A 46,325-nucleotide genomic window follows, 5' to 3' on the forward strand; every position below is an offset into this window, starting at 1 on the left:
AAGGTGGTTCAGAGGGTGTATGGAAATATAGATGGTTACCTTTAGAGCGAATAGTGAAAAAGGTTAATAGCCTGTATGTATTTCCTGAAAGTGGTAATCGCCCCAAACGGTATCATCAATGATTACTCGCTTTATAGAGCACCATACGAAATAATGTCATCTGACCGAACGGTCTCATCTGTGGATAATAATTGTAGTAGGAAAATCTGTGTTCATCTGTGAGATCTGTGGGACCTCTACGGTGAGGTAGAAAAAATCAAATTCAGACTAATTTTACTCAATCAATATCTAGATAAGAATACCCTCAAAGCAATTCTTATCTGGCAGGGACTCTATGTCCTTCATTTCCGATACGAAACAATTATATTGTTAGAAATAACAAAAAAATATATATAACGAGAAGTAGCTTAGTAGTCTGGGCGCTACATAATCACCCACAACGCATCCTGCAGTTCTCTTTCGGAAACTGACCCACCGAAAGAGGCTCAGGATGCAATTATATAATCGCTAAAAGACACAGCTTGCCTTATAATAATGATGAGGTAGAGAATGCTGTTAAAGATGATCCAACTATTGAGACACGTCTAATAAAAGCTGTTGATGATGTAATGAATACTCATGGTATATGTTGCTTTTCTGAAAGATTTTAAGTTTTATAAAGCTGTCATGGATAGTAATGCTTTTAAACTGAATTTTGAAAAATTGGATTAGTATCTTTACTATTGGTGTAGATTCTGTCATTTGTTTAGTACCAAATTACGTATGAATCAATTGTTATTCATGATAAACAATAATATTATATGATAAAAGTAATGTTAGTCTTCGGAACTCGTCCAGAGGCAATAAAAATGTGCCCATTGGTAAAAGAGTTTCAGAAGCATAATGATGGGTTTGAGACCATCGTTTGTGTAACCGGTCAGCACAGGGAGATGCTCGACCAAGTATTGAATATATTTGAGGTAAAACCAGATTATGATCTCAACATCATGAAGCAGGGACAAGACCTGTATGATGTCACTGCCCGTGTGTTGACTGGAATGAGAGATGTATTCAAGGAGTGCAAGCCAGATGTAGTATTGGTTCATGGCGATACAACAACATCAACAGCGGCAGCCCTTGCAGCATTCTATCAGCAGATTCCTGTTGGTCATGTCGAGGCAGGACTTCGTACACATAACATCTACTCACCATGGCCAGAGGAGATGAATCGTCAGATTACAGGTCGTATTGCAACTTACAACTTCTCTCCAACACCTCTGTCGGAAAGTAACTTGAAGGAAGAAAAGGCACAAGGTAATATTTATGTAACTGGCAACACGGTGATTGATGCCCTTCACATGGTAGTAAATAAGTTGAAGAACGACGAGACTTTGGCGAAGGAGCAGAAAGAGATTTTAAAGCAGGCTGGTTATGATGTTAATCGTCTGGCTGATGGTAAGAAGCTGGTTCTGATAACAGGTCATCGCCGTGAGAACTTCGGTGAGGGTTTCATTCACATGGTAACTGCCATCAAGGATTTGAAAAGCAAATATCCAGATGTAGATTTCGTTTATCCTATGCACTTGAATCCTAATGTGAGAAAACCAATCCACGAGGTATTCGGTGAGGATTTGAGTAACTTGGGCAATATGTTCTTTATCGAACCATTGCAATATTTGGAGTTTGTATATCTGATGGAGAAAGCTACTATCGTACTGACAGATTCTGGTGGCATCCAGGAAGAGGCTCCAGGATTAGGTAAGCCAGTTCTCGTAATGCGTGATACAACAGAGCGTCCTGAAGCATTAGCAAGTGGAACTGTTCACCTTGTTGGTACCGACTACCAGAAGATTATGGATGAGGTTAGTACTTTGTTGGAAGATGAGCAAGCTTACGAAAAGATGTCAAAAGCCGTGAATCCATACGGAGACGGTAAGGCTTGCGAGAGAATTGTAGAAATATTGAAAAAATAAAAGAAGACTATATTAAAAATTATGTCTAGTACTGATTCTAGAGTTAAGAAGTCTTTGTTGAATGCAAGGGTAAATCTTATTTTCTATTTTTTGGTATTGATATTGTCTTTCTTTTCAAGAAAGATTTTCTTAGATACATTAGGAGCAGAATTTATTGGTTTTACAAGTACTTTGCAGAATTTGCTAGGATTTTTAAACTTGGCGGAGTTAGGTATTGCTACTGCTATTGGATATATTCTTTATAAACCATTATTTGAACATGATGAATTAAAGATAAATGAAATTGTTTCTGTATTAGGATATTTATATCGCTGTATTGGTGTGGTAATATTAGCAGCAGGAATGATTCTTTCCATATTTCTTCCTTTGATCTTTCCAAATACAGAGTTTAAATGGACTTTAATATATTTTGCTTATTATAGTTTCTTAGCTTCTTCATTAATAGGATATTTTATCAATTATCGCCAAAATTTGTTGGGTGCAGATCAAAAGAATTATGTTGTTGTTGGTTATTTCCAATCAGCTAATATTCTTAAAACACTTTTGCAGATATTTCTGGCATATTATTATAAAAACTATTATATATGGGTAGCTATAGAACTGACTTTCGGTATCTTATACTCATTCGTACTTAATTGGAAAATCAATCAAACTTATCCATGGCTTAAATCTGAGATAAGTGAAGGTAGAAAGTTGATGAAGAAATATCCTGAGGTCGTTAAATATACGAAGCAACTGTTTGTTCAAAAAATAAGTAGTATAGTACAATGGCAAACAGTTCCATTTTTGACTTATGCATTTGCTAGTTTGCAAATGGTGGCTTACTATGGTAACTATACTATTATTACAGATAAATTAGCACAGTTTGTCAATACTTTCTTGGAGAGTACTGGAGCTGGTGTAGGTAATTTAATTGCAGAAGGGAATAAAGATAATATTAAAAAAGTCTTTTGGGAACTTATTTCCATTCGTTATTTTATTGGCGGCGTTATATCTTTTGCTATTTATATGTTAATCAATCCATTTATAGCATTATGGTTAGGAGATAAGTATATCCTTGATGACATCATCTTAATCTTGATAGTAATCAATGTGTTTATAAGTTACACAAGAGGTGGTGTTATGCAATTTAATTATGGATATGGCTTATTTTGGGATGTTTGGGCTCCTATAGCAGAAATTGTAATAAATTTAGGTGTAGCTTGCAGTTGTGGTGCTCTTTGGGGACTTCCTGGTGTTTTGTTGGGTGGTATTGTTAGCCAAATTCTGATAGTGAATATTTGGAAGCCTTACTTATTATTCCATTGGGGATTTAAAGATAATGTATTGGAGTATGTAGGTGGTATAGGAAAGATTCTATTTTTAGTAATGATATCTATTTTATTGGTTACTTATATAGCAGACCATTATATAAATATTATCCCTAATCAGTCTTTCTTATCTTGGGCTCTATATGGGGGAATTGTGGTTTGTACATATATGTTGGTATTAGCATGTATGTTCTTCTGTTTCGTTCAACAATTCAGATTTTTTGTACATAGATTTATTCATAAAAGTAGCATTAAATGAAAATAAGTGGAAAATTTTTGAAAGTTTTAATACCTTATAAAATATATAAGCTAATAGCAAATGGCTTTATAGTTGTTCCGAAATATTATAAGGAAATCTTAACTGAGACGGAACGTTATTTTGACCTATCTTTGGAAGATCATATTTATAAGGATTTGATGTTGATGCGTAAGTTTGGACATATTATAGATAAAGGCTTACATCGAACGGATGCATCTCCTGGGCATAGTAAAAATTATTACGATGCCTTGAAGCAGCTGATAAAGAAAATAAAAAAAACGGAATATGCTAATGATCCTACGGTATTATGGGCAGAAGAAAAGCTTGCTAAATATGAACAACTTCAGAGTCATCCTAATGAATTCAAACCTTTCAGAAGCGATTTTTTCCAGAATAATATAACTTTTGAACAGTTTGAAGGACTTGTAAAGGCAAGACGTTCAAATCGTTGCTTTACTTCTCAACCAATAACAGAAGACACCATTGCAAAATTGAAGGATATTGCAAATTGGGCTGCTAATAGTTGCAATAAACAGCCTATTCGATTTTTTGTTGCTAATGAACAAGATTTAGCAAAGAAATGCCTGTCATGTTGTATCGGGGGCACCGGATTTGGTGAAAATATTCCTTCTTTTTGGTGTTTTACAGCTAATGTGAGAGGTTATGTTTGGCCAACAGAAATGTATTTACCTTCTGTTGATACTAGTTTGGGTGCTCAGAATGTTTTCCTTGCTGCACAAACTATGGGAATAACAGGAACAATTCTGTCCTGGGGACAACATACTAAAGAAGATGATATAAAGCTTAGAAAACTTTTGGATATTCCTGAAGATTATGCTATTATTTTTTGTGCAGTCATGGGCTATGCCGAATATGGTTATTTAGCTCCGATACGTAAAAATAACGAATAACATTTAACTGATTATAATGAATATATTTCTTATCCATCAATATGCAGGAAATAAAGGTGATAGAGCGGTAGCTTATGCAATGTGCAATCTCATCAAGTCGATAGACTCGAGTATTAATATAACCATCTCTACATCATCGCCAGAGTTGTGGAATAACGAACCTTTTTATTCGAAAAATGGTATCAAGTTTGTTTCTAACAGTTGGTGCTTTAGTGAAGCTTCTCCACATTGTTATTGGCAGACTTTAGAAAAAGTTAAGCCCTATACTTTTACTGTACTTCGTACGCTTTATTTAAACATGGGTAAAAATAGCATTTGTAAATGTTTTATTAATCCTGGTTATAGAAAGGTTGTACAGGATGCAGATTTAGTACTGAGTGTTGGTGGACATCATTTTACGACTTTGCTTTCCCGAGATTTAGTTTCTTCTATTAATTATGATGCAATGGCAGTTCTTTCTTTGGGTAAACCATTAGTATGCTTTTCGCAGTCTTTTGGTCCTTTTGAATTCCATAATCCAAAGAATGAAATACTCACAAAGAAGATTCTATCAGCTTGCAAAATAATGCTTCCTCGTGAGTTGAAATCGGCAGATGAACTTCGAAGAATGGGTGTAACCAATGATAAAGTAATAAATACTTTTGAAAGTGTGATCACTCTCAACTCTTTGATTGCTGATTATGTCCTTCCAACAAAACGTGATAAGAGGGTAGGAATTGCGATTTATGCAACACAGAAACGAGAGCCTGAAGTACATGCCAATTATATTAAGACATTTGTCGATACATGTAATTATTTGAATGCACAAGGTTACGAAGTCCGTTTCTTCCCAATGGAGTTAAAGGGTACTGGTCCTGATGATCGTATACTGATTAAGGAAATTACTGATAAGGTATCAAAACCGACAATGTGTAAGGTTTATGACGATGATTTAACTACAGAAAGTCATATAAAAGAAGTTGCGAAATGTCAATTCTTTATAGGGCATAAAACTCACTCAACCATATTTGCAATGGCTACTGGTACTCCGCTAGTTGGAGTTGCTTATCATGTAAAAACTCGTGAATTTATGCATCAGTTTGAATGTGAGGAATATTGTATTGATGATAGTAAACTTACGACAAATCTAATGTTATCTACTATTGATAATTTGCGTAAAAATATAGATGTAGTGGGACAAAAATTGTATGATAATGCAAAAAAAATGAGTGATGTCGTAAAAAAGGATATGCGAAAGATTTTAAATGAAATTTGATTATGAGATTATTATTAATAGCTCCCGGCTATCTTCCTTATACATTCTCTGAAAATTTGTGTAATGGTAAGTTAGCCTATGCCATGTATAAAAAAGGTTGGCATGTGGATGTGTTATCAAAGGTGGATGAAGGTCCTGCCTATTCGACTGAATGGACAGAACCTTGGTTGCCACTTAAAAAGAATAATATCACTATAACTTATCCAGTAGGAGGAAAACTCACTCGTATGTGGGACGTTCTTCGCTCTTCTGTTAAGTTAGGTATGTATCCTGAAGGAGGTGTCCGTTGGGCGTGTCGTGCATACGAACTGGCATTGAAGCTCTGTAAAGAGAATCATTATGATGCCGTGTTGACCCGTTCACCAAGTGATATTCCACATATTATCGGTCTTCGTCTTAAAGAAAAGTTGGGGATTAGATGGATTGCTAATTGGAATGATCCTGCTGCTCCTATATGGCCAGAGCCTTATACGCATCATTTTTCGGCAAAAGAACAGGCTAGAAAGGATCAATTTACTCAGATGTGTTTAAAGGGTGCTGATGTAAATACATTTCCTTCACAGTCTTTATTGGAACATTTTACTTCGCATTATCTTTTTTTGGCAGAACTGAAAACTGAGGTTATTCCACATATTGCATTGGTTGAGGATATTGTTCCTCGATTGAAAGTAAAACCAGTTAATGATAAGTTCAGAATGTGCCATTCTGGAAATCTGTCTAAAGAGCGTAATCCTGAACTTACCTTTAAGGCTTTACGTGAGTTAATAGATGAAGGTTTTAATAAGATGGAATTCTCTATTATGGGGCATTTTAATGACTATACGACAGAACTTATCAGAAAATATCAGCTGGAAGACTATGTAAAATGTATTGGTGGATTCCCTTATATGGAGGCTATTCAAAAAATGCAGGAATTCGATTGTTTGGTATTGCTAGAAGCTCGTCTGAAAAAAGGAATCTTCTTTGCCAGCAAGTTCACAGACTATGCTCAATTAGGAAAGCCGATACTTGCCATATCGCCAACCAATGGTTTTGCAGCTGACACATTGGCTCAATTTGGTGGTGGAATTAGTGTGAATAATCAGAGTTATAGGAGTATTAAAAATGGTATTTTAAAGCTTTATATGGCTTGGATGAATCATACTCTTTCACAAGACTATTCTACTCAAAAGTTATATGAGCAAGTTAGTGCAGAGCATGTGATCGATATTTATGAAAGAATATTAGAAGACTAAAAATGAAACTTACATATATTTCGATTTTACGTTCTTTGTCTATCTTGGTTGTAGTATTCTTCCATGTTTATCAGTATATGTATGTACCTGCTCATTTTCCTGAAACGGTACAGATGTATCATGATGCATATTTCTGGTTCAACCAATGTGTGGGGATTAATATAGCTATGCCTATGTTTACATTGATAGCTGGTTTTTTGTTCAGCTATTTTTATGATAAAGGTAAATACCAAGAATTTGTACCTCTTATCAAAAAGAAAGCAATGCGCTTGTTGCTTCCTTTCTTTGTATTTGGTATCTTAATGATGGCAACAACAGGTGTTTCTTTTAGGCCATGGGAGTTATATACTGGTGGTTTTGCCCACTTATGGTATTTATCTTTCCTGTTCTGGTGTTTTCCATTGGGATGGTTTATTAAGAAATATATGAAGTCTGTTAATGTGCAGGTCTTTATGTTGGTAGTCTTTCTTTTGGGAGCTAGTCAAGAAAAGTTTTTACCCATGATTATGGGAATTCATAATATTACTAAATGGTTTGGATGGTTCATGCTTGGTATGTTGTTGGCTTCTTACCAAACGAAAATAAAAAAAGTTATATCAAAATATCATCTTGTGACACTTTTATTGATTCCATTTTTACTTCAGACTTATTTTAGTCCTTTAGAATATGGAGATCAAACATGGTATTCAGTGTTTTGTGTAGCAAGTTTCTTAGTAGGAATATTGTATATTTTTGCTAATATGGGGAGGCATATTTTAAGATTATGTCAACCATTGGTTTGGTTAAGTAAATACTCTTTTGGTATTTATATTTTCCACAATTGGGTAGGTCCTTATATGATATCTTCTACAGCAAAGCGTATATTTCCTCTGGAGGATTTGGCTGCTAATCATGTTGTTTTGTTTCCTTTCATGCTTACACTTTCCGTGATATGTATTTCTTGGTGTCTTTCTTGGGCATTGATGCAAACAAAAGTGGGAAGGATACTGATTGGATAGAGAAGATAATATTTTTCAATATATATTATTGTACAAATAGGATATGTATAAAAAAATCATAAGGAAAGTTCGGGTTCAAACTATTCATTTAAAGACAAGCAGTCTTCATGATTTGACTCCAGCTAATCTTTCCGTGATAGTTGCCCCACATCCTGATGATGAGGTGTTTGGGTGTTGTGGTTTGATGCAGCGTTTGATAGCGCAGGGAAAGCGAATTGAATTGATTATCATGACGGGGGGTGGTAAAAGTCATGCTGGCTGTTGTGACATTGATGAAAGCGAGTTAATCCGTCAGCGCCGACAGTTGACTATTCGTGCAGCGAAAGAATATGGGTTGTCTCAAGAATATATCCATTTCTTGGATTATCCAGATGGTAGAGTTCTAGAGAGTGATTCTCAAACAGATAAACTTTCTAGTCTTATACACAAAATAGTGGATGGTCAGAATGATGTATCTGTGTTCTATCCTCATAAAAATGGAGAAGGTTGGTCGGATCATGTAACTACGAGCAATATTGTATCTCATTTATTTGATAAGATTTGCCCCAACGCCAAGCAGTATGAATACTGTGTATGGTTCTGGTTCTATAACTGTTGGAAGATTGATTGGAAACAGGCTTGTCTTGTTAAAATGAATAAGAAAGAGCATGCCGTAAAATTGAAAGCAATTGATGCTTATATTGATCCAAAGGCTCCTTGTGGCAAACCATGGAGTGGAGTATTGCCTCCAGTATTCCTTTGGGCAAACAAATGGGATAAGGAATTATACTTTAGAGTGAAATAGATATGTGGAGTTTTGAAATATATAATGATTGGAAAGAGATTTGGAGTGAAACTTTTTTGATGAAATGGAAACATATATATGAATCGTCACTATTAAGTCATGTGTTTTTTCATCCAGCTGTTGCTAAAACTTGGATTGATACTTATATGCCTCTTAGAAAGATTACTCCTATTTTTGTATGGGGACGATATAAAGATATAGAAGTTTTCTTACCTTTGGTGCTTTGGAAAAAGAATTGGAAACAAGCTTTTATGAAGAGCATCGTATCTGTAGGGTACTCAGACTATGATTACCATGATCCTCTTTTTTCAAAAATGATTAGTGATGATGAAAAGGAGGCTTTTTGGGTTGATTTGTTTGAGTGTTTGAAGACATATCATGCAGATGAAGTATGTTTAGAGGGTATTAGAAGTGATATTATATCTTCTGACTCAAATTGGATACAAGGAGAAATTTGTCCTTGCTTGAATCTGTCTGATATGTCTGATGATTCGGATTTGTTATCTTTCTTAAATACTAAGCTTCGTGGAGATATAAGGAGACAGATACGTAGATTAAATGAAATTGCAGAACTTAAGTTTAAAGAATATAATAGTATAGGCGAAGTTCCTGTAGAATTGTTCGAGGAGTTTTTAAAAGTACATACTTTACGATGGCCACACGCATATAAGGCTCCCTTGTTTCACAAAAACTTAATTGGATTGTGTGGCATAAATGGACCTGTACATTTTTCAACACTATCTGTTGGGGATGTTGTAGTTGCTTGGCATCTTGGTTTTGAAGATGACAGTACCTACTATTATTATATGCCAGCAGGAAATCCTGAGTATCAGAAATATTCACCTGTAAAAATTCATCTTTATTATTTGATTTGCAGAGCTATCAAGAAAGGCTTGGTTAAGTATGATCACCTTAGAGGTGATGAAACCTATAAATCTGGCTGGGCAGATGGAAGTATTTATGTAAATAGTCTTCGTCAATTCAACTCTTCATTAAGTACGAATATGAAGCGTTCTCTACTAAAATTCCGAAGTGTTATTTCTTAATTTAAAGTGTTGTAGACTTGCATTTATAGCTATTATAACATCATGATTGTTTGTAATTCATGAAAATATTATTAACAATTCCGTGCCTCTTGACTGGAGGTACGGAAATACAAACCCTGAATCTCGTGCGTGCATTGATACAGGGTGGGCATCAAGTGACAACTGCCTGTTATTTCGAGCATACTGAAAATATGGTGAAGCTGTATGAAGAAGCTGGTAGTAAAGTGGTACTCTTTTCAAAAGCAGGAGTACGATTGGGAGGAGTGAAGGGAATCTTGTTCCTCTTGAAGAATTTATGGAAGATAAAATTATCTTTTAAACCTGATGTAGTGCATGTACAGTATATGGCACCTGGGGCCATTCCTATCATCTTGTTAAAGTTGATGGTGCAGAAGAATATCGTTGCAACTGCTCATACCAATGCTGATGTATATGGAGTAAAAGCAATGAAACTGTTAAAGTTTTTGCAGAGTCATGTATTGAGAGCTTTTACCTGTATTACACTTAGAGCAGAGAAAAACTTCTTTGGGAGTTGTTCTTTATTTGATTCTTCTATCTGTCGTATTCCTGCTCATGCTCATTATACCATATATAATGCCTTGCCTGGTTATATTCAGATTACTGATAAAAAAAGAGAAAATAAGAATATTATAACCATTGGTGTGGTGAGTCGTTTGGAGCATATCAAGGGTATGGATCTTGTAGTTCCTGCTTTTGCCAAAGTATATGACAAGCATAAGAATGTTCGTTTGTTGGTGGTAGGGGATGGTTCCTTGCGGCATCAAATGGAGGAAGATGCTAGTAGATCGCATCTTTGCAAAATCATTGAATTTGCAGGAATGCAACAACAGAGAGATTTACAATCGTATTATGACAAAATAGATGTGTTGTTAATGCCTTCAAGAAGCGAAGGCTTCGGCTTGACGGCAATAGAAGGTATGGCTCGTGGTTGTGTTTTGGTAGCTAGCAATACCGGTGGTTTGCCAGAGGTGGTAAGAGAAGGGTATGTTGGATTACTTCATCAACCTGAATCGGTGGATGATTTAGCTAATAAGATTTGTAGTCTTATAGAAAATCCAAAACTTTTAGAGCAAATGCGCTCTCATTTATCGGATTATGTACATCAGTTTACCTTTGAAAGATATGCTGATTTGTTTAATGATTTATATTCTAAATTGAAATAAAAAATGGTGCTGGATGCTGTAAAAAAAAGAGATGTAAGTGTTGATATATTAAAGTTCTTTGCTGTTATATTGATAACAAATTCTCACATGGCACACTTATATGTTAAGTTTAGTGCTTTGGCTACAGGTGGAGCAATAGGAGATGTATTTTTCTTCTTTTGTTCTGGTTTTACTCTTTTCTTGAGTAAACAGCGAAGATTTGATAATTATTATAAACGTCGAATTAATCGTATTTATCCTACCGTCTTCATGTGGGCGTTGTTGGCCTCTGTTTTATTTAACAACAAGGATAATATGCAGGAAATTATAATTTGGGGAGGCGGATGGTTTGTTACCTGTATTATGATTTATTATGTTGTCCTCTATTTCATTAGGCGATTTGTCTTTGATTATTTAAAAGCAGTTTTTGTGCTTTTATTGGTATTGTCTTTTGTTGCATATTATTTTTGGGACAATTCCTCTCATTGTTTAATATATGGTAATACATATCTTAAATGGGGATTGTATTTCCTTTATATGTTATTAGGAGCAATGGTTGGATGTGGAAAAGTAAAGGTAATTAGCTTTTCTTTTAAAAAAGATTTAATCTGCTGTATTATTTCATTAATTGCTTTCTATGGAATATTGTGGGCAGGAACGAAAAGCGAATTATTCTTTAGTTTACAGATCGTTACGTTGTTGCCATTATTTGGTATTACATTCTATTTTTACAAGCTGTGTAATTCTGCATCTGTTAAAAAGTTGATTGAGAATAAATATACAGCTCCTGTAGTGAAGATTGTATCTGGACTATGTCTTGAGATATATGTTGTTCAATATTGGGTGATGACAGATAAACTGAATTCGTTATTCCCTATGAATATTCCAATCGTATTTGTCTTAATCACTTGTTTTGCATATTTGTTAAGATGCATGTCTAGATGGTTTTCACAAACGTTTAAGGATGCTGATTATGATTGGAAAGCAATTTTCAAGGTTTATTAATAGGTTTTATATTGTATCATAATGGCTTTAATTATAAATTTAGTTGTCGGCTTAATTGCATTTTATTTTGCCTATAGATTTGCATTGAATAAGCAAATGGTAGTTACTTTGCCTTGGGATAAAAGATATGAATACGTTTGCAATCAAAATCTTAGCTTCTTAATCTATAGCATATTAACAGCAATGCTGTTCCTAGGTCCGCTATCTTTGTTTAAGTATGTTGTATGGATAGTATTGCTATTGTCTATAATTTATAGAGGCGGATTTCGATTCCGTTTTAATATAGTTTTAGGTGCATATTCTTTATTTGTACTTTGGAATCTATATACAATGACATATACATCTTCTCCTAGTCAAGGTTGGATGATGTTGTTGAAGTTTTGTATTCCTTATCTTTATTTTTGGTTAGGATACAATGCTATTCAGAGGGAGGATGATTTCTATATATTTCTAGAAAAAACGTGTTGGATATGCTGTGTGTATGCGTTTTTTTTAGGAGGTATTATATCAAATACATTACCAAATATAAAAGCTTTATTTACTTATAGAGCTGGTGGCCTTTTTATTTCGTATGCTTCACTAGCAGACTTTTTTGCTATTTTGTTTTCTGTTTTCTTTATTATGTATTTTGTTACTAAGAAAAGAAAATATTTATGGATGGCCGGTTGGGTGTTTCTCTCAACGGTTGTAGATAGTGTAAGAACAGGAATTGGTGCTTCTGTATTAGGTTTAGCTTTTTTTTATATGATATATAAAAAAGGTAAGTCTATACCATATATTGGTTTAATAGCGTTACTTTTCATCATGTCTATTTTTGCTGTTCCTGAAGTAAGAGAGAAAATGTTTGGGGAGGATGCAGATAGAGTAACGCTTAGTAATGCTGGTTCTGCAAAGGTTACAATGAATGGACGTGATACGGCTTGGAAACTTACAATGGAGCATTTCTACGCTGGTAGAGAAATGAAAGGCTCAGGTTGTGGTTCTTCGTTAGCATGGTATAAGGAATATTCCAAAGGAGGAAAAGGTGCTGGACTTATACATTCTGATTGGGTTCAAATGTTGTGTGAGTCTGGTAATATTGGACTAGGATTTTATATTGTTTTTGCGCTAGTTATGCTTTTGATTGTTTTGTCTGAAACATGGAAATATAAAGATTATCTATCAATAACTTTTGCTGGCGCTTTGACTGTTGCTTCTTTTGTGGCATGCTTTTTTGCAATGGGATTTGATAATGTTATCACTTATGCTCAGCAAGGATATGTGATACCGTTTATTTTTCTTGGATTTTTCTATAAATTTAAAGATATGAACAATGATTTCTGTAATAATACCTTTATATAATAAAGAAAAGCAGATTGCTAAAACGCTTCAAACTGTCTTGAATCAGACTTACCAGAATTTTGAGATAGTAATCGTCAATGATGGTTCTACTGATAGAAGCGTTGATGAAGTTAAGAAATTCTTAAATTCTAGAATTAGGTTGATTAATCAGAAAAATGGAGGAGTTAGTGCTGCTCGTAATCGTGGTATTAAAGAAGCTAAGGGTGAATATTTAGCCTTTTTAGATGCTGATGATATATGGCAAAATAACTATCTTCAAACACAAATTGATTTAATCTGTAAATATCCATTTTGTGGAGTCTGGGCAACAGACTATTTGTATAGGCGTCCTTCAGGAAAGGAAGTTAATACTATAATTAATAATTTAAGATTTGAAGGAGAAGATGGTCTTGTAGACAATTATTTTAGTGTTGCTTCTACATCGAGTCCTCCTTTATGGACATCTGCGATTGTCTTGAGAAAAAGTATAATACAGCAGATAGGTGGATTTCCTGTAGGATTGCCTTTAGGAGAGGATTTATTAACTTGGGCAAAGATGGCTCTATGTTCTCAAATAGCTTATAGTAAGAAAGCGCTCGCAGTTTATTGCATAAGAGATACGCATAGCTTTGATCAACGTCCTATGAAAAGGATATCTAAGGAAGATCCTGTAGGGGTAGAGCTGCAGAAAATATATTCTCAAAATAAGACAGTAGAAGGATTAAGGTGTTATTTGTCTAGTTGGCATAAGATGAGAGCCTTTGATGCAATGAGAAATTGTCAAAGGCTTCTTGCTTGGAAAGAGTCTTTTAAGGCATTAAAATATAACTTGAAGAATTTCAAGATATACGCTATTATATTTTTGTCTGTTTTGCCAGAATCTTTAATGCATCTGTGTCTTAAATTAAAAAAATAATAGAATGATTGATATCGGAAAAAAATGTTGTGGGTGTAATTCTTGTGCTCAAAGTTGTCCTAAACAGTGTATATCAATGTCTGAGGATAATGAAGGCTTTCTTTATCCTTCTGTAGATACAAACCTATGTGTTGAGTGCCATTTGTGTGAAAAGGTATGTCCTGTATTGAATATTTCATCAGGTCAATATCCTATATCATGCTATGCTGCTAAAAGTCCTGATGAGCAAATCAGAAAAGAGAGTTCTAGTGGAGGAATCTTTTCTTTGTTGGCTCAAAAAATTATAGAAAATGATGGGGTCGTTTTTGGAGCTGCTTTTAATAAAAAGTGGGAGGTTGTTCATTGTTACACAGAAACATTGGAAGGCTTAAACTCTCTTAGAGGGTCTAAATATGTACAGAGTAAGATAGGAAATGCATATGAGCAAGTGAAAACTTTTCTGAAAAATGGACGTTTAGTCCTTTTTTCTGGAACCCCTTGTCAAATTGCTGGCTTGAAAACGTTTTTAAGGAAAGATTATGAGAATCTTATTACCCTAGATTTCGTTTGTCATGGAGTTCCTTCGCCTGGTGTTTTAAGATGGTATCTTCAAGAGCAAATTTATTATTACGCTGCTCGTAAGAGCAGCAAAAATTCTGTTTTTCACTCCTCTATTCTTTCTATTCCCCAAAGGGAAATTTATTTTCCTGATGGGGTAGAATTAGATAATGTATTTTTTAGAGACAAACGGAAAGGTTGGAAAAAATACTGTTTTTCTCTCCTCTTTGCCGAAGCCTCGGCTGATGGCAAAAAAAATACTGTTTCTTTCTCCTATGTGCTTAATGAATGCAAATATTTAGACGGCTTCTTTAATGATTTATATTTACGGCCTTGTTGCTATGGGTGTAATTTTAAGGGCTTGCGCTCTGGTGCAGATATAACAATCGGGGATTTTTGGAACATTCATACGTATAATAGGAAATGGGACGATGACAAAGGTGTTTCTTGTGTGATAGTTCAAAGTAAAAAAGGTAAAGAGCTCTTTAGTAAGACAGATAGTGATACGATAGAGGTTCCTTATGATGTTATAACTTTACGAAATCCATCCATAAATCATTCTGCAAAAATAGATAAGACAAAAAGAGAAATATTCTTTGCAGGTCAGAATAAAGAATTTTCTTCTTTAATTGATAGTTTATGTAAACCAAGTTTTAAACAACGGGTCTATAAAGAAATATATAACTTATTAGAAGTTGTTGGTTTAATGAGAATTATTCACTTAATAAAATATTATAAGCGATGAAAGTAGGCATATTAACTTATCATTGGGCAAATAATTATGGTGCTGTTTTACAGGCTTATGCATTATTGAGCAAGTTAAAAGAAATGGGACATGATGCTTACATAATAGACAAAATTCGTACATTTTCTGGTTGGCGACGCTTGTATCATAGTTATTCTTATAAGCATTACTTTTCTTGGTATAGATTCTTGAAATTTAATAAGGAGTTTTTGGCTCCTAAAACACCACTCTGTACATCTACAAAACAATTGATAGCAACTTTCCCATCTTTACATTTTGATGCTGTTATTGTTGGTAGTGATCAGGTATGGAGAGAATCCTTTATGGGGCACAACTATTTCCTTGATTTTGTTTCAGGAAGTTGTAAACGAATATCCTATGCAGCTTCTTTTGGACTTTCAGAATGGTCCTTAAATGAGGCATTTACTTCAAAGGCAAAACAGCTAATGCAACAGTTTGACAAGATTTCAGTTCGAGAAAAAACAGGAATTGAAATATGTAAAAAGGTATTTGATGTTGATGCTGAACTCGTTCTAGATCCAACGTTATTATGGGATGCTAGGTTCTATGAAGAGAAATTGTTGAATAAAGGTTGTCGTGTAAAAGAACCTAAGGTTGTAGCATATATACTTGGTGAAAACAAAGATCAAAATGTTGCTGCTAAAAATATAGCACAAGAAGAAAATATTGGCTTTGTTGATTTGTGGAGTCATAAATCTTTAGTTCAGGGTCATTATACTGTTGAAGAATGGTTAGGCTATATACGTGATGCAAAGTATGTTATTACTAATTCTTTTCACGCAACTGTCTTTTCTATATTATTTCATAAACAGTTTGTTGTTCTCAATAATAAAAGTGGTGGTAGTGACAGAATCTCAACGCTTTTGAATTATCTTGGTCTTCAGTATTTATTTGTTTCTACTACTAATAAGGATATGTATAAAGCTTTAGGTGCACAAATAGACTATCAACATGTAGATAGATTATTGGCGAATTTGCGAGATGGTTCTTTGAGCTTTTTAAAAAATATATAGCGTTGTTATGAAAAAGAAACTTATAATCTTCCATCCGATTATAGCCCCATATCGTATAGACTTGTTTAATTCGTTAGCTAAGCATTACAATTCACAAATCTGCTTATTTTGGCGTAATTTGAAGGATCAGACTTTTGATTATAGAAAAATAGAAGAGCAATTTGATTTTAAGCCTAGTTATATAGTGAAAGAAGAAATGGGATTCTTGAAATGGATGAAGGAAATCTGGAAGAAATTAAATTCTTCCCATCCTGATATTGTTTTAGGATCTGAATTCGGAATCTCGACTATTATAATCATCTTACATAAGTTTGTAAAAAAAAGTCATTATAAAATCGTCATAATCAATGATGATAGCTATGATATGCTTGTAAATAACAATCAATTTACTAAGAGGCATGCTAGGGCTGTAAAGGCAATGATGCCTTTAGTTGATGATGTGATCAATGTTGAGCCTAGAGTTGCAGCTTATAATCAGCAAAAATATCAGAAGGGAATATATTTCCCGATTATCTGTAATGATGTGATTGCCAAGAAAAGATTAGAGCGTGTACTTCCGATTAGTCAAAATTATGTGAGTAAATATCAGCTTGAAGGCAAAAAGGTTTTGTTATTTGTTGGTCGATTGGTTGCTTTAAAGAATGTGGAGTTTGCTTTACGTGCATTCATAAAAGCTAACTTAGATAATACCGTATTTGTGATCGTTGGTGATGGACCAGAAAAAGAAAAACTAGAGAAAATTGCAGCAGGTAATCCTGCTGTTATTTTTACGGGGCGTTTAGAAGGCGATGAGTTATATGCTTGGTATAATGTAGGTCAAGTCTTTACGTTGCCAAGTTACAAAGAACCTTTTGGCGCTGTTACCAATGAAGCTTTAGTTGCTGGATGCAAAGTATTGATCAGCAAGGATGCAGGAAGTAACTGCCTTGTAAAGGATGGGAAAAATGGATATATCATTGATCCACATCATGAAACAAAATTTATCGAAAAGTTAAAGCTTGCTTTTTATAGTATGAAGCCTTTGAAAATGCAGTTGGTAGTTAAGGAAAATATGATGGTTAGCAGTTTTGAAGAGCATATTAAATCTTTATATGCTCGTATGGAGAATTTATAGTTTTTGAAGGATATCTTCAAGATATGCGATTAGCATAATATTTTACCTATGAATAAACAAAGAATTCTTTTTGTCCTACACCTGCCGCCACCCGTACATGGTGCGGCTATGATGGGAAAGTATATTCATGATAGCCGTGTTATCAATGAGGCATTCGAGTGTAAGTATATCAATCTTACTTCTGCCAAAACCTTGCAGGATATTGGTAAGGGAGGAGTGATGAAGTATATCAAGTATTTGATGCTCTTGTGCAAGGTAGTGCTAATGGTGATTACCTTTAGACCACAGCTTGTATATGTTACCCCTACGGCTTGTGGCGTTGCCTTCTATAAGGACTTTCTCGTGGTGCAGCTTCTGAAACTGATGGGAAGAAAGGTGGTGGTACATTATCATAATAAGGGTGTCGTAACCCGACAGGACAAGAAGCTGGATGACTGGATGTATCGCAGATTCTTCAAAGGAATCAAGGTTATCCTGTTGGCTGATGCCTTATATGAGGATGTGAAGAAATACGTGAAACGTGAAGACGTCTTGATTTGTGAAAATGGTATTCCGGATACTTCTGATAGGTCTGAGAAAATCATCAGAAATAATCCTACACCAAGAATCTTATTCTTATCAAATCTCTTAATCACAAAGGGAGTTATCGTACTTCTTGATGCCTTGAAGTTGCTCAAAGATAAGAATATTGGTTTTGTGTGCAATTTTGTGGGAGCAGAGACCAATGAGATTGATGCTCAGCATTTCCTTGGGGAGGTTCAGAAAAGAGGATTGCAACAAGAGGTGAAATATCTGGGAAAGAGATATGGGAAGGAAAAGGAATATCTCTATCGGTGTTCCGATATTTTCGTTTTTCCTACCTATTATTATAATGAATGTTTCCCGCTGGTTTTGCTGGAAGCCATGCAAATGCATCTTCCTTGTATCTCGACAACGGAAGGTGGTATCAGCAGTATCATCCGTCATGGCGAAAACGGCTATCTGGTGGAAAGGAATAATCCGACAGCGCTTGCCAACAGCATTGAAAAACTATTGAAAGATGCTGATTTAAGAAAGAATATGGGAGAGAATGGATGGATGAGATTTAAACGTGATTTTACTTTGGAGGCTTTTGAAAAACGAATGGAATTCTGCTTGAAAAAGGCTCTGAAGTAAAAAACTACTTAGTGATATATAGAGAAAGAAAGTAATATTTTATGGAGAAATACTTTAATATCAACTACGAATTCTCGCCTCGGGAAGTAGGGCGAAGAATCGATGAACAATTATCAAAAAACGAGTCTGACTATATCTGCGTGGCGGATGGAGTAATCCTGAACAACGCTAATAGAAAGCCAGACTACTTAAAGATTGTAAATGGCGGTATGTTTGCTATCTGCGACAGCGGATATGTGCCGCTCTACATCAAATGGCTGTATGGTAAAAGGTATCCGCAATACTGCGGTAGCCAGATTTTCAAGGACTTGGTCAGTTCGCAGAAATACCGGATGTTCTTTATGGGTACCAACCAGAGAACACTCGACGGGTTAAGAGAGAACCTGAAGGCGATGAACCCGAAGGTAGAGAACATGAGCTTCTATGAACTGCCCTTCAAGGCTGTGGATGAGTTTGACTATCCTGCCATCGCAAAGATGGTGAACGAGGATGGGGCGGATATCATCTGGGTGGCGCTGGGCGCTCCGAAGCAGGAAATCTTTATGAGCAAACTGAAACCTTATCTGAAAAGAGGGGTGATGATTGCCGTGGGGGCTGCCTTTAAGTTCTACAGCGGACAGGATGAGAAGCGTGCGCCGAAATGGATGCTCGATGCTCATCTGGAATTTGTTTACCGCATCTTCTGCGACCCGAAAAAACAGTTGAAGAGATGTGGCTGGATTGTGGTTACCCTGCCTAAGCTGCTTTATCAGGAATGGAAGCGTAAACGTTTCATGCAACTATAGATAATGCAGCTATAGATAATACATTATAGAAAATGCAATAAAAAGTAACAATTTAGACTATTTACTTTTATGATTCAACCAATTTATATTTTCCTGCTGGTAGCACTTGTTGTGTCTGTCACCATCGCCATGCTGGTGTTGCCTAACATCCTCCTTATCTCGCATAAGAAGAAACTCTTTGATATGCCGGATAAGAGAAAGGTGCATCATGCGCCGGTTCCCCGTCTGGGCGGACTCTCGTTCTTCCCTGTGATGCTTATTACCATGGGCGGCCTGGTGCTGATATATCATCTGATGGGACTGAGCAGCGGGTCGATGCACGGGGAGGTGCCTTATGAGTTCCTGGCGCTGCTGGTGGGTAGCATGATGCTGTTCCTGGTGGGACTTGCCGACGACCTGATTGGAGTGGGGTACAAGAAGAAGTTCCTGGTGCAGATCGTGGCGGCATCACTGCTCGTGGCTTCGGGCGTGTGGATTAAGTCGCTCGACGGACTCTTCGGAATCTATCAGTTGTCGCCATGGGTGGGCATGCCTTTCACCGTGCTCATCGTGGTGTACGTAACCAATGCCATCAACCTGATTGACGGCATCGACGGTCTGGCTTCCGGACTCTGCGGCATCTCGCTGGTGGCTTTGGCGGGGCAGCACATCTGGCTGCATCTGTTTTCCTTTGCCCTGCTCTGCATTACGGCGCTGGGTGTGATTATCCCTTTCTGGTTCTACAACGTGTTTGGAAATGCCATGAGGGGCAGGAAGCTCTTCATGGGCGATTCGGGTTCGCTGTCGCTGGGCTACATCATCAGTTTTCTGATGATTCACCTGAGCACGGTGGATGTGAGCTCGCATGTGGTGTCTGACTACAACATGGTGTTTGCCTTTACCACGATGCTGGTGCCGCTGCTCGACGTGGTGAGAGTGGTGGGTCACAGACTGAGAAACAGGCAGAATCCGTTCTTGCCTGACAAGAGCCACATCCACCATAAACTGCTGAGATGCGGACTGAGGGTGAGACAGGTGATGGTGGCTATCTGCCTGCTCTCGCTGATGTTCATCCTGCTCAATTTCCTGATGATCGGCCACGTAAACATCACGTATATCCTGGGCATCGACATCGCTGTATGGATAGTGTTCCACCTGGTGCTGGATGTCATCCTACACACCAGGAGGGCGGAAATGGATATTTAATCCTCTATATTTAAAACTATGCTATTCCCGGCTCTGAGATTCAAAAATGAATCTCTGGGTCGGGATTTTTGCGTTTGTAGAGTGGTGGATGAGTTCGTGGCTGCATGGGGGAAGTGTGATGGCTTTTCGTGTTAAAAACTATGAAATCTTAGGTGTTTTCATATAATAGTTGTACCTTTGCGAAAACTAATTATAAATAATTGAATAAATGAGTAAGTATCGTTTTTCTATATATGACTATCATGCTATCAAGGAGGCTGATATTCTGATAGATGGTATCACCGTGCTGGCAGGACCAAATGGCTGTGGTAAGAGTACTATATCTAGATGGTTGTATTATATGATAGATATTGCTACGGACTTTGACTCCTATCTGGTTAAAGGATATAAAACAGAAATAAATTCATTGTTACAAAATATCAGTCGTGCCATCAGGGAAATGTGGGGACTAAATAGAGGTGTTAACAATGGTCTGAATGTTTTGCAATCTATTGACGATTTAAAACTCGATGATAATTTCTCATTAGGCTCAATAGACGAATACACGGTTAAGCTACATTTGTTTATAGGTGAATTTGCCTCACAACTAGATAAATTCTTGAATGCAGAGAATGTTCAAGAACAACGAAAAGACAGAGTTCTCAATTTCTTGAATCAGAATTTGGATGGTGAGGAAAAGGCTAGAAATGCTCAAGCTTTTGCAGAGTTGATAAGCCTACAGGTAGATAAAATGCAGCAAGAGGTATTGTATAAAAGTGAGGATCGCTCCTTGACAGATGTCTTGTCTTTTCTTCATACATATCTATATGAAGATGAAATGGTTCCCTTTAATATCGCCTTGCAAGAGGAAGGGGTCAACATTATCTCTGATGGGAGATTAGGGTCTCTCTTTAATCTGGACAAAGCGATTTACATAGACACTCCAATGGCTTTCGGCTTGGATGACTTCTTAAAAAATGTATTTTGGCAAAGATTAAGAAAATTGATGCTAGAGGAAAATGGTTGTCATGATAAGCAAAACATACGTTTGCTGTATCGCATATCAGAAATCCTAAATGGAAAAATTAATGTTTCTGACAGTTTGTTGGGCAATAAAGAAATGTATTATGAGCGCAAGGATGGCAAGCTGTTGCTTCCTTTGGATAAAATCGCTACTGGTATGAAGTCGTTTGCCTATCTTTTCCAGTTGATAAAGAATGGTCATTTGGATGACAAGACGGTTCTTATGATAGATGAGCCGGAAGTTCATTTGCACCCTCAGTGGATTGTTGTCTTTGCTAGATTATTGATTCTTATCCGTAAGTCATTGGGAGTGAAAATAGTCTTGGCGAGTCATAATCCTGACTTTGTCGCTGCCATCAAGGCAATAGCCAAAAAGGAACAAATCTTGGATGAAACAAACTTCTATTTAGCTCAGAGTGTGGATGATGATGGGTTTCAATATGCTTTTAAGCCTCTCGGCAGTGACATCGAGCCTATCTTCAATTCGTTCAATATAGCATTGGAAAGGATTCAGCAATATGGCGATACAGATCTTTGATAATGGGTGTGTAGAGTCGCACCCCATTTATGAAAAAGCTGGGGCGCTACTAAGTGACGTTTGTAAAAGGGATTATAAAGATAATTTTTTTGACGAGCGAATAGAATGTTTGGACATGGATACCTATGAGACAATGATTTGTGGCGGGCAAAAGCAAGCTACAATGGATGCGGTAATAGGCATCGCTGATTACGAAAATAACCGTAAGACTACCGGTAAGTTGCTAATGGTTGAGTTGAGGTTGGGGTATAAATCGACTGATGGACTAGAGACTGCTAGCTTGAATCGTAAAGTATCGCATACTCTTGAACTGTTGAATCCTGCTGTTTGTCTAGTTTCTGACAAGGCAATATTTGTTTTTAATGAATTGCTGTATCAACAAGCGATTCGTTGGATGTTCTCTAAAAGGTATTCCAATGTCTCAAAAAAGGAGTGGGTGGTAATGAGTCCCAAGATGTTTTGCAAGGCCTATCTCGCTCCAGAAGATTTGCCTTATCAGTCAATCAACGATTTTGTAAAAGGCAAGGCTGACTTTGCAAAGATGTTGGAGAATAAATCTTGGCAACAGATTTATAAAAGTCTTCAATGGTGGGCAAAAGCTTATTATAAGTATTCTTACATCGCAGAAGAGGCAACTCTGATAGCTAGTCTCATCTCAGAAGTATGGGAGAAACTGAAGTCTCATAAGCAGGAAATGACAGATGATGATCTCTTAAGTTTTAGTATTTACGCAGAGGATTATCCAGATTTTAATTTAGATGAACTTTAATCCTCTCTCTCTATATATAAATACAAGATATTCCCGGCTCGGAGATTCAAAAAGGAATCTTTGGGTCGGGAATGTTTTTTTGTTAAAATCGTAGAAATGCTTGGTTGTTTGGGAGAATTGATGTATATTTGCAATTCATTAGACAGCGTTTGATTATGGCAAGAAAATTATATCCTATAGGAATTCAGACATTTGAACGTATCCGCAAGGAGGATAAGTTCTATGTGGACAAGACGGAATACATCTATCGTATGACTCATACGGATGGAACGTATTTCTTCTTGAGTCGTCCACGCCGTTTCGGCAAGTCGCTGCTGGTTTCTACCTTCCAAAGTTATTTCGAAGGAAAGAAGGAACTGTTCAAGGGGCTTGCCATTGAGGAGCTGGAGAAAGAGTGGAATGAATATCCCGTGCTGCACTTCAGCCTGGCTGGAGGCAAACATATGGAGAAGGAACAGCTGGATCGATACCTCTTATATATATTGAAGGAAAATGAGGATAGGTTTGGAGTGGATTGTGATTCTCCAGACCCAAACGTTCGTTTGCTCAACTTGATAAAAACTGTTACAACAAAGTCTGGCAAGCAGGCGGTGGTGCTCATCGATGAATATGATGCACCGCTTCTGGATGTGGCTCATGAGAAGGAAAAACTCGATGTTTTGCGCAATACGATGCGCAATTTCTACAGTCCCTTGAAAGATTGCGAGCCATTGCTCCGATTTGTCTTCCTGACGGGCATCACGAAGTTTTCGCAGTTGAGCATCTTCAGCGAGCTGAATAACATCACGAATGTCAGTATGGACGAGCCATACGCCGGCATCTGCGGTATCACCAAGGAGGAAATGCTTACACAGATGAGCGATGATATCGATGCTCTTGCCGAGCATCTGGAACTGAGCAGGGAGGAGACCATCCAGGAGCTGAAAGACCATTATGATGGTTATCACTTCACTTGGCCATCGCCTGATGTCTTCAATCCTTACAGCTTGCTGAATTGCTTCGCCAAGCAGGAAATGGATGATTACTGGTTCGGCTCGGGCACTCCTACTTATCTCATCAATATGATGAGAAAATATGAATTCTTGCCTGCTGACCTTGGCGAAACCATAGAGGTGGGCAAGAAGGACTTTGATGCCCCTACAGAAACGATGACCACTATCGTACCTTTGCTCTATCAGAGCGGGTATGTCACCATCAAGGGATATGACAAACCGACAAAGTTGTATCAGTTGGCATTGCCTAACCAGGAGATTAGGGTGGGGCTGTATGGTAGTCTCTTGCCTCATTATCTGATGGACAAGTCTGCGAAGGCTAACACGACCATCGCCAAGATGTCGGTATTGGTAAAGAAGGGGGATATGGATGCTGCCTTCTGCCTGCTGAACGACTTCCTGGAGACGGTGCCTTACTGTGACAATACTAACTACGAGGGGCATTGGCAGCAGACGCTCTACATCATGTTTGCCCTGCTCACCAACTATAGCATCCATGTGGAACCGCATACGGCAAAGGGCAGAATCGATATCACGATGGAAACGGCAGATACCATCTACGTGATGGAACTGAAGTTCAACAAGAGTGCCGAGGAGGCTCTCGCCCAGATTGAGGCAAAGCACTATGTCGACGCCTTCAAAATGAGCGGCAAGAAGGTGGTGAAGATAGGCTTGAACTTCTCGGTGAAGGACGAGGTGAACTGTCTGGAATGGAAGATAGGATGACAAGATCTTATAGTCCTGTATATTTCCTGATAGCCTTGATGAAGGTATCGCCATATTTATTGAGCTTGAATTCTCCGATACCACTGATCAGGCTCATGGCATTCTTGGTGGTAGGTTTCATTCTTGCGAGTTCATGAAGGCTCTTGTCGCTGAGTACGATATATGGAGGATAACCCTGTTCGTCGGCAAGGTTCTTGCGTATCTTTCTGAGGTGTTCAAAGAGCCCTTTGTCTTCCACGCCTTTCGAGTCTTCCTGGAAGATGACACGTTCGGCATGCACCTCAGGAATGAGATTTCCAGGCTGGGCGATGACGCCCTTTCTGTTGCGTACCGTTTTCTGTGGGCGGGTGGCTTTATCATCTTCTTCGATATAAGCCAGCGAAACATGATGTTCTCCCTTCAGTACCTTCCAACCTAAATCGGTAACCTTCATGTAGTTGTGGTTGTTGTAGGCAATCTCGAAGAATCCCATCTGCAGCATCTGCAGCAGATAAGCATTCCAGTCCTTAGATGTTGTATCCCTGCCCACACCGAAGGTTTTCATCTCGTTGTATTTGTTTTTCACAACTGCAGAAGAATGCATGCCTCTCAGAATCTCGATGCAGGTACCTACTGCAATATGCTCACCCGAACGGACCACGGCACTCAGGGCTTTCTGGGCTCTGATGGTGCCGTCGAAGGTGCGTGGAGGATTCTTGCAAACATCACAGTTGCCGCAGTTGCAGGATGATGTCTCGCCAAAATAATTCAGCAGAATGCGTCGTCGGCATACTCTCGATTCGGCATATTCCTCCATGCGGCGCAGCTTTTCCATGTTCACATCACGCTGTCCGCTTTCTTCACAGAAAGAACGGAGGGTGATGATGTCGGCTATCGAATAGAACAACACGGTATCTGATGGTGCTCCATCTCTTCCGGCTCTACCTATTTCCTGATAGAAACTCTCTATGCTTTTAGGCATATTATAGTGGATTACCCAGCGCACATTGCTCTTGTCGATGCCCATTCCAAAAGCGATGGTAGCACATACCACCTGAATCTGGTCCATCTTGAACCGCTCCTGTACTGATGCTCTGGTCTGGGCAGTCATTCCGGCATGATAGGCTGCGGCATTGATACCCAGATCGATAAGTTCCTGAGCTACCATTTCGGTGTTCTTGCGGGAGAGACAGTAGATGATGCCTGCTTCTTCCGGATGATTACTGATGAAGCGGGTGATGTATTGGAGCTTTGCCTTTTTGGTGCTCTCCTGTCTTACGGTGAGGGAGAGGTTGGGGCGGTCGAAACTGCTTACGAACGTCTGCCCATTGAGATGAAGCTGGCGTATGATATCTTCGCGCGTTATCTTGTCGGCTGTGGCTGTGAGCGCCATCACCGGGACATTGCGGAAATTCTCGTGCAGCATACCGAGTTGCGAATACTCTGGACGGAAATCGTGTCCCCACTGGCTGATGCAGTGGGCCTCGTCAACGGCAAAGAGCGAAATCTTGATGTTGCTGAATAAATAAGGTATCTCGCTGATGAGTTTTTCGGGCGAAACATAAAGAAGTTTCAGTTCTCCCTTCTCGCATCGGCGGCGGATGATGAGTTCATCGGTCGTGTCGTTTCCGCTGTTCAGTGCCTCAGCCGGGATACCGTTTGCCTTGAGCGCCTCCACCTGGTCGTGCATCAGACTGATGAGCGGTGAAATGACCACAGCAGTACCTTCCATCGCTAATGCGGGAACCTGGTAGCACAGACTCTTTCCACCACCAGTCGGCATGAGAACCAGACAGTCGTGTCCCTGCATTACCTCTCTGATAATCGCCTCCTGGTTGGGGCGGAAGGAATCGTATCCAAAATAGCTTTTTAATATCTCGTTTATCTGCATGATTGCCGTTTTATGTTTTCTGCCTTTACCGGCATGTTTTTGTTTTGTTTTTCATGCAAAGGTAATGAATAATCTGCATAAATAAAAGTTTTCTCCAAGAAAAAGTGCATATTTCAAGTAAAAAACTTTGCAAAGAGCGAAAAACAGGAGGAAAAGTTTGGTATGTGGAAAAAATGTATTACTTTTGCATGGTAAATACAGATAAAAATGGCAAAATGTAATGTAAACACTCAAGAGCGATTTGCCGATATCCAGATGCTCCGTTATGAGCTGAAGGGTTTCGAAAACCTGTCGCTCACACAGAAAATTTATATTTATTGCTTGTCGAAGGCAACCCTCTTGGGACGTGATATCACCTTCGACCAGCAGGGCAAATACAACCTGCGCATCCGTAAAACCCTGGAGGCTGTATACCTTCATTACGAGGGTAATCGCGAAAGCGAAGATTTCAAGGCTTTCGAAGTTTACCTGAAGCGTGTCTGGTTTGCCAGCGGCATCCATCATCACTATGGATGTGAAAAGTTTGTGCCAGGATTTTCAGAGGAATCTTTCTATGAGATGGTTGGGGCTGTAGCCGATGAATACCTGCCTCTTTCCAAAGGTCAGAGCAAGGAAGACCTGTTGGGCATTCTGGTGCCTGTCATCTTCAATCCGGAAGTTATGCCTAAGCGCGTGAATCAGACGGATGGAGAGGATCTGGTACAGACTTCAGCCTGCAATTTCTATGAGAATGTTTCTCAGGCAGAAGTAGAACGTTTCTATGCCAGGATGAAGGAAGATGGCAACGAACAGGCACCTTCGTATGGACTGAACTCTAAACTGACCAAGCGTAATGGTGAACTGGTGGAGCTGAAATGGACAGAAGACGGCCTCTATGGCGCAGCTATCAAGGAGATTGTTTCCTGGTTGCTCCGTGCTCAGAAATATGCAGAAAATGAGGAACAGAAACATCTCATCGATCTCCTGGTGAAGTATTACCGAACAGGCGATCTCAAGGATTTCGACCGTTACAGCATCGCCTGGGTGCAGCAGCACGAGGGAATGATTGATTTCATCAACGGATTTATCGAAGTGTATGGCGATCCGCTCGGACTGAAAGGTACTTGGGAAGGCATCGTAGAATATAAGGATCTTGAAGCTACGAAGCGCACCCAGACCATCAGTCAGAATGCCCAGTGGTTTGAGGACCATTCACCTGTAGACCCACGTTTCCGCAAGCCGGAGGTGAAGGGTGTTACAGCCAATGTCATCTGTGCGGCGATGTTGGGTGGCGAGGAATATCCAGCTTCTGCCATCGGCATCAATCTTCCGAATGCCAACTGGATCCGTCAGGAATATGGTTCTAAGAGTGTGACCATCGGTAACCTGACCGAGGCATATAACAAGGCTGCTCAAGGCAATGGTTTCCGTGATGAATTCGTTATCGACGAGGATACCATCAGTCTGATGAATCAGTACGAAGATATTACAGATGATCTGCATACCGACCTGCATGAGTGTCTGGGACATGGTAGCGGACAGCTCTTGCCTGGTACCGACCCTGATGCACTGAAGGCGTATGGCAGTACGATAGAAGAGGCGAGAGCCGATCTTTTCGGACTCTATTATGTAGCCGACCATAAATTGGTAGAACTGGGTCTGACTCCGAATGATGAGGCATACAAGGCTCAGTATTACGGTTATCTGATGAACGGTCTGCTCACCCAGACTATCCGCATCAAGGAAGGCGACAAGATAGAGGAAGCCCACATGCGCAACCGTGCGCTGATAGCCTGGTGGGTGATGGAACATGCCGAGGGTGCTGTGGAACTGGTGAAGATGGATATGAACTATGCTTCTGCCGAGGATGCTTTGAAGGACAGTGAGGGCAATATCATTACGACGAAGACTTATGTGAAGATTAATGATTATGCCAAACTACGCCATCTCTTCGGCGAGTTGCTTGCTGAAATTCAGCGCATCAAGAGTGAGGGTGATTTCGAGGCTGCCCGCCTGTTGGTAGAGAAGTATGCCGTGAATATTGATCCGGAATTGCATCGCGAGATACTGGCAAGATATAAGAAACTGAATCTCGCTCCATACAAGGGATTCATCAATCCGAAGATGACGCTGGAGATGGATGAAGAAGGCGAAATTACAGACGTGGTATTGGATTACGAGGAGAGCTATGTCGACCAGATGTTGCGCTACTCTGATGAATACGGAACTTTGTAATAAGAGAAACGATGATAGATAATAAGAACGAGGAATTTCCAATAGTAGATGAAATGGGTAATATTCTGGGTGCAGTAACCCGCGGCCATGCCCATGACGGAAGCAAGATCTTGCATCCGGTAGTTCATCTGCATGTATTCAACTGCCGGGGTGATCTGTATCTTCAGCATCGTCCAGCCTGGAAGGATATCCAGCCGGATAAATGGGATACAGCCTGCGGCGGTCATGTTGATTTAGGCGAAAGTGTGAGTCAGGCTTTGCATCGCGAGGTAAGGGAAGAATTGGGTATCACCGATTTTGAACCGGAATCTCTTGGACATTATGTCTTTGAGAGTCAGCGGGAAAAGGAACTGGTTTATGTACATCGCTGTGTATATGATGGCGAGGTGAAACCGAGCCAGGAAGAATTGGCCGGTGGCAGATTCTGGACCAAGGATGAAATCAGCGAAAATATCGGCAAGGGTGTTTTCACTCCGAACTTCGAAAACGAATACCAGAAGTATTTCATGTAACGCTGAAATTAGCCATAAAAATACGTCCCGACGTAGCATTTGCTGCATCGGGACGTATTTTTTTGTATGTCGGGACGCAGCAAATGCTACGTCGGGACGTATTTTTAGAAGGGCCGTGGCCTGTTTCTGACCGCTTCTGCAGAAGCGTTAAATCTCGTAGATACCCTTGAGAGCGCCTCTTGCGATTTGTTCGAAATCTTCACCGAAATCGCAGAAACGGAGAACCGCATTAGAGGCAGCATGTTTTATTCCCATGTTGTCACCCTGCAATGCTGTGGCAGCCTGATCCAGGAATTCGTTGATGCCACGCTCGTTAGGCTCTTTCCCATTGGCAAAGAGACGGGCAAGGAGCTGGAAACCGGCAATCTCATAGAGCGGCTTATCACTTGCTATCCACTGGTAGGCGATGACAGGCGCGTAATCTACGTGCTGCAAAAGGTTGAAGGCAAGCATCTCTGCCATCTCCTGACTCTGTACCTGTTCCATCCATAAATCTGTGATTTCCGGAAGCATCTTATCGGCAGGCATGATGAGTGTAGCCAGAATCTTGCACTCCCGGATATCTTCCTTCCACAGTTCGATGGCGAGGTCATAGTCTTTGCCATATTCCTCAGCCATCTTTTTCAGTTCATAGAATGGTACGCCCCAATTCAGTTTATATCCCAGTCCCTTATCGCGCATAGATTGCGATCCCGGACCGTTCATCAGCAAGCGGAAGCTTCGCTTGATAGTCATCAGTTTCTGATGTGTTTCTTCGTTCATTATATTTAGAGTAAATTATTAACTAAATTAAAGTTTCAATATTTTACAGAACATTCCTTCGAACTGTTCCTCTATATTTGCAGGTTTATGCTTGAAGATACCGAAGATGGCACTTCCGCTACCACTCATCGCTGCATATACGGCACCCAGGTTGTACAGCTTCTGTTTGATTTCTGCCAGTTCCGGGTGCATCTTGAAGATAGGTGCCTCAAAATCGTTGACAAGTTCCTCTTTCCAAGTCTCGATAGGCTGGCGTACAATGTCGCGGCAACATTTGGCTGGTGCCTGTGGGGTGATGGCTGCATAAGCCTCTTTGGTGCTGACGGCAATGTCATCGCGCTTCACCACAACCAAATGATAGCCCCGCAGATTATCGCCAGGACCACTTACCGGCATCAGTTCTTCGCCGATGCCTTCTGCATAGCAAGCAGTGTCACCATCTTCGGGGTCAGCAGAAATGAAGTAGGCGCAGTCTGCGCCCAGCTTGGCAGCGTATCTTTCCATCTCCGGATTACCGATGTTGAGACGGAAACGCTCGTCAAGCAAACGGATCATGAAGGCTGCATCGGCAGAACCGCCACCCAAACCAGCCTGCGAAGGAATACGCTTTACCAGGTGAGCATGGATGCGTGGAATCCTGAAGTCGGCAGCCAGGAGATTATAAGCCTTTACAACGAGATTGTTCTGTTCGTCGCAATCCACTGCGTTACCTGTAATCTTCAGATCACAAGGAACATCGCTAGGGAATTCATCGCCCATGAGCTTGATTTCAAGTGCATCGGTCAGCGGAATAGGGTAGAACACCGTTTCGAGATTGTGGTATCCATCTTTCCGCTTGCTAACTATATTTAAACCAAGATTGATCTTGGCGCAAGGAAATGTAATCATAACTTTTCAGTTTAAAGGGTTCGTTACTATTTCTTTTTCTTTGCAAAGATACGGAAAAATATCTAACATGGTGCATCTTTTACAGGATTATTTTTATCTGTAGCATTAAAAATATTAAAATAAGCCCTGTTTTGCAATATCTTTTGTATCTTTGCAATTACAAATTATTAATAGATTATGAAAAAAGGAGATAAAGTCAGATTCTTGAGCGAAGTGGGTGGCGGAAAGGTTGCCGGCTTCCAAGGTAAAAATATTGTGCTCGTTGAGGATGAGGATGGTTTTGAGATTCCGATGCCTATCAACGAGGTGGTTGTGGTGGAGCAGGATGAATACTCCATGGGCAAGATGATTTCGGCTAAGATGGATGCGCAGCAGAAGGCTGAGGAGCATGCCAATACCGAACTGCATCAGGACAGCCGGAGTATCAAGGCCATCTTGAATGATCACGATGACGTGGATATGGATGTAGAGGAATATGATGCTGCCGACCGTGAGATAACCTTTGTGAAACCGGTTGAGGAACGTACGGGTGGCAACAAACTCAGTGCTTATCTCGCCTTTGTACCTATCAACATCAAGGACGTAACCAATACCCGTTTCGAGACCTATATGGTGAATGACAGCAACTACTATCTCCACTATACCTATCTCGTGGCTGAGGGAAATGCATGGACTCTGAAAGCAGAGGGAGAAATAGAACCGAACACCAAACTCTTCATCGAGGAATTCGGTCGTGAGGCTCTAAACGAGATGGAGCATATCGCCATCCAGATGATAGCCTACAAGAAGGACAAGCCATTCCTCCTGAAGCCGGCAACAGATGTTCAGTTCCGTCTCGATCCCGTGAAATTCTACAAACTTCATCTTTTCGAGGAGAACGATTTCTTCGAGACTCCAGCCTATCTCTTTACGATTGTAGAGAACGATGAAATAGCCCGTCCGCTGGTTATCGATTCCAAGCGTCTGAAAGAGCAGATGTATAAGGATGAGAAGGTTGTTGCCAACACCAGCAAGAAGAAGAGCAAGAAGGATGATGGTACCCTTGTGATAGATCTTCATGCGGATGAAGTGCTTGAAACAACTGCTGGAATGAATTCTGCAGATATTCTTCATTATCAGATGGATATCTTCAAGAAGACCATGGAGGAATATAAGAAAAAGAAGGGACAGAAAATTATCTTTATTCATGGAAAGGGCGAAGGTGTGTTGCGCCAGACTCTCATTCATGAGTTGAACTATCGCTATAAGAGTTGCACCTATCAGGATGCTTCTTTCCAGGAGTATGGCTATGGTGCTACACAGGTAACAATAAAGTAATTTATTATGAAGTACGGATTTATTAAGGTAGCCAGTGCCATCCCTGCCGTAAAGGTGGGTGATGTCATTTTCAATACCCAGCAGATAGAGGAACAGATAGCGCTGGCTGAGGGAAAGGGTGTAGAGATCATTACATTTCCGGAACTCTCTATTACGGGCTATTCCTGTCAGGATCTCTTCCGCCAGCAGATGCTTCTTGAATCATCTGAACAGGCGGTGATGATGTTGCTCGATTTCACACGCAAACTCGATGTCATCTCTATCGTGGGTGCGCCGGTGATAGCGGGCGACTTGTTGCTCAATTGTGGTATCGTTATCCAGCATGGACAGATTCTCGGTATTGTACCGAAGACATATCTTCCAAACTACAGCGAATTTTATGAGAAACGCTGGTTTGCCTCGGCTCAGGACCTGAGAGATTGCGAAGTCCGTTATGCCGGACATAAGGTGAAACTGACGCCTGATGTTCAGATTTTTCAAACTTTCGATGGTGTACAGTTTGGTGTGGAAATCTGCGAAGATGTATGGGCTCCGGCTCCTCCTAGCAACAAACTGGCGCTAGCAGGAGCAGACCTGATCTTCAATCTTTCTGCAAGCGACGAACTCATCGGAAAACATCATTATCTGAAGAGTCTGCTCAGCCAGCAGAGTGCCCGTACCATGACCGGATATATCTACAGTTCATGCGGATTCGGTGAGAGTACGCAGGATGTGGTTTATGGTGGAAATGCCCTGATTTATGAGAATGGAGTTTTACTTTCACAGAGTGAACGTTTCTCTATTGAACCGCAGATGGTTATCTCGCAAATAGATGTAGAGAAACTCCGCTCTGAGCGTCGTACGAATTCTACTTATGTAAATGCCCAGCGCAACATTAAATATTCTGTTCTCGGCGGTCAGTTCAATATCCGTAATATCGAAGCCGAACCAACCGAGAATGAACGCGATTTTGTGTTGGAACGTGAGGTGAATCCTCATCCGTTTATTCCTACCAGCAGCGATATGAATGCCTCTTGCGAGGAAATTTTCAATATCCAACTCATGGGACTAGCCAAGCGTATCGTTCATACCCATGCCAAGACCGTAGTAATCGGTATTAGCGGCGGTTTGGATTCTACGCTGGCCTTACTTGTTTGTGTAAAAGCTTTTGATAAACTCAAAATGAACCGAAAGGGTATTGTTGGTGTCACCATGCCGGGATTCGGAACCACAGACAGAACCTACAATAATGCTATCTCGCTGATGCAGAGTCTTGGTATTACCATTAAGGAAATCAGCATCGCCAAGGCTGTAACCCAGCACTTTGAGGACATCGGACAGGATGCCAGTGTGCATGATGTGACTTACGAGAATTCCCAGGCTCGTGAACGTACCCAGATCCTGATGGATTTAGCCAATAAGATGGGGGGTATGGTTATCGGTACCGGCGACCTTTCAGAGTTGGCATTAGGATGGGCTACCTATAATGGTGACCACATGAGTATGTATGGCGTGAATGCCAGCATTCCTAAGACCCTGATCCGACATCTCGTAAATCATGTAGCAGAGAGTGGGGTAGACGAACAGAGCCGCATCACTCTTCGTGATATCATCGATACGCCTATCAGTCCAGAGTTGATTCCGGCAGATGAGAATGGAAATATCAAGCAGAAGACGGAAGATTTGGTGGGACCATACGAACTGCATGATTTCTTCCTCTACTATTTCCTGCGTTTCGGTTTCTGTCCTTCCAAGATTTACATGTTGGCAAAGAAGGCATTTATTGATTCCGAACTGGAGCGTGTAAAGATCAGTGATAATGATCCTGACAGCTATGATGAGGAGACTATCAAAAAGTGGCTGAAGACCTTCGTGCGCCGTTTCTTCAATCAGCAATTCAAGCGCAGCTGTCTGCCAGACGGCCCGAAAGTAGGTAGCGTAAGCCTCAGTCCTCGTGGCGACTGGCGTATGCCTAGTGATGCAGCTTCATCCATCTGGTTGCAAGAGGCTGAAAACCTCTGAATTTGATTTCGGACAAGCCAAAAGTACAATATTCTTTCTGTTTTCTGGCGCGCCCGTTATATTAATTATATACTCTTAAAGGGGCTGGATTTTGTAAATATTTGGTTTACAGAATCCAGCCTCTTTTTCTTAATATTTGTGAAATCGATTGCACAAAAATATCAGCAGAAAAGTGAAATATCTTGTTGGACGGATAGAAATAGTTTGTAATTTTGCGGTGTAATTATTCAACTATTCAATTTTAAACTTAACAATTTCATTATGAAAAAACTTGCCGCAAAATTATGGGCGGTTTTAATGCTCATGTTAGTCTCCATGCAGACGATGGCTACAGACACGTTTACTAGCAATCGTACTGACTTCCGAGACGAAAGTATCTATTTTATGATGACCACGCGTTTCTACGATGGTGACACAGGAAACAATGTGCTCTGCTGGGATAACCAGTCAGAGCAGATCAAAACAAAAGACCCTTGCTGGCGAGGCGACTTCCAGGGTGTCATCGACAAGCTCGACTACATCAAGGCACTCGGCTTCACTGCCATCTGGATTACACCAGTAGTGCAGAACGCATCCGGTTACGACTACCACGGTTATCATGCCATGGATTTCCAGCATGTAGACTGCCGTTATCAGAGCAGCGATGGTAGCAAGGACGGTGACGCCATGTTCCAGGAACTCATTGACAAGGCTCACGAAAAGGGTATCAAGATTATCCTCGACATCGTGCTCAACCACACCGGTAACTTCGGTGAGCAGACACTCTGCAAGGAGTTTGACCGTAATACCGACTTGGAAACTCAGGCACTCATCAATGCTTGTATGATTCCTAACGAGGAGAAGTTGGGTTCCGACTACCTTACAAGTGTCCCTTATGAGCAGTATCAGCGTCGTCTTGGCTTGTTGAAGAACGTCCGTGGTAAGAACGAGGATGTTCACAACTACTGGCACCACTTTGGTGACTTCAACTGGGACTTTCCTAACCGCTGGTGGGCTCAGATTGCAGGCGACTGTGTTGACCTGAATACCGAGAACGACTACGTAGCAGATTATCTCGTAAAGTGCTACGGCAGTTTCATCAAGATGGGTGTGGATGGTTTCCGTATCGATACATCCGGTCACATCTCACGTTTGACATTCTGCAAGCAGTTTATTCCTCAGTTTACAGCCCTCGGTAAGAAGTATGAGGACAAGCGATTGAACAAGGCACCTTTCTTCATGTATGGTGAGGTTTGCGCCCGTTACAGTGATGTCACATACCGTGGTCAGGATAACCTCTCTTGCTATTATTACACATGGCAGGCTCCAAAGGACTTGCTCGACAAATGGGATGGCAGCCAGTCTTACTGGGATACACAGGTACTCTTTGATAAAGCCAATGGCGGTACAGGTGTGGATGATCATCAGATGGCTCTCTGTGAGTCAGACAATGCCCCAACACCAACAAGCGACAATACCTTTATGGTGAATGGTAAGTGGCATGAGCCAGACTATTCTCAGGCAAGTGGTTTCAATGTGATCGACTTCCCATTGCACTACAACTTCGGTAATGCTGCCGCCGCATACGGTTTGGCAAAGTCAGGTGACAAGAGATATAATGATGCTACCTATAATGTGGTATATGTTGATAGCCACGACTACGGTCCTCAGCAAACCAACGACCAATTCCGTTTCTCTGGTGATGATGCTCAGTGGGCAGAGAATCTCTCTCTGATGTTTACCTTCCGTGGTATTCCATGTCTCTATTATGGTTCTGAGGTTGGTTTCCGTCGCGGTGCTCCGATTGACAGAGGTCCTCACGGTCCTCTTTCAGAAACTGGTCGTGCTTACTTCGGTGGTTACCTCACAGGTGATGTAACAGCCAAGGATTTCGGTGACTACAAGGCTACAGGCAATGTGGCTGCAACTTTGAATCATGATGTAGCTCAGCACCTCATCCGTCTGAACAAGATTCGTCAGGCTGTTCCTGCTTTGCGTAAGGGTCAGTGGACCGACGAGGGTTGTACTCCTGCTGATGGCGGTATCGCCTTCAAGCGTGCTTACAAGAATGACAGCTATGCACTCGTAGCCATCAATGGTGGTGCAACATTCACAGATTGCCCTGATGGTACTTATACCGACGTGGTAACAGGCAAGACTTACACTGGTTCTACTATCACCGTTGATGCTCCTGCTACTCAGGGTCAGCTCCGTGTTCTCGTGAAGGACTGGAAGGGCGGTCAGATAGGTGAGGATGGTCCTTTCATCTATAATGAGGCTCCTAAGTCTAAGTCAGAGGCTGATCAGGCTTATGATGGTCATGAGGAAGATGGTACAACATGGGTTGAGCCACAGACTAATGAGTTTGGTTTGAAGTTCTCTCAGAATGGTGGTACTTTCCGCACCAATACTGTTACTGTAGAGGTAAGTCTTAGCGGTAAGGCTACTGAAGGCTGGTTCCAGGTAGAAGGTCAGGACAAGGTAGAGTTGGCTCCTGGCGAGACCAAGACATTCACTATCGGTGAAGGTATGAACTTCAAGCAGACCAAGACTGTAACATGGTATGCTAAGAACGACAAGAGTGAGAAGAATGGTTCTGTATCCTTCACCAAGGTGGATCCTAACGCATCTATCACCGTATATGTAAAGGCAGACAATGCTCCAACTATCTATGCTTGGGTTCCTGGTACTCCAAAAAAGGAGTTGACAGGTGCATGGCACGGTAAGACCATGGATGGTCCTGAAGAGATTGGTGGTGTCAACTACTGGTACAAGACTTTCGATGGAGTAGAGAGCTTCAATGTGGTTCTGAATAATGGTAATGACAAGCAGTCAAGTGATATCACTGGTATCACAGGCGATATCTACTTGGAGTATGACGGTGGTTCAAATGTCAAGACGCTCGATGCTCCTGTCAACACAACAGCCAAGGTTACTCTGAGCCCTAATGGTGGTGACTTCGAGAAGACTATTTCTGTAACAGCTACCCTCAGCGACAATGCCAAGAGCGGTTGGTATAAGATTGGTAATGGTGAGCAGGTAGCTCTTACTCCTGGTAAGCCAGTTACCTTCACTCTCGGTGCTGACATGATGGAAGGCGAGAGCAAGACTGTAACTTGGAGCGCAACTAATGCAGAGGATAAGGCTAAGACTGGTACTGCTACCTTCAACAAGAAGGCTGAGGTTGTTATTCCTGCTCCAACTGGTATCTTCGCTTACTTCCTCGCTCCTTCAGACTGGACTGATGTTCACGCTTATGTTTGGACTGATGGTAGTGGCGAATATACTGGCGGATGGCCTGGTGTAGCTTGTACCAAGACTGGTGAGAAGAAGAACGGTTTGGATATTTGGATGTGGAAGTATGATGGTGATAAGACAGAACTTCCTGCCAAGATTATCTTCAACAATAATGGAAATGGTAACAACCAGACTGGTAATTTCGATTTCGTAAACGGTGCAGTCTATAACCGTGACGGTAAGACCAATGAGTCTATCTCAACAGGCATCAACCAGGTAGGTAGCAAGAAGGCTCCTGCTAAGTTGAAGATTTACTCTATCAATGGTGTGAAGGTAGCCGAGGTAGGTAGCATGGCAGATGCTGAGTACATCCTCGCTCCAGGTGTCTATGTTTGCAGTGGCAAGAAGTACGTTATCAAGTAATAAATTTCTTTTCTCTTTTAGATACGCAAGTTTTCAGATGAAAACTTGCGTATTTTTTTCGTATAATCGTTTGTGTTTGTTTATTTTACTTATTAATGCAATCGGTTGCACGGAAAAATGAGCAGAAGTTGCTTTATTTATTTGTTATCATCATTTATTATGATTAATTTTGTAAGTGGAATAAAATTTAACTAAATGTCTTAACTTAATTCAAAAATTTTTTATGAGAAAGTTCAAGAAGAAGCTCTTTGCAGCGATGCTGCTGCTTGCCTCGTCTAATGCGATGGCGACTGACAGCTTCACGGATAATCGTACAGATTTCCGAGATGAAAGTATTTACTTCATGATCACCACGCGTTTCTACGATGGAGATCCTAAAAACAATGTGCTCTGCTGGGACAACCAGGAAGCACAGAAGAGTACCAAGGACCCTTGTTGGCGAGGTGACTTCCAGGGTGTCATCGACAAGCTCGACTACATCAAGGCGTTAGGTTTCACTGCCATCTGGATTACTCCTGTCGTACAGAATGCGTCCGGTTATGACTACCACGGCTATCATGCTTCGGATTTCTCCAAGGTAGATTGCCGTTATCAGAGTGGTGACGGCAAAAAGAGTGGTGACGTGATGTTCCAGGAACTCATTGACAAGGCTCACGAAAAGGGTATCAAGATTATCCTCGATATCGTGCTCAACCACTCCGGTAACTTCGGTGAGGAGAAGCTCTGCAAGGAGTTCGACCGTGATACACGTCTTCGTAACCAGGCAGACATCAATGCTTGTATGATTCCTAATCCCGAAACATTAGGTAGTGACTATCCAAGTCTTTTGCCTGCTGCTCAGTATCAGCGTCGTCTTGCCCTGATGAAGAATACCGATGGTCAGAATCATGATCCACATAACTACTGGCACCATTTCGGTAACTTCAACTGGGATGAGCCAAACCGCTGGTGGGCTCAGATTGCAGGTGACTGTGTGGACCTCAATACAGAGAATAATACAGTGGCTGAATATCTTATCAACTGCTATGGCAATTTCATCAAGATGGGTGTCGATGGTTTCCGTATTGATACATCCGGTCACATCTCACGTCTTACCTTCTGCAAGCAGTTCATTCCTCAGTTTGCTGCCCTCGGTAAGCAGTATGAGAACAAGCGATTGAACAAGGCTCCATTCTTTATGTATGGTGAGGTTTGTTCCCGTTACAGTGGTGTGCAGTACCGTGGTCAGGACAATCTTTCACCTTATTATTATACATGGCAGGCTCCACAGAACTTGATGGATCAGTTTGATGGCAGCCAGTCATATTGGGACACTCAGGAAATCTATGACCGTGGTACAGGTTATGATGATAAGCTGATGCCTCTCTGCGAGAAAGATAAAGCGAATTCTCCAGAAAGCAATAATACCTTTATGCTGAATGGCGCATGGCATGAGCCAGATTATTCTCAGTCAAGCGGTTTCAATGTGATCGACTTCCCATTGCACTACAACTTCGGTAATGCTGCCACCGCATACCGTTTGGCTAAGACTGGTGATATGAAATATAATGACGCTACCTATAATGTGGTATATGTTGACAGTCACGACTATGGTCCTGGGTCAGGGTCTCGTTTTGGCGGCTCAGACGCTCAGTGGGCAGAGAATCTCTCTCTGATGTTCACCTTCCGTGGAATCCCATGTCTCTATTATGGTTCTGAGGTAGGTTTCCGTCGCGATGTTGTGATTGACAGAGGTCCTAATGGTCCTCTTTCTGAAACTGGTCGTGCTTACTTCGGTGGTTATATCACAGGTGATGTAGAAGCATCAGACTTCGGTGAATACAAGGCTTCTGGTAATGTGGCTGCCTCATTGAATCATGATGTCGCTCAGCACCTCATCCGTCTGAACAAGATTCGTCAGGCTGTTCCTGCTCTCCGTAAGGGTCAGTGGACTGACGATGGTTGTACTCCTGCCAAGGGTGGTTTCGCCTTCAAGCGTGCTTATAAGGACAGTTATGCACTCGTAGCCCTCAATGGTGGTGCTACTTTCACAGATTGCCCAGCTGGTACTTATACAGACTTGGTAACAGGCAAGACTTACACAGGTTCTACTATCACTGTTGATGCTCCTAATACTCAGGGTCAGGTTCGCGTACTCGTGAAAGACTGGACTGGCGGAAAGCTCATTGATGATGGTGCTTTCATCTACGATACTGCAGCTCAGCATAAGGGTGATCAGACCTATGATGGCAATGAAGAGGCTGGTACAACTTGGGTTGACGAGGCTCCTCTTATGCCAGTAAGCGTTTCTCTTTCTCCAGCTGGCGGAAATTTCCGTACCAATACGGTAACTGTTACCGCTGAGGTCTCAGAAGATGCTACGTCTGCTTGGTATCAGATAGAGGGACAGGACAAGGTAGATTTGACCCCTGGTAAGCCTGTTACCTTCACTATCGGTGATGACATGAACTTCAAGGATACCAAGACAGTGACTTGGAGTGTAACAAGCTCTGAAGGCAAGGAGAAGACTGGTAAGGTAACATATACTAAGGTTGATCCTAACGCATCTATCGTGGTCATGGTGAAGGCTGACAAGGCTCCTTACATCCACGCTTGGACAACAGGTGTTGACGGTAAGAATCTGACAGGTGCATGGCCTGGTAAGGTGATGAAAGGTCCTGAGGAGATTGATGGTGCTAAATACTGGACTTATGATTTCGATAACGTTGAGAGCTTCAATGTAATATTGAATAATGGTAGCGGTGATCAGTCTGGTAACATCACTGGTATTACAAGTGATACCTACTTGGAATATGACGGTCGTAAAAATGCCAAGAAGATTTCTGCTCCAGCAAATTTGACAACTGCTGCTAAGGTGGCTTTCAGCCCTAATGGTGGTGAATTTGACAAGTCAATCACTGTAACTGCTACGCTGAGCAGCAATGCTAAGAGCGGTTGGTATAAGATTGGTGATGGTGCGCAGGTAAATCTGACTCCTGGTAAGGCTGCTACATTCACACTCGGTGCTGACATGATGGAAGGCGAGAGCAAGACTGTAACTTGGAGTGCAACCAATGCTGATGGTACAACCAAGACAGGTTCTTCAACCTTCAACAAGATTAAAGAGGTTGTAATTCCTACTCCAACAGGTATCTTCGCTTACTTCCTCGCTCCTTCAGATTGGAATCAGGTAGATAGCTGGGCTTGGAATAATACAGACAACTTTACCGGTGGTAACTGGCCAGGTGTAAGCTGTACCAAGACTAACATGAAGAAGAATGGTCTTGATGTTTGGATGTGGAAGTATGATGGCGATTTGACAACTGCTCCTACCATGATCATCTTCAACAACGGCGGTGGTCAGCAGACAAAGGATTTGAAATTCGAAAACGGTGCAGTTTATAACCTTGCCGGTAAGACCAATGAGTCTGTCTCAACAGGCATCAACCGGGTAGGTAGCAAGAAGGCTCCTGCTAAGTTGAAGATTTACTCTATCAATGGTGTGAAGGTAGCCGAGGTAGGTAGCATGGCAGATGCTGAGTACATCCTCGCTCCAGGTGTCTATGTTTGCGGTGGCAAGAAGTACGTCATCAAATAATCATCTAATACTCTCTTTTGAATACGCAAGTTTTCGGCTGAAAACTTGCGTATTTTTGTATGCAATCGTTTGTATGAATTTATTTTACTTGTAAATGCAATCGTTTGCATATAAAAAAGAGCGAATATAGGCTTGTTTGTTTGCAATTCCAACGTTTTCTGATTAATTTTGCACACAAATAATTTTCAACTAAATATCTTAACTTAATATTTTTTTTATGAGAAAGTTTAAGAAGAAGCTCTTTGCAGCGATGCTGCTGCTTCTTGCCTCGTCTAATGCGATGGCGACTGACAACTTCACGGTTAATCGTACAGATTTCCGCGATGAAAGTATCTACTTCATGATGACTACTCGTTTCTACGATGGTGATCCAAGTAACAACGTGCTCTGCTGGGACAACCAGGAAGCTCAGAAGAGTACCAAGGACCCTTGCTGGCGAGGTGACTTCCAGGGTGTGATCGACAAGCTTGACTATATCAAGGCGCTTGGTTTCACAGCTATCTGGATTACGCCAGTAGTGCAGAACGCATCCGGTTATGACTACCACGGCTATCATGCTTCGGATTTCTCTAAAGTAGACTGCCGCTATCAGAGTGGTGACGGCAAAAAGAGTGGTGACGTGATGTTCCAGGAGCTCATCGACAAAGCTCACGCCAAGGGTATCAAGATTATCCTCGATATCGTGCTCAACCACACCGGTAACTTCGGTGAGGAGCATTTTTGCAAGGAGTTCGACCGTGATACTCGTCTTCGTAACCAGGCAGACATCAATGCTTGTATGATTCCTAATTTGGAAACATTGGGTAGTGACTATCCAGGTCTTCAGCCTGGTTATCAGTATCAGCGTCGTCTTGCCATGATGAAGAATACCGATGGTCAGAATCATGATACTCACAACTACTGGCACCATTTCGGTAACTTCAACTGGGACTTACCTAATCGTTGGTGGGCTCAGATTGCAGGCGACTGTGTGGACCTCAATACTGAGAATAATACAGTGGCTGATTATCTTGTCAAATGCTATGGCAATTTCATCAAGATGGGTGTCGATGGTTTCCGTATTGATACATCCGGTCACATCTCACGTCTTACCTTCTGCAAGCAGTTCATTCCTCAGTTTGCTGCCCTCGGTAAGCAGTACGAGGACAAGCGATTGAATAAGGCTCCATTCTTCATGTATGGTGAGGTTTGTGCCCGTTTCGGTGGTGTGCAGTACCGTGGTCAGGACAACCTTTCACCTTATTATTATACATGGAAGGCTCCACAGAATCTGATGGATAGCTTTGATGGCAGTCAGACATACTGGGATACTCAGGAAATCTATGACAGTGGTACAGGTTATGATGCTAAGCTGATGCCTCTCTGCGAGAAGGATAATGCGGATTCTCCTGAAAGCAACAATACCTTTATGCTGAATGGTGCATGGCATGAGCCAGACTATTCTCAGTCAAGTGGATTTAATGTGATTGACTTCCCATTGCACTACAACTTCTCTAATGCAGGAAGTGCATACGGCTTGGCTAAGTCTGGTGATATGAAATACAATGATGCTACTTTCAATGTGGTATATGTAGATAGTCATGACTACGGTCCTCAGCCAAGTGATGGTATCCGTTTCTCTGGTAGTGATGCTCAGTGGGCTGAGAATCTCTCTCTGATGTTTACCTTCCGTGGAATCCCATGTCTCTATTATGGTTCTGAGGTAGGTTTCCGTCATGGTTCTGTGATTGACAAAGGTCCTAATGGTCATCTTTCTAACACTGGTCGTGCTTACTACGGTGGTTATATCACAGGTGATGTAGAAGCATCAGACTTCGGGGAATACAAGGCTTCTGGTAACGTGGATGCTACATTGAATCATGATTTGGCTCAGCACCTCATCCGTCTGAACAAGATTCGTCAGGCTGTTCCTGCTCTCCGTAAGGGTCAGTGGACAGACGAGGGTTGTGCTGCTAACGGCGGTATCGCCTTCAAGCGTGCTTACAAGGACAGTTATGCACTCGTAGCCCTCAATGGTGGTGCTACCTTCACAGATTGCCCAGCTGGTACTTATACAGACTTGGTAACAGGCAAGACTTACACAGGTTCTACTATCACCGTTGATGCTCCTAAGAATCAGGGTCAGGTTCGCGTACTCGTGAAAGACTGGACTGGTGGTAAGCTCATTGATGATGGTGCTTTCATCTATGCTTCTGCTGCTCAGCATAAGAGTGGTCAGACCTATGATGGCAATGAAGAGGCTGGTACAACTTGGGTTGACGAGGCTCCACTTCAGCCTGTAAGCGTTTCTCTTTCTCCAGCTGGTGGTACTTTCCGTACCAATACGGTAACTGTTACCGCTACACTCTCTGAAGACGCTGCGTCTGGTTGGTACCAGATAGAGGGACAGGATAAGGTAGATTTGACTCCTGGTCAGGCTGCCACCTTCACTATCGGTGATGGCATGAACTTCAAGGACAGCAAGACTGTGACTTGGAGTGCTACAAGCTCTGAAGGCAAGGAGAAGACAGAAAAGGTTACTTATACCAAGGTTGATCCTAACGCATCTATCGTGGTCATGGTGAAGGCTGATAAGGCTCCTTACATCCACGCTTGGACAACAGGTGCAGACGCTAAGATTTTGACAGGTGCATGGCCTGGTAAGGTAATGAACGGTCCTGAGGAGATTGATGGTGCTAAATACTGGACTTATGATGTCGATAACGTTGAGAGCTTCAATATAGTATTGAATAATGGTAGCGGTGCTCAGTCTGGTGACATCACTGGTATTACAGGCGATATCTACTTGGAATACGATGGTGGTTCAAGTGCCAAGAAGATTTCTGCTCCAGCAAATTCGACAACTGCTGCTAAGGTGGCTTTCAGCCCTAACGGTGGTGAATTTGAGAAGACAATCACTGTAACTGCAACGCTGAGCAGCAATGCTAAGAGCGGTTGGTATAAGATCGGTGATGGCGAGCAGGTGGCTCTTACTCCTGGTAAGGCTGCTACATTCACACTCGGTGCTGACATGATGGAAGGCGAGAGCAAAACTGTAACTTGGAGCGCAACTAATGCTGACAATGAAACCAAGACTGGTTCTGCAACCTTCAACAAGATTAAAGAGGTAGTTGTTCCTACTCCAACAGGTATCTTCGCTTACTTCCTCGCTCCTTCAGACTGGAGTCAGGTAGACTGCTGGGCTTGGAATGATTCAGAAAACTTTACCGGTGGTAACTGGCCTGGTGTAGCATGTACCAAGATCGGTGTGAAGAAGAATGGTCTGGATGTCTGGATGTGGAAGTATGATGGCGATTTGACAACTGCTCCTTCTAAGATCATCTTCAACAACGGTAGTAATGCTCAGCAGACAGCCAACTTGGATTTCGAAAACGGTGCAGTTTATAACTTTGCCGGTAAGACCAATGAGTCTGTCTCAACAGGTATCAACCAGGTAGGTAGCAAGAAGGCTCCTGCTAAGTTGAAGATTTACTCTATCAATGGTGTGAAGGTAGCCGAAGTAAACAAGGTTTCTGATGCAGAATACGTTCTGGCTCCAGGTATGTATATCTACAATGGCAAGAAGTTTGTTATCAAATAAACTTACCGCTACTTTGGGACTTAAACAAGCACTTCCCCTGCTCTGTAAGCGGGTAGTGTGAGTTTGTCCCCGTGCGGTTAGCAGTTTATGTACATAATATCCTCTGAATGAGGCTGAATTTTGCAAATATCCGTTTTGCGAAATTCAGCCTCTTTTTCTTTGTTGTTGCGAAATCGATTGCACAGAAGAAACAATAGAAAAGTGAATTATCTTATAGTATTTATAAAAAGAATTCGTAATTTTGCGGTGTAATTATTCAACTATTCAATTTTAAACTTAACAATTTCATTATGAAAAAACTTGCCGCAAAATTATGGGCGGTTCTTATGCTCATTCTAATCTCGATGCAATCGATGGCGACAGATGTCTTCACATCTAATCGTACCGACTTCCGAGACGAAAGTATCTATTTCATGATCACCACGCGTTTCTACGATGGAGATCCTAAAAACAATGTGCTCTGCTGGGACAATCAGGCAGCGCAGATTGAAACAAAAGACCCTTGCTGGCGAGGCGACTTCCAGGGCGTCATCGACAAACTCGACTACATCAAGGCGCTTGGTTTCACTGCCATCTGGATTACTCCTGTCGTACAGAACGCATCTGGTTATGACTACCACGGCTATCATGCCATGGATTTCCAGCATGTTGACTGCCGCTATCAGAGCAGTGATGGCAGCAAGAGTGGTGACGTGATGTTTCAGGAACTCATCGACAAGGCGCACGCCAAGGGTATCAAGATTATCCTCGATATCGTGCTCAACCATACAGGTAACTTCGGTGAGGAGAAGCTCTGCAAGCTGTTCGATCGTAACACACAACTTCGCAACCAAGCTTACATCGATGCTTGTATGACCCCTACAGAAACTTTGGGTAGTGACTACCTGACCATCCTTCCAAAAGATCAATACCACCGTCGTCTTACCATGATGAAGAATATGGATGGTCAGAACCGTGATATTCACAACTACTGGCACCATTACGGTCAGTTCGGTTGGGATGATCCATCCCGTTGGTGGGGTCAGATTGCTGGTGACTGTGTTGACCTCAATACAGAGAACGACGAGGTAGCTAAGTATCTCGTAGATTGCTATGGTCAGTTCATCAAGATGGGTGTGGATGGTTTCCGTATCGATACATCTGGTCACATCTCACAGGGCAGACGCATTAAATATTTTATTCGTTAACATCTGCGTTGTGCAGTTGTAACTTACTGAATATTAACATTA

32 protein-coding genes are annotated in these 46,325 nt (G+C 41.2%); 29 read left to right on the forward strand and 3 right to left on the reverse strand.

Annotation, left to right across the window (positions count from 1 at the left end; translation table 11 throughout):
• Positions 1 to 800: 800 nt before the first annotated feature.
• The 21 genes from wecB to DWV53_RS10295 all read left to right on the forward strand — a co-directional run bounded on the left by wecB (position 801) and on the right by DWV53_RS10295 (position 24,736).
• Positions 801 to 1,952 carry a non-hydrolyzing UDP-N-acetylglucosamine 2-epimerase gene (gene wecB, locus DWV53_RS10195; RefSeq protein ID WP_118153415.1) on the forward strand — a complete coding sequence of 384 codons (1,152 nt, stop codon included), beginning with the start codon at positions 801 to 803 and terminating at the stop codon, positions 1,950 to 1,952.
• Positions 1,953 to 1,973: 21 nt separating this feature from the next.
• Complete coding sequence (locus tag DWV53_RS10200) at positions 1,974 to 3,521, forward strand: lipopolysaccharide biosynthesis protein (protein ID WP_118153418.1); 1,548 nt, start codon at positions 1,974 to 1,976, stop codon at positions 3,519 to 3,521.
• Positions 3,518 to 4,432, forward strand: a complete 915-nt coding sequence (locus DWV53_RS10205) for a nitroreductase family protein (protein ID WP_118153421.1) — start codon at positions 3,518 to 3,520, stop codon at positions 4,430 to 4,432. The genes DWV53_RS10200 and DWV53_RS10205 overlap by 4 nt, the downstream gene beginning before the upstream one ends.
• Positions 4,433 to 4,448: 16 nt before the next feature.
• The gene (locus tag DWV53_RS10210; RefSeq protein ID WP_118153424.1) at positions 4,449 to 5,687 is read left to right on the forward strand and encodes a polysaccharide pyruvyl transferase family protein; all 1,239 of its coding nucleotides are present in this window, start codon (positions 4,449 to 4,451) and stop codon (positions 5,685 to 5,687) included.
• A 2-nt stretch (positions 5,688 to 5,689) separates the two neighbouring features.
• Entirely contained in the window at positions 5,690 to 6,922 is a 1,233-nt protein-coding gene (locus DWV53_RS10215) for a glycosyltransferase (protein WP_118081143.1), read from the forward strand.
• A gap of 2 nt (positions 6,923 to 6,924) precedes the next feature.
• Positions 6,925 to 7,920 carry an acyltransferase family protein gene (locus DWV53_RS10220; protein WP_118153427.1) on the forward strand — a complete coding sequence of 332 codons (996 nt, stop codon included), beginning with the start codon at positions 6,925 to 6,927 and terminating at the stop codon, positions 7,918 to 7,920.
• A gap of 43 nt (positions 7,921 to 7,963) precedes the next feature.
• Positions 7,964 to 8,704, forward strand: coding sequence for a PIG-L deacetylase family protein (locus DWV53_RS10225; RefSeq protein ID WP_118153430.1), 741 nt, complete (start codon positions 7,964 to 7,966; stop codon positions 8,702 to 8,704).
• 2 nt (positions 8,705 to 8,706) lie between these two features.
• Complete coding sequence (locus DWV53_RS10230) at positions 8,707 to 9,750, forward strand: GNAT family N-acetyltransferase (protein ID WP_118153433.1); 1,044 nt, start codon at positions 8,707 to 8,709, stop codon at positions 9,748 to 9,750.
• Between the two features lie 59 nt (positions 9,751 to 9,809).
• A complete protein-coding gene (locus DWV53_RS10235; RefSeq protein ID WP_118153436.1) occupies positions 9,810 to 10,934 on the forward strand; it encodes a glycosyltransferase family 4 protein in 1,125 nt (374 codons plus the stop codon).
• A 3-nt stretch (positions 10,935 to 10,937) separates the two neighbouring features.
• Complete coding sequence (locus DWV53_RS10240) at positions 10,938 to 11,918, forward strand: acyltransferase family protein (protein ID WP_118153439.1); 981 nt, start codon at positions 10,938 to 10,940, stop codon at positions 11,916 to 11,918.
• 21 nt (positions 11,919 to 11,939) lie between these two features.
• Positions 11,940 to 13,259 carry an O-antigen ligase family protein gene (locus DWV53_RS10245; RefSeq protein ID WP_118153442.1) on the forward strand — a complete coding sequence of 440 codons (1,320 nt, stop codon included), beginning with the start codon at positions 11,940 to 11,942 and terminating at the stop codon, positions 13,257 to 13,259.
• Entirely contained in the window at positions 13,231 to 14,154 is a 924-nt protein-coding gene (locus DWV53_RS10250) for a glycosyltransferase family A protein (RefSeq protein WP_118153445.1), read from the forward strand. The genes DWV53_RS10245 and DWV53_RS10250 overlap by 29 nt, the downstream gene beginning before the upstream one ends.
• Before the next feature lie 4 nt (positions 14,155 to 14,158).
• Positions 14,159 to 15,436, forward strand: a complete 1,278-nt coding sequence (locus DWV53_RS10255; protein WP_118153448.1) for a Coenzyme F420 hydrogenase/dehydrogenase, beta subunit C-terminal domain — start codon at positions 14,159 to 14,161, stop codon at positions 15,434 to 15,436.
• Positions 15,433 to 16,470, forward strand: a complete 1,038-nt coding sequence (locus DWV53_RS10260; RefSeq protein WP_118153451.1) for a polysaccharide pyruvyl transferase family protein — start codon at positions 15,433 to 15,435, stop codon at positions 16,468 to 16,470. Before DWV53_RS10255 ends, DWV53_RS10260 begins: the two co-directional genes overlap by 4 nt.
• A gap of 7 nt (positions 16,471 to 16,477) precedes the next feature.
• On the forward strand, positions 16,478 to 17,584 hold the full coding sequence (locus DWV53_RS10265) for a glycosyltransferase family 4 protein (protein ID WP_118153454.1): 1,107 nt from the start codon (positions 16,478 to 16,480) through the stop codon (positions 17,582 to 17,584).
• A gap of 48 nt (positions 17,585 to 17,632) precedes the next feature.
• On the forward strand, positions 17,633 to 18,739 hold the full coding sequence (locus tag DWV53_RS10270) for a glycosyltransferase family 4 protein (protein ID WP_118153456.1): 1,107 nt from the start codon (positions 17,633 to 17,635) through the stop codon (positions 18,737 to 18,739).
• Positions 18,740 to 18,780: 41 nt separating this feature from the next.
• A complete protein-coding gene (locus DWV53_RS10275; RefSeq protein ID WP_118153459.1) occupies positions 18,781 to 19,524 on the forward strand; it encodes a WecB/TagA/CpsF family glycosyltransferase in 744 nt (247 codons plus the stop codon).
• Between the two features lie 69 nt (positions 19,525 to 19,593).
• Complete coding sequence (locus tag DWV53_RS10280) at positions 19,594 to 20,709, forward strand: MraY family glycosyltransferase (protein WP_118153462.1); 1,116 nt, start codon at positions 19,594 to 19,596, stop codon at positions 20,707 to 20,709.
• Between the two features lie 208 nt (positions 20,710 to 20,917).
• On the forward strand, positions 20,918 to 22,249 hold the full coding sequence (locus tag DWV53_RS10285) for an AAA family ATPase (protein WP_118153465.1): 1,332 nt from the start codon (positions 20,918 to 20,920) through the stop codon (positions 22,247 to 22,249).
• Positions 22,230 to 23,018 (forward strand): hypothetical protein, encoded by a 789-nt coding sequence (locus DWV53_RS10290; protein ID WP_118153468.1) that lies wholly within the window; start codon positions 22,230 to 22,232, stop codon positions 23,016 to 23,018. The genes DWV53_RS10285 and DWV53_RS10290 overlap by 20 nt, the downstream gene beginning before the upstream one ends.
• Positions 23,019 to 23,173: 155 nt before the next feature.
• Positions 23,174 to 24,736, forward strand: coding sequence for an ATP-binding protein (locus DWV53_RS10295; protein ID WP_118153471.1), 1,563 nt, complete (start codon positions 23,174 to 23,176; stop codon positions 24,734 to 24,736).
• Positions 24,737 to 24,743: 7 nt separating this feature from the next.
• On the opposite strand, the gene recQ is transcribed toward DWV53_RS10295, so the two are convergent.
• On the reverse strand, positions 24,744 to 26,606 hold the full coding sequence (gene recQ / locus DWV53_RS10300; RefSeq protein WP_118153474.1) for a DNA helicase RecQ: 1,863 nt from the start codon (positions 26,604 to 26,606) through the stop codon (positions 24,744 to 24,746).
• A gap of 207 nt (positions 26,607 to 26,813) precedes the next feature.
• Between recQ and DWV53_RS10305 the strand changes: the two genes are divergently transcribed.
• Together DWV53_RS10305 and DWV53_RS10310 are read left to right on the forward strand one after the other, a co-directional pair.
• The gene (locus tag DWV53_RS10305) at positions 26,814 to 28,820 is read left to right on the forward strand and encodes a dipeptidyl-peptidase 3 family protein (protein WP_118153477.1); all 2,007 of its coding nucleotides are present in this window, start codon (positions 26,814 to 26,816) and stop codon (positions 28,818 to 28,820) included.
• Positions 28,821 to 28,831: 11 nt separating this feature from the next.
• Entirely contained in the window at positions 28,832 to 29,332 is a 501-nt protein-coding gene (locus tag DWV53_RS10310; RefSeq protein ID WP_118153480.1) for an NUDIX hydrolase, read from the forward strand.
• Positions 29,333 to 29,479: 147 nt separating this feature from the next.
• Here DWV53_RS10310 and DWV53_RS10315 read toward each other — a convergent pair whose 3' ends face one another.
• Both DWV53_RS10315 and ispE read right to left on the reverse strand, forming a co-directional pair.
• A complete protein-coding gene (locus DWV53_RS10315; RefSeq protein WP_118066560.1) occupies positions 29,480 to 30,094 on the reverse strand; it encodes a DNA alkylation repair protein in 615 nt (204 codons plus the stop codon).
• A 27-nt stretch (positions 30,095 to 30,121) separates the two neighbouring features.
• The gene (gene ispE, locus DWV53_RS10320) at positions 30,122 to 30,982 is read right to left on the reverse strand and encodes a 4-(cytidine 5'-diphospho)-2-C-methyl-D-erythritol kinase (RefSeq protein WP_118153483.1); all 861 of its coding nucleotides are present in this window, start codon (positions 30,980 to 30,982) and stop codon (positions 30,122 to 30,124) included.
• A 177-nt stretch (positions 30,983 to 31,159) separates the two neighbouring features.
• On the opposite strand from ispE, the gene DWV53_RS10325 reads away from it, so the two are divergent.
• The 6 genes from DWV53_RS10325 to DWV53_RS10350 all read left to right on the forward strand — a co-directional run bounded on the left by DWV53_RS10325 (position 31,160) and on the right by DWV53_RS10350 (position 46,283).
• Positions 31,160 to 32,299 (forward strand): DUF2027 domain-containing protein, encoded by a 1,140-nt coding sequence (locus tag DWV53_RS10325; protein ID WP_118141458.1) that lies wholly within the window; start codon positions 31,160 to 31,162, stop codon positions 32,297 to 32,299.
• Positions 32,300 to 32,305: 6 nt separating this feature from the next.
• Positions 32,306 to 34,300 carry an NAD(+) synthase gene (locus tag DWV53_RS10330; RefSeq protein ID WP_118153486.1) on the forward strand — a complete coding sequence of 665 codons (1,995 nt, stop codon included), beginning with the start codon at positions 32,306 to 32,308 and terminating at the stop codon, positions 34,298 to 34,300.
• 324 nt (positions 34,301 to 34,624) lie between these two features.
• Positions 34,625 to 37,939, forward strand: a complete 3,315-nt coding sequence (locus DWV53_RS10335) for an alpha-amylase family glycosyl hydrolase (protein WP_147468773.1) — start codon at positions 34,625 to 34,627, stop codon at positions 37,937 to 37,939.
• Between the two features lie 223 nt (positions 37,940 to 38,162).
• Positions 38,163 to 41,516 carry an alpha-amylase family glycosyl hydrolase gene (locus DWV53_RS10340; RefSeq protein ID WP_118153491.1) on the forward strand — a complete coding sequence of 1,118 codons (3,354 nt, stop codon included), beginning with the start codon at positions 38,163 to 38,165 and terminating at the stop codon, positions 41,514 to 41,516.
• Between the two features lie 217 nt (positions 41,517 to 41,733).
• The gene (locus DWV53_RS10345) at positions 41,734 to 45,096 is read left to right on the forward strand and encodes an alpha-amylase family glycosyl hydrolase (protein WP_118153494.1); all 3,363 of its coding nucleotides are present in this window, start codon (positions 41,734 to 41,736) and stop codon (positions 45,094 to 45,096) included.
• Positions 45,097 to 45,422: 326 nt separating this feature from the next.
• The gene (locus tag DWV53_RS10350) at positions 45,423 to 46,283 is read left to right on the forward strand and encodes an alpha-amylase family glycosyl hydrolase (protein WP_259318963.1); all 861 of its coding nucleotides are present in this window, start codon (positions 45,423 to 45,425) and stop codon (positions 46,281 to 46,283) included.
• Positions 46,284 to 46,325 lie beyond the last annotated feature (42 nt).

Origin of the sequence: Segatella copri (assembly GCF_003465495.1) — a bacterium.
Classification (GTDB): Bacteria; Bacteroidota; Bacteroidia; order Bacteroidales; family Bacteroidaceae; genus Prevotella; species Prevotella copri_G.

Bases quoted from the DNA above. Each gene is read 5' to 3' on its own strand.
- wecB (WP_118153415.1), top strand. From the start codon at position 801: ATGATAAAAGTAATGTTAGTCTTCGGAACTCGTCCAGAGGCAATAAAA.
- DWV53_RS10200 (WP_118153418.1), top strand. From the start codon at position 1,974: ATGTCTAGTACTGATTCTAGAGTTAAGAAGTCTTTGTTGAATGCAAGG.
- DWV53_RS10205 (WP_118153421.1), top strand. From the start codon at position 3,518: ATGAAAATAAGTGGAAAATTTTTGAAAGTTTTAATACCTTATAAAATA.
- DWV53_RS10210 (WP_118153424.1), top strand. From the start codon at position 4,449: ATGAATATATTTCTTATCCATCAATATGCAGGAAATAAAGGTGATAGA.
- DWV53_RS10215 (WP_118081143.1), top strand. From the start codon at position 5,690: ATGAGATTATTATTAATAGCTCCCGGCTATCTTCCTTATACATTCTCT.
- DWV53_RS10220 (WP_118153427.1), top strand. From the start codon at position 6,925: ATGAAACTTACATATATTTCGATTTTACGTTCTTTGTCTATCTTGGTT.
- DWV53_RS10225 (WP_118153430.1), top strand. From the start codon at position 7,964: ATGTATAAAAAAATCATAAGGAAAGTTCGGGTTCAAACTATTCATTTA.
- DWV53_RS10230 (WP_118153433.1), top strand. From the start codon at position 8,707: ATGTGGAGTTTTGAAATATATAATGATTGGAAAGAGATTTGGAGTGAA.
- DWV53_RS10235 (WP_118153436.1), top strand. From the start codon at position 9,810: ATGAAAATATTATTAACAATTCCGTGCCTCTTGACTGGAGGTACGGAA.
- DWV53_RS10240 (WP_118153439.1), top strand. From the start codon at position 10,938: ATGGTGCTGGATGCTGTAAAAAAAAGAGATGTAAGTGTTGATATATTA.
- DWV53_RS10245 (WP_118153442.1), top strand. From the start codon at position 11,940: ATGGCTTTAATTATAAATTTAGTTGTCGGCTTAATTGCATTTTATTTT.
- DWV53_RS10250 (WP_118153445.1), top strand. From the start codon at position 13,231: ATGATTTCTGTAATAATACCTTTATATAATAAAGAAAAGCAGATTGCT.
- DWV53_RS10255 (WP_118153448.1), top strand. From the start codon at position 14,159: ATGATTGATATCGGAAAAAAATGTTGTGGGTGTAATTCTTGTGCTCAA.
- DWV53_RS10260 (WP_118153451.1), top strand. From the start codon at position 15,433: ATGAAAGTAGGCATATTAACTTATCATTGGGCAAATAATTATGGTGCT.
- DWV53_RS10265 (WP_118153454.1), top strand. From the start codon at position 16,478: ATGAAAAAGAAACTTATAATCTTCCATCCGATTATAGCCCCATATCGT.
- DWV53_RS10270 (WP_118153456.1), top strand. From the start codon at position 17,633: ATGAATAAACAAAGAATTCTTTTTGTCCTACACCTGCCGCCACCCGTA.
- DWV53_RS10275 (WP_118153459.1), top strand. From the start codon at position 18,781: ATGGAGAAATACTTTAATATCAACTACGAATTCTCGCCTCGGGAAGTA.
- DWV53_RS10280 (WP_118153462.1), top strand. From the start codon at position 19,594: ATGATTCAACCAATTTATATTTTCCTGCTGGTAGCACTTGTTGTGTCT.
- DWV53_RS10285 (WP_118153465.1), top strand. From the start codon at position 20,918: ATGAGTAAGTATCGTTTTTCTATATATGACTATCATGCTATCAAGGAG.
- DWV53_RS10290 (WP_118153468.1), top strand. From the start codon at position 22,230: ATGGCGATACAGATCTTTGATAATGGGTGTGTAGAGTCGCACCCCATT.
- DWV53_RS10295 (WP_118153471.1), top strand. From the start codon at position 23,174: ATGGCAAGAAAATTATATCCTATAGGAATTCAGACATTTGAACGTATC.
- recQ (WP_118153474.1), bottom strand. From the start codon at position 26,606: ATGCAGATAAACGAGATATTAAAAAGCTATTTTGGATACGATTCCTTC.
- DWV53_RS10305 (WP_118153477.1), top strand. From the start codon at position 26,814: ATGGCAAAATGTAATGTAAACACTCAAGAGCGATTTGCCGATATCCAG.
- DWV53_RS10310 (WP_118153480.1), top strand. From the start codon at position 28,832: ATGATAGATAATAAGAACGAGGAATTTCCAATAGTAGATGAAATGGGT.
- DWV53_RS10315 (WP_118066560.1), bottom strand. From the start codon at position 30,094: ATGAACGAAGAAACACATCAGAAACTGATGACTATCAAGCGAAGCTTC.
- ispE (WP_118153483.1), bottom strand. From the start codon at position 30,982: ATGATTACATTTCCTTGCGCCAAGATCAATCTTGGTTTAAATATAGTT.
- DWV53_RS10325 (WP_118141458.1), top strand. From the start codon at position 31,160: ATGAAAAAAGGAGATAAAGTCAGATTCTTGAGCGAAGTGGGTGGCGGA.
- DWV53_RS10330 (WP_118153486.1), top strand. From the start codon at position 32,306: ATGAAGTACGGATTTATTAAGGTAGCCAGTGCCATCCCTGCCGTAAAG.
- DWV53_RS10335 (WP_147468773.1), top strand. From the start codon at position 34,625: ATGGCTACAGACACGTTTACTAGCAATCGTACTGACTTCCGAGACGAA.
- DWV53_RS10340 (WP_118153491.1), top strand. From the start codon at position 38,163: ATGAGAAAGTTCAAGAAGAAGCTCTTTGCAGCGATGCTGCTGCTTGCC.
- DWV53_RS10345 (WP_118153494.1), top strand. From the start codon at position 41,734: ATGAGAAAGTTTAAGAAGAAGCTCTTTGCAGCGATGCTGCTGCTTCTT.
- DWV53_RS10350 (WP_259318963.1), top strand. From the start codon at position 45,423: ATGCTCATTCTAATCTCGATGCAATCGATGGCGACAGATGTCTTCACA.